At 57.1% G+C, this 56,082-nt stretch carries 53 protein-coding genes, 1 tRNA gene, 1 pseudogene and 1 riboswitch (1 of these 56 only partly in view); of the genes and pseudogenes, 18 read left to right on the forward strand and 37 right to left on the reverse strand.

The window, feature by feature from the left end:
* Positions 1 to 105: 105 nt before the first annotated feature.
* From HMPREF3143_RS21650 to lsrR, 3 genes are all read right to left on the reverse strand, one after another.
* Positions 106 to 2,127, reverse strand: coding sequence for an NADPH-dependent 2,4-dienoyl-CoA reductase (locus HMPREF3143_RS21650; RefSeq protein ID WP_070534274.1), 2,022 nt, complete (start codon positions 2,125 to 2,127; stop codon positions 106 to 108).
* 185 nt (positions 2,128 to 2,312) lie between these two features.
* Positions 2,313 to 3,893, reverse strand: a complete 1,581-nt coding sequence (lsrK, locus tag HMPREF3143_RS21655; protein ID WP_070534275.1) for an autoinducer-2 kinase — start codon at positions 3,891 to 3,893, stop codon at positions 2,313 to 2,315.
* 32 nt (positions 3,894 to 3,925) lie between these two features.
* Entirely contained in the window at positions 3,926 to 4,897 is a 972-nt protein-coding gene (gene lsrR / locus HMPREF3143_RS21660) for a transcriptional regulator LsrR (RefSeq protein ID WP_008503156.1), read from the reverse strand.
* Positions 4,898 to 5,112: 215 nt separating this feature from the next.
* On the opposite strand from lsrR, the gene lsrA reads away from it, so the two are divergent.
* The 6 genes from lsrA to lsrG are packed head-to-tail and all read left to right on the forward strand — an operon-like array spanning position 5,113 to position 10,798.
* Complete coding sequence (lsrA, locus tag HMPREF3143_RS21665) at positions 5,113 to 6,600, forward strand: autoinducer 2 ABC transporter ATP-binding protein LsrA (protein WP_039024800.1); 1,488 nt, start codon at positions 5,113 to 5,115, stop codon at positions 6,598 to 6,600.
* Positions 6,597 to 7,628: an autoinducer 2 ABC transporter permease LsrC gene (gene lsrC, locus HMPREF3143_RS21670; protein ID WP_023294623.1), complete on the forward strand. Its 1,032-nt coding sequence runs from the start codon at positions 6,597 to 6,599 to the stop codon at positions 7,626 to 7,628. Before lsrA ends, lsrC begins: the two co-directional genes overlap by 4 nt.
* A complete protein-coding gene (gene lsrD, locus HMPREF3143_RS21675) occupies positions 7,629 to 8,606 on the forward strand; it encodes an autoinducer 2 ABC transporter permease LsrD (protein ID WP_070534276.1) in 978 nt (325 codons plus the stop codon).
* 1 nt (position 8,607) lies between these two features.
* Positions 8,608 to 9,609, forward strand: a complete 1,002-nt coding sequence (gene lsrB, locus HMPREF3143_RS21680) for an autoinducer 2 ABC transporter substrate-binding protein LsrB (RefSeq protein WP_025912529.1) — start codon at positions 8,608 to 8,610, stop codon at positions 9,607 to 9,609.
* Positions 9,610 to 9,620: 11 nt separating this feature from the next.
* Positions 9,621 to 10,508, forward strand: a complete 888-nt coding sequence (gene lsrF / locus HMPREF3143_RS21685; protein ID WP_070534277.1) for a 3-hydroxy-5-phosphonooxypentane-2,4-dione thiolase — start codon at positions 9,621 to 9,623, stop codon at positions 10,506 to 10,508.
* Positions 10,505 to 10,798 (forward strand): (4S)-4-hydroxy-5-phosphonooxypentane-2,3-dione isomerase, encoded by a 294-nt coding sequence (gene lsrG / locus HMPREF3143_RS21690; RefSeq protein ID WP_008503162.1) that lies wholly within the window; start codon positions 10,505 to 10,507, stop codon positions 10,796 to 10,798. Before lsrF ends, lsrG begins: the two co-directional genes overlap by 4 nt.
* Positions 10,799 to 10,899: 101 nt before the next feature.
* Here the strand turns inward: lsrG and HMPREF3143_RS21695 are convergent, their stop codons facing one another.
* The 10 genes from HMPREF3143_RS21695 to ygjG form a co-directional block, all read right to left on the reverse strand.
* Complete coding sequence (locus HMPREF3143_RS21695) at positions 10,900 to 11,187, reverse strand: hypothetical protein (RefSeq protein ID WP_070534278.1); 288 nt, start codon at positions 11,185 to 11,187, stop codon at positions 10,900 to 10,902.
* Between the two features lie 9 nt (positions 11,188 to 11,196).
* A complete protein-coding gene (locus HMPREF3143_RS21700; RefSeq protein ID WP_032635836.1) occupies positions 11,197 to 11,898 on the reverse strand; it encodes a fimbria/pilus periplasmic chaperone in 702 nt (233 codons plus the stop codon).
* A 10-nt stretch (positions 11,899 to 11,908) separates the two neighbouring features.
* Positions 11,909 to 12,397 (reverse strand): fimbrial protein, encoded by a 489-nt coding sequence (locus tag HMPREF3143_RS21705; RefSeq protein ID WP_306138596.1) that lies wholly within the window; start codon positions 12,395 to 12,397, stop codon positions 11,909 to 11,911.
* Between the two features lie 51 nt (positions 12,398 to 12,448).
* A complete protein-coding gene (locus tag HMPREF3143_RS21710; protein ID WP_070534279.1) occupies positions 12,449 to 12,994 on the reverse strand; it encodes a fimbrial protein in 546 nt (181 codons plus the stop codon).
* A 10-nt stretch (positions 12,995 to 13,004) separates the two neighbouring features.
* Entirely contained in the window at positions 13,005 to 14,012 is a 1,008-nt protein-coding gene (locus HMPREF3143_RS21715; RefSeq protein WP_008503167.1) for a fimbrial protein, read from the reverse strand.
* A complete protein-coding gene (locus HMPREF3143_RS21720) occupies positions 14,013 to 16,640 on the reverse strand; it encodes a fimbrial biogenesis usher protein (protein ID WP_070534280.1) in 2,628 nt (875 codons plus the stop codon).
* Between the two features lie 77 nt (positions 16,641 to 16,717).
* Complete coding sequence (locus HMPREF3143_RS21725) at positions 16,718 to 17,425, reverse strand: fimbria/pilus periplasmic chaperone (RefSeq protein ID WP_008503169.1); 708 nt, start codon at positions 17,423 to 17,425, stop codon at positions 16,718 to 16,720.
* A 45-nt stretch (positions 17,426 to 17,470) separates the two neighbouring features.
* Positions 17,471 to 18,004: a fimbrial protein gene (locus HMPREF3143_RS21730; protein ID WP_021242352.1), complete on the reverse strand. Its 534-nt coding sequence runs from the start codon at positions 18,002 to 18,004 to the stop codon at positions 17,471 to 17,473.
* 72 nt (positions 18,005 to 18,076) lie between these two features.
* A complete protein-coding gene (locus tag HMPREF3143_RS21735; protein WP_008503171.1) occupies positions 18,077 to 18,619 on the reverse strand; it encodes a fimbrial protein BcfA in 543 nt (180 codons plus the stop codon).
* A gap of 511 nt (positions 18,620 to 19,130) precedes the next feature.
* A complete protein-coding gene (gene ygjG / locus HMPREF3143_RS21740; RefSeq protein ID WP_070534281.1) occupies positions 19,131 to 20,510 on the reverse strand; it encodes a putrescine aminotransferase in 1,380 nt (459 codons plus the stop codon).
* Positions 20,511 to 20,945: 435 nt separating this feature from the next.
* Between ygjG and HMPREF3143_RS21745 the strand changes: the two genes are divergently transcribed.
* On the forward strand, positions 20,946 to 22,466 hold the full coding sequence (locus tag HMPREF3143_RS21745; RefSeq protein WP_008503173.1) for a methyl-accepting chemotaxis protein: 1,521 nt from the start codon (positions 20,946 to 20,948) through the stop codon (positions 22,464 to 22,466).
* Between the two features lie 337 nt (positions 22,467 to 22,803).
* Entirely contained in the window at positions 22,804 to 24,363 is a 1,560-nt protein-coding gene (locus HMPREF3143_RS21750) for a methyl-accepting chemotaxis protein (protein WP_070534282.1), read from the forward strand.
* On the opposite strand, the gene HMPREF3143_RS21755 is transcribed toward HMPREF3143_RS21750, so the two are convergent.
* Positions 24,360 to 24,854 (reverse strand): PadR family transcriptional regulator, encoded by a 495-nt coding sequence (locus HMPREF3143_RS21755; protein WP_021242349.1) that lies wholly within the window; start codon positions 24,852 to 24,854, stop codon positions 24,360 to 24,362. The genes HMPREF3143_RS21750 and HMPREF3143_RS21755 overlap by 4 nt on opposite strands.
* A 146-nt stretch (positions 24,855 to 25,000) precedes the next feature.
* Here HMPREF3143_RS21755 and HMPREF3143_RS21760 point away from each other — a divergent pair, with 146 nt between their 5' ends.
* A complete protein-coding gene (locus HMPREF3143_RS21760; protein WP_070534283.1) occupies positions 25,001 to 25,765 on the forward strand; it encodes a siderophore-interacting protein in 765 nt (254 codons plus the stop codon).
* On the opposite strand, the gene HMPREF3143_RS21765 is transcribed toward HMPREF3143_RS21760, so the two are convergent.
* From HMPREF3143_RS21765 to HMPREF3143_RS21770, 4 genes and pseudogenes are all read right to left on the reverse strand, one after another.
* Positions 25,766 to 26,935 carry a coiled-coil domain-containing protein gene (locus HMPREF3143_RS21765; RefSeq protein ID WP_070534284.1) on the reverse strand — a complete coding sequence of 390 codons (1,170 nt, stop codon included), beginning with the start codon at positions 26,933 to 26,935 and terminating at the stop codon, positions 25,766 to 25,768.
* A gap of 408 nt (positions 26,936 to 27,343) precedes the next feature.
* Complete coding sequence (locus HMPREF3143_RS26510) at positions 27,344 to 27,664, reverse strand: DUF2542 family protein (RefSeq protein WP_139145885.1); 321 nt, start codon at positions 27,662 to 27,664, stop codon at positions 27,344 to 27,346.
* Positions 27,665 to 27,688: 24 nt separating this feature from the next.
* A pseudogene (locus HMPREF3143_RS26400) lies at positions 27,689 to 27,826 on the reverse strand (site-specific integrase); the annotation flags it as partial.
* 164 nt (positions 27,827 to 27,990) lie between these two features.
* Positions 27,991 to 28,066 (reverse strand) — tRNA-Ile (locus HMPREF3143_RS21770).
* A gap of 124 nt (positions 28,067 to 28,190) precedes the next feature.
* Here HMPREF3143_RS21770 and mug point away from each other — a divergent pair.
* Complete coding sequence (mug, locus tag HMPREF3143_RS21775) at positions 28,191 to 28,697, forward strand: G/U mismatch-specific DNA glycosylase (protein WP_008503183.1); 507 nt, start codon at positions 28,191 to 28,193, stop codon at positions 28,695 to 28,697.
* 97 nt (positions 28,698 to 28,794) lie between these two features.
* Here mug and rpoD read toward each other — a convergent pair whose 3' ends face one another.
* The 3 genes from rpoD to rpsU form a co-directional block, all read right to left on the reverse strand.
* Entirely contained in the window at positions 28,795 to 30,642 is a 1,848-nt protein-coding gene (rpoD, locus tag HMPREF3143_RS21780; protein ID WP_008503184.1) for an RNA polymerase sigma factor RpoD, read from the reverse strand.
* Between the two features lie 154 nt (positions 30,643 to 30,796).
* Entirely contained in the window at positions 30,797 to 32,542 is a 1,746-nt protein-coding gene (gene dnaG, locus HMPREF3143_RS21785) for a DNA primase (protein WP_023294585.1), read from the reverse strand.
* 115 nt (positions 32,543 to 32,657) lie between these two features.
* Complete coding sequence (rpsU, locus tag HMPREF3143_RS21790; protein ID WP_001144069.1) at positions 32,658 to 32,873, reverse strand: 30S ribosomal protein S21; 216 nt, start codon at positions 32,871 to 32,873, stop codon at positions 32,658 to 32,660.
* Between the two features lie 236 nt (positions 32,874 to 33,109).
* On the opposite strand from rpsU, the gene tsaD reads away from it, so the two are divergent.
* Positions 33,110 to 34,123, forward strand: coding sequence for a tRNA (adenosine(37)-N6)-threonylcarbamoyltransferase complex transferase subunit TsaD (gene tsaD / locus HMPREF3143_RS21795; protein WP_008503186.1), 1,014 nt, complete (start codon positions 33,110 to 33,112; stop codon positions 34,121 to 34,123).
* Between the two features lie 87 nt (positions 34,124 to 34,210).
* Here tsaD and ureG read toward each other — a convergent pair whose 3' ends face one another.
* The 9 genes from ureG to HMPREF3143_RS21840 form a co-directional block, all read right to left on the reverse strand.
* On the reverse strand, positions 34,211 to 34,828 hold the full coding sequence (ureG, locus tag HMPREF3143_RS21800; RefSeq protein ID WP_008503187.1) for an urease accessory protein UreG: 618 nt from the start codon (positions 34,826 to 34,828) through the stop codon (positions 34,211 to 34,213).
* Between the two features lie 9 nt (positions 34,829 to 34,837).
* Positions 34,838 to 35,512 carry an urease accessory protein UreF gene (locus tag HMPREF3143_RS21805; RefSeq protein ID WP_039025534.1) on the reverse strand — a complete coding sequence of 225 codons (675 nt, stop codon included), beginning with the start codon at positions 35,510 to 35,512 and terminating at the stop codon, positions 34,838 to 34,840.
* Positions 35,512 to 36,051: a HupE/UreJ family protein gene (locus tag HMPREF3143_RS21810; RefSeq protein ID WP_021242324.1), complete on the reverse strand. Its 540-nt coding sequence runs from the start codon at positions 36,049 to 36,051 to the stop codon at positions 35,512 to 35,514. The genes HMPREF3143_RS21805 and HMPREF3143_RS21810 overlap by 1 nt, the downstream gene beginning before the upstream one ends.
* Before the next feature lie 9 nt (positions 36,052 to 36,060).
* Complete coding sequence (gene ureE / locus HMPREF3143_RS21815; RefSeq protein ID WP_032675515.1) at positions 36,061 to 36,519, reverse strand: urease accessory protein UreE; 459 nt, start codon at positions 36,517 to 36,519, stop codon at positions 36,061 to 36,063.
* Between the two features lie 9 nt (positions 36,520 to 36,528).
* A complete protein-coding gene (gene ureC, locus HMPREF3143_RS21820; RefSeq protein WP_070534285.1) occupies positions 36,529 to 38,232 on the reverse strand; it encodes an urease subunit alpha in 1,704 nt (567 codons plus the stop codon).
* Positions 38,225 to 38,539, reverse strand: coding sequence for an urease subunit beta (locus HMPREF3143_RS21825; protein WP_021242322.1), 315 nt, complete (start codon positions 38,537 to 38,539; stop codon positions 38,225 to 38,227). The genes ureC and HMPREF3143_RS21825 overlap by 8 nt, the downstream gene beginning before the upstream one ends.
* A 10-nt stretch (positions 38,540 to 38,549) precedes the next feature.
* Positions 38,550 to 38,852, reverse strand: coding sequence for an urease subunit gamma (locus HMPREF3143_RS21830; RefSeq protein ID WP_003862556.1), 303 nt, complete (start codon positions 38,850 to 38,852; stop codon positions 38,550 to 38,552).
* A gap of 10 nt (positions 38,853 to 38,862) precedes the next feature.
* Positions 38,863 to 39,690 (reverse strand): urease accessory protein UreD, encoded by an 828-nt coding sequence (locus HMPREF3143_RS21835; protein ID WP_063617844.1) that lies wholly within the window; start codon positions 39,688 to 39,690, stop codon positions 38,863 to 38,865.
* Between the two features lie 147 nt (positions 39,691 to 39,837).
* Positions 39,838 to 40,851, reverse strand: a complete 1,014-nt coding sequence (locus HMPREF3143_RS21840; RefSeq protein WP_023617354.1) for an alpha/beta hydrolase — start codon at positions 40,849 to 40,851, stop codon at positions 39,838 to 39,840.
* Positions 40,852 to 40,999: 148 nt separating this feature from the next.
* Between HMPREF3143_RS21840 and HMPREF3143_RS21845 the strand changes: the two genes are divergently transcribed.
* Positions 41,000 to 41,422: a MarR family winged helix-turn-helix transcriptional regulator gene (locus tag HMPREF3143_RS21845; protein WP_045351647.1), complete on the forward strand. Its 423-nt coding sequence runs from the start codon at positions 41,000 to 41,002 to the stop codon at positions 41,420 to 41,422.
* 38 nt (positions 41,423 to 41,460) lie between these two features.
* Here HMPREF3143_RS21845 and HMPREF3143_RS21850 read toward each other — a convergent pair whose 3' ends face one another.
* Positions 41,461 to 42,927: an MFS transporter gene (locus HMPREF3143_RS21850; protein ID WP_063617845.1), complete on the reverse strand. Its 1,467-nt coding sequence runs from the start codon at positions 42,925 to 42,927 to the stop codon at positions 41,461 to 41,463.
* Positions 42,928 to 43,017: 90 nt separating this feature from the next.
* Entirely contained in the window at positions 43,018 to 43,632 is a 615-nt protein-coding gene (gene plsY, locus HMPREF3143_RS21855) for a glycerol-3-phosphate 1-O-acyltransferase PlsY (RefSeq protein WP_070534286.1), read from the reverse strand.
* A 107-nt stretch (positions 43,633 to 43,739) separates the two neighbouring features.
* Between plsY and folB the strand changes: the two genes are divergently transcribed.
* Positions 43,740 to 44,108 (forward strand): bifunctional dihydroneopterin aldolase/7,8-dihydroneopterin epimerase, encoded by a 369-nt coding sequence (gene folB / locus HMPREF3143_RS21860; RefSeq protein WP_008502956.1) that lies wholly within the window; start codon positions 43,740 to 43,742, stop codon positions 44,106 to 44,108.
* A 106-nt stretch (positions 44,109 to 44,214) separates the two neighbouring features.
* Positions 44,215 to 45,036, forward strand: coding sequence for an undecaprenyl-diphosphate phosphatase (gene bacA, locus HMPREF3143_RS21865; protein ID WP_070534287.1), 822 nt, complete (start codon positions 44,215 to 44,217; stop codon positions 45,034 to 45,036).
* 10 nt (positions 45,037 to 45,046) lie between these two features.
* Here bacA and HMPREF3143_RS21870 read toward each other — a convergent pair whose 3' ends face one another.
* Both HMPREF3143_RS21870 and HMPREF3143_RS21875 read right to left on the reverse strand, forming a co-directional pair.
* Positions 45,047 to 46,288, reverse strand: coding sequence for a multifunctional CCA addition/repair protein (locus tag HMPREF3143_RS21870; protein WP_008502958.1), 1,242 nt, complete (start codon positions 46,286 to 46,288; stop codon positions 45,047 to 45,049).
* A gap of 60 nt (positions 46,289 to 46,348) precedes the next feature.
* On the reverse strand, positions 46,349 to 46,969 hold the full coding sequence (locus HMPREF3143_RS21875; protein WP_025912514.1) for a TIGR04211 family SH3 domain-containing protein: 621 nt from the start codon (positions 46,967 to 46,969) through the stop codon (positions 46,349 to 46,351).
* Between the two features lie 229 nt (positions 46,970 to 47,198).
* Between HMPREF3143_RS21875 and HMPREF3143_RS21880 the strand changes: the two genes are divergently transcribed.
* From HMPREF3143_RS21880 to hldE, 3 genes are read left to right on the forward strand one after another with little or no spacing between them, the layout of a single operon-like run.
* Entirely contained in the window at positions 47,199 to 48,500 is a 1,302-nt protein-coding gene (locus HMPREF3143_RS21880) for a CYTH domain-containing protein (protein WP_070534288.1), read from the forward strand.
* A 21-nt stretch (positions 48,501 to 48,521) separates the two neighbouring features.
* Positions 48,522 to 51,377: a bifunctional [glutamate--ammonia ligase]-adenylyl-L-tyrosine phosphorylase/[glutamate--ammonia-ligase] adenylyltransferase gene (glnE, locus tag HMPREF3143_RS21885; RefSeq protein ID WP_070534289.1), complete on the forward strand. Its 2,856-nt coding sequence runs from the start codon at positions 48,522 to 48,524 to the stop codon at positions 51,375 to 51,377.
* 40 nt (positions 51,378 to 51,417) lie between these two features.
* The gene (gene hldE / locus HMPREF3143_RS21890) at positions 51,418 to 52,848 is read left to right on the forward strand and encodes a bifunctional D-glycero-beta-D-manno-heptose-7-phosphate kinase/D-glycero-beta-D-manno-heptose 1-phosphate adenylyltransferase HldE (RefSeq protein WP_003862540.1); all 1,431 of its coding nucleotides are present in this window, start codon (positions 51,418 to 51,420) and stop codon (positions 52,846 to 52,848) included.
* A gap of 115 nt (positions 52,849 to 52,963) precedes the next feature.
* Here the strand turns inward: hldE and ubiK are convergent, their stop codons facing one another.
* Positions 52,964 to 53,260 carry a ubiquinone biosynthesis accessory factor UbiK gene (gene ubiK / locus HMPREF3143_RS21895; RefSeq protein WP_008502963.1) on the reverse strand — a complete coding sequence of 99 codons (297 nt, stop codon included), beginning with the start codon at positions 53,258 to 53,260 and terminating at the stop codon, positions 52,964 to 52,966.
* Between the two features lie 119 nt (positions 53,261 to 53,379).
* Positions 53,380 to 53,530, forward strand: a riboswitch (FMN riboswitch).
* A 106-nt stretch (positions 53,531 to 53,636) separates the two neighbouring features.
* Between ubiK and ribB the strand changes: the two genes are divergently transcribed.
* Complete coding sequence (ribB, locus tag HMPREF3143_RS21900) at positions 53,637 to 54,290, forward strand: 3,4-dihydroxy-2-butanone-4-phosphate synthase (protein ID WP_008502964.1); 654 nt, start codon at positions 53,637 to 53,639, stop codon at positions 54,288 to 54,290.
* 44 nt (positions 54,291 to 54,334) lie between these two features.
* Here the strand turns inward: ribB and HMPREF3143_RS21905 are convergent, their stop codons facing one another.
* Entirely contained in the window at positions 54,335 to 55,396 is a 1,062-nt protein-coding gene (locus tag HMPREF3143_RS21905; RefSeq protein WP_021242314.1) for a type 1 fimbrial protein, read from the reverse strand.
* Positions 55,380 to 56,082, reverse strand: the 3' portion of a protein-coding gene (locus tag HMPREF3143_RS21910) for a fimbrial biogenesis chaperone (protein ID WP_039025541.1). The gene runs 59 nt beyond the window's last position; only the last 703 of its 762 coding nucleotides appear in the window; its start codon lies off the right edge, out of view; its stop codon occupies positions 55,380 to 55,382. The genes HMPREF3143_RS21905 and HMPREF3143_RS21910 overlap by 17 nt, the downstream gene beginning before the upstream one ends.

Consider the following 56,082-nt stretch of genomic DNA (forward strand, 5'->3'; position numbering starts at 1 on the left):
GGTCTAAAGTGTTACCCATGTTTCCGGTTCATACTCTGCGCTTACCGGGCCTACAATGGCCTCGGACCCGTAGGCCGGGCAAGCGCAGCGCCGCCCGGCAATGTTCTAGATCATCAGAGCTAATTTCGTCCCCTGCGCAATCGCGCGCCGCGCATCCAGCTCCATCGCCACGTCGCACCCGCCGATCAGATGCACCGTTTTACCGGCCTCGCGCAGCGGATCCGCCAGATCCCGCTTCGGCTCCTGCCCGGCACACAAAATCACATGATCCACGCGCAGCAGCTGCGGCTCGCCGCCGATCGTGACGTGCAGCCCGTCGTCGTCGATCTTCTGGTAGCTCACCGCCGGGATCATCTTCACCCCGCGCGAGAGCAGGGTGGCGCGGTGGATCCAGCCGGTGGTTTTCCCCAGTCCTTCGCCCGGTTTGCTGGCCTTACGCTGCAGCATCACGATCTGGCGCGGGCTTTTTGGCAGCTGCGGCCCTTCGGGGCGCATGCCGCCGGACTGGCTGAGGCTGGTATCAATGCCCCATTCGACGCAAAACTCAGCAATGTTCTGGCTGGTCGCCTCGCCCGGCTGGCTCAAATACATCGCGGTATCAAAGCCGATCCCGCCGCAGCCGATAATCGCCACCTTCTCGCCAACCGGTACTTTGTCACGCAGCACGTCGAGATAGCTCAGCACTTTTGGATGATCGATACCCTCGATCGCAGGCGTGCGCGGTACGATCCCGCTCGCCAGGATCACCTCATCAAAATCAGTCAGATCCGCCGCGTGGACAAACTGGTTAAGCCGCAGCTCGACGCCCGTCAGCTCGATCATCCGGCGGTAGTAGCGCAGCGTTTCGTAGAACTCCTCTTTGCCGGGGATCTGTTTGGCGATATTAAACTGCCCGCCAATCTCTCCCAACGCATCAAACAGCGTCACGCCGTGCCCGCGCGAGGCGGCATTGACCGCAAACGCCAGGCCTGCCGGGCCAGCACCCACGACGGCCAGGCGTTTTTTATTGACCGCCGAAACGATCGGCATTTTGGTTTCATGGCAGGCGCGTGGGTTAACCAGGCAGGAGGTGACCTTCCCGACGAAGATCTGATCCAGACAGGCCTGATTACAGCCGATGCAGGTGTTGATCTCATCCGCACGGCCGCTTTGCGCTTTCGACAGCAGCTCGGCATCGGCCAGGAACGGGCGCGCCATCGAGACCATGTCGGCATCGCCGCGCGAAATCACATCGTCCGCCACCTGCGGATCGTTAATGCGGTTGGTGGTGACCAGCGGAACGGACACTTTGCCTTTCAGCCTGCGCGTTACCCAGCTGAACGCCGCGCGCGGCACCGGCGTGGCGATGGTCGGGATGCGCGCCTCGTGCCAGCCGATGCCGGTGTTGATAATCGTGGCGCCCGCGGCTTCTATCGCCTGCGCCAGCTGCACGGTATCGTCGAACGTGCCGCCGCCCTCCACCAGGTCGAGCATCGACAGGCGGAAGATGATAATAAAATCCGCGCCCGCACGTTCACGTACCGCGCGCACCACCTCCACGGCAAAGCGCATGCGGCGGGCATAGTCGCCGCCCCATTCGTCGTCGCGGTGGTTAGTGCGGGCGGCGAGGAACTCGTTGATCAGATAGCCTTCGGAGCCCATCACCTCAACGCCGTCATAGCCCGCCTCACGCGCCAGCGCGGCGCAGCGGGCGAAGTCGTCAATCAGCGCCAGGATCTCGTCGTGGCTCAGAGCATGCGGAGTGAAGCGGTTAATCGGCGCCTGAATGGCCGATGGCGCAACCAGATTCGGCTGATAGCTGTAGCGTCCAGTGTGCAGAATTTGCAGGGCGATTTTACCGCCCTCGTTGTGTACCGCGTCGGTCACAATGCGGTGATGCGGCAGCTGTGCTGCATCGTTCAGCACCGCACCGCCCTCCATGCCGACGCCGGAAGGGGAAGGGGCCACGCCGCCGGTGACAATCAGCGCCACCCCGTGGCGCGCGCGCTCGGCATAGAAAGCTGCCAGACGCTCGGCCCCGTCCGGATGCTCCTCGAGCCCGGTGTGCATCGAGCCCATCAACACGCGGTTTTTGAGTGTGGTGAACCCCAGATCGAGAGGGGCGAATAACGACGGGTAGCGGCTCATAGTCTCTTCCAGTGTAAAATTATTGTTATGTGGTCGGATGAGTTACTAATTTAGCCAGCGGCAGCGGAAAGGTAAAAGCGGGATCGAATGATTGTGATAGATCTCAAAGAACTTCCCCGGTGGCGCTGCGCTTACCGGGTCTACAAATCCCCAGGACAGATAAGCGTAGCGCCATCCGGCGTTATTTACGGCGCCGCTGCCCGCACCAGCCCCGGCGCCTGCCACATCGACGTGGTCAGTCCGCTGTCCACCAGCCCGAGCTGGTCCGCATATACCGCCTGCCATTTCTGCATCATGCCGTCGTACAGCTCGCGGTGCGCCGGGTTTGGCGTGAACTCGCGGCTCCATTTCACCAGCCGCTCGCCCGTCGAGGCCATATCGGCAAACAGCCCCGCGCCCGTACCCGCAGCAATCGCGCAGCCCAGCGCCGTGGCTTCTTTCACTTCCGGCACGCGCACCGGCAGGCCCGTGACGTCGCTTAAAATCTGGCTCCACAGGGCACCTTTTGACCCGCCGCCCGCAAACACCAGGCTCTCAAACGTCACGCCGGAAAAGCGTGAAATCTGCGCCAGGTTGCAGGCCGAAACAATCGCCGCGTTCTCCTCCAGGGCGCGGAACAGCGTCGCTTTATTGCATTTTTCCGGGTCGATGGAGAGGTTAATAAACGACGGCGCGGCGTGGTACCACTGCTTGAAATGCATTGCGTCGGAGAAGATTGGCATTACCCCGTGGGAGCCCGCTGGCACCCGGCTGGCCATCTCTTCCAGCAGGGAATAGGTGTCCATCCCCATCCGCTCGGCAATCAGCTTTTCCTCCGCGCAGAAGGCGTCGCGGAACCAGCGCATGGTCAGCCCGGTAAAGAAGCTGATCGACTCCGCCTGCACCATGCCGGGGATGACGTGCGGATTCACGCGGATGTTCATGTCGGGGTCGGTGCGTACCTGCGGCAGATTGACCACCTGCTGCCAGAAGGTGCCGCCCAGCACCGCCGTTTGTCCAGCGCGGACCACGCCCAGCCCCAGACAGCCCAGCTGCACGTCGCCGCCGCCCATCACCACCGGCGTGCCTTCGCGCAGGCCGCTCTGCTGCGCGGCCTCCCGGGTTATAGCACCCAGTACGGTGCCGGTCTCTTTTACCGGAGAGAGAATATCGGCACGCAGCCCGGCCATGTCGAGAAGCGCCGGACGCCAGTCGCGGGAGAAGAGATCCAGCATGCCGGTGGTGCCCGCGTTCGACGGGTCGACCGCCAGCTCGCCGGAGAGCTTCGCCGCCAGCCAGTCGCTGATCATGGTGATAGTCGCGGCCCTGCGGTAAATATCCGGACGGTGGTGCGCCAGCCACAGCAGGCGCGGCATGGCGCTCAGCGCCAGCGTCTGGCCGGAGACCTCATACACTTCGGATTCAAAACGGTTGTCGTGGATCTCTTTGAGTTCGGCCACCTCGCGGCTGGCGCGGGCGTCGACGTTGGCGCAGGCCCAGATGGCCTCGCCGTTACGGTCGTACAGCACGATCCCTTCGCGCATCGAACAGCAGGCGACGGACTGAATATCCGCCGCGCTCAGGCGCGCACGCTCAAGCGCCTGATGAATGCACCGGCAGGCCAGCTGCCAGTTAGTGTCGAGGTCGAACTCCATCGAGCCCGGCACGTTCTCCACGCTCAGGTGCTTCCACTCGGCCTGGCCGACGGCAATCTGGTTGCCCTGCAAATCGAAAATCACGGCGCGAACGCTGCCGGTCCCTGCATCTAACGCTAAAAGGTAACTCATGAGCTTGCCTCGCTGTTAGCGCAGGCGGGCTCTTATTTGGCCAGAGCCAGCACCGCGCGGGCTGTCGTCTCTTCCGTCACCAGGCCATTGATACGGCGACCCTTCAGTGCGGCATAAATCGCATCGGCTTTCTCTTCCCCGCCGGCCACGCCAACGATGGTGGGCAGCTGCGCCAGCTCATCAAGCGAGACGCCGAGTAATTCTTTGTGGATCTCCAGCTCCTCAACGCACTCCCCTTCGGCATTGAGGAAATAGCCGAGGATATCGCCCACCGCGCCTTTACGGGCGTACATCAGCTGTTCACCTTCGCTGATATAGCCGGAGCGCAGGATCGTGGCGTCACGGCGCTGGTTTACTGAACCAATACCAACTACCGCCACGTCGGCTGCGGTGGCGGCGAGGATCACGTCCCGCACGCTGGTCTCGCGCTTTAAGATCCCGGCCACTTCGGCGGAAGACACGCGAAGCGGGGCGGGGATCATGCTGACGCTGCAGGCCGCGTCCAGCTGGCCGATACCGGTCATATACGGCCCGACGCCGCCGGACAGCGTCACGAGGCGGATCTGCTGCGAGCTGATAAAGCCGCTCAGGTGCTGCAGGCTGCTCATGGTGGTTTCACCGAACCCCACCGCCAGCAGCTGGCCGGGCTCCAGCACGCCCATCAGCGACTGCGCCGCGCCAATGCCTAACCGCACGTTCATCGGCGGCGTATTTAGGGCAGGCATCACGCGCACCAGCTTCAGGCCAAAGCGCTGCTGTAGCTCGGTTTCCAGCGACAGGCAGCCCTCGTAGCGGGAGTTAATCTGCACGCGGATCACCCCGGACTGGCGGCCTTTCTCCAGCAGGCGGGAGATTTTTAATCGCGGCAGCCCGAGCCGCTCGCCGATATCGTTCTGGGTCAGCCCGTCGTGGTAGTAGCACCAGGCCACGCGCGCCACCAGCTCCTCTTCCGCCAGCGCCAGTCCGGCAAACCGTCCTTCTTCCGCAGTGCGTTTATCGCTCATAATTGAACTCTTATAAAAATTTAGATCATATGTTCGTGATGACGCGGAGGGAAAGTGTGAGCCACGCGACAAAACGGATCATTTCGATCGTTTCTGGTTTATCTGAATCTCAATCGATAAAACTGTGATCCCTGCACGGTTGTAAATATAGTTCACCGTCTACGCTTTTGAACATTATTAAATCTAAAAATCATTTGTTCAATAGCGGAGCGATGATGACCCCACTTCTCGACGCGCGAAGTATCAGCAAGCAGTTCTCAGGCGTGCCGGTTCTAAAAGGCATTGATTTCACGCTGCTTGCGGGCCAGGTGCACGCGCTGATGGGCGGGAACGGCGCGGGAAAATCAACGCTGATGAAGATCATCGCCGGAGTCGAGACGCCGGATGAGGGTGAACTTTCCGTCGAGGGGCAGTCATATGCGCGGCTGACGCCCGTGCAGGCGCACAGGCTCGGCATTTACCTCGTGCCGCAGGAGCCGCTGCTGTTCCCCAACCTGACGGTGCGGGAAAACATCCTGTTCCGCCTGCCGCGCGAGCGCGGTCTGGAAAAGCGGCTGGCGGAGAAACTTGAGCAGCTGCAGTGCCGGCTGAACCTCGACGCCGCCGCCAGCACCCTGGAAGTGGCGGATCAGCAGATGGTGGAGATTCTGCGCGGATTAATGCGCAACGCCCGGATCCTGATCCTCGACGAGCCCACGGCCTCCCTCACGCCGGGTGAAACCGAACGGCTGTTTCGTCAGATCCGCGCCCTGCAGGCGCTCGGCGTCGGGATCGTGTTTATCTCGCACAAGCTGCCAGAAATTCGCATGCTGTCGAGCCACGTCTCGGTGATGCGCGACGGCGCGGTGGTGCTCAGCGGTGAAACCGCGCAGTTTGACGATAGCGCCCTGATTGCCGCCATGACGCCGGTAAGCCGCGTGAAATCCCTCAGCGATACGCAAAAGCTGTGGCTGGCGCTGCCGGGCAATCGTCGCACCCAGCCGCAGGACTTTCCGGTGCTGCGGGTGGAGGATCTTACCGGGGAAGGGTTTATCGATCTCAGCCTTGAGATCTACGCCGGGGAGATCGTCGGCCTGGCCGGGTTGGTAGGCTCCGGGCGCACCGAGTTTGCCGAAACGCTCTATGGCCTGCGGCCTGTGCGCGGGGGGCGCGTCTGGCTGGAGAACCAGGACATCACCGCCGCACCGGTAAGTTCACGTCTGGACAAAGGCCTGGTCTACCTGCCGGAAGACAGGCAGGTGTCCGGCCTGTTCCTCGACGCGCCGATCCGCTGGAACACCGTGGCGCTGAACGAGCCGTCGCTCTGGCAGCAGCGGAAAAGAGAGACCGCGGTGGTGGAGCGCTATCACCGGGCGCTGGGGATCAAGCTCAACCATGCGGATCAAACCGTGCGCACGCTCTCCGGCGGCAACCAGCAGAAGGTGCTGCTGGCACGCTGTCTGGAGGCCAACCCGTTACTGCTGATCGTCGATGAACCGACGCGCGGCGTGGACGTCTCGGCGCGCGCCGATATCTACCAGCTTATCAAAAGCGTGGCGGCGCAGAACGTGGCGGTGCTGATGATCTCAAGCGATCTTGATGAGTTTCCCGGCCTTGCCGATCGCGTGCTGGTGATGCATCAGGGCGTACTCAGCGGCGAGCTGCCGCGCCATGCGGTCAGCCTCGATCGCATGATGGCGCTGGCGTTTGGAGGGCAATCATGAAGATCATACTGAAAAACCGCGAGCTGAGCGCGTTTCTCGCCATTCTGGCGCTGTTCGCCGTGCTGGTGGCGCTCAATCCGTCGTACCTGAGTTTGCAGACGCTGGGGATGATCTTCGCCAGCTCGCAGATCCTGATCCTGCTGGCGATCGGCGCGGCGCTGGTGATGCTGACCCGCAATATCGACGTCTCCGTGGGGTCAACCGTCGGGCTGTCCGCCATCGCCGTCGGCGTGGCGCTGAACAGTGGCTACAGCCTGCCCGTTTCCATTCTCTTCGCGCTGTCAGTTGGCGCGCTGGCGGGGGCATTCAACGGTTTTCTGGTGGTGGGATTACGCATCCCGGCGATTGTCGCCACCCTCGGCACGCTGGGGCTGTACCGTGGAGCGATGCTGCTCTGGACGGGCGGAAAGTGGATTGAAGGGCTGCCGCCGGGGTTGAAATCGCTCTCTGAGCCTGCGGCCATCGGCGTGTCGCCCCTTGGCATGGTGGTGTTGATTATCGTGGTCACCGGCGCGTGGACGCTGTCGCGCACCGCGTTCGGGCGTGATTTCTACGCGGTGGGGGATAACCTCGCCGCCGCGCGCCAGCTGGGCGTGGCGGTGAATCGCACCCGCATGATCGCCTTTACCCTCAACGGCATGCTGGCGGCCTGCGCCGGGATTGTCTTTGCCGCACAGATTGGCTTCGTGCCCAACCAGACCGGCAGCGGGCTGGAGATGAAGGCCATCGCCGCCTGCGTACTGGGGGGCATTTCACTGCTGGGCGGAACGGGCACGCTGATCGGCGCGCTACTCGGCGCCTTCTTCCTGACGCAAATCGACACCGTGCTGGTGCTGTTCAGGCTTCCGGCCTGGTGGAACGACTTTATCGCCGGGCTGGTGCTGCTGGGCGTGCTGGTGCTCGACGGGCGTCTGCGTCAGGCGCTGGCGCGGCATCAGCGGGCGCTGAAGTACGGTCGTTTCCAGCCGGGCAACAGAGGGGGAAAGCACGTCACCCCCTTTCCCAAACGTAAAAAAGAGGTGGCGTAAATGAGGCTTAACTGGGAAAGCGCGCTGCTCATTTTGCTGGTGCTGGAGATCCTGCTTTTCGGGGCCATCAACCCGCGGATGCTCGATATCAGCATGCTGCTGTTCAGCACCAGCGACTTTATCTGCATCGGCATCGTGGCGCTGCCGCTTACGCTGGTGATTATCAGCGGCGGGATCGACATCTCCCTCGGCTCAACCATCGGCCTGTGCGCCATCGCGCTGGGGGTGATGATGCAGGCCGGGTGGCCGATGGCGGTCGCCGTTCCGCTGACGCTGCTGCTGGGTCTGCTGTGCGGGCTGGTAAACGCGGCGCTGATCCACTACACCGGCATCAGCCCGCTGGTGATCACCCTCGGCACGCTCTACCTCTACGGCGGCGGCGCGCTGCTGCTCTCCGGCATGGCGGGCGCGACGGGCTACGAGGGCATCGGCGGCTTCCCGGACAGCTTCACGGCGTTCGCTAACCTCACGGTGTTGGGTCTGCCGATCCCATTGGTCTTGTTCGCGGTAATCACCGTCTTCTTCTGGCTTATTACCCACCGCGGGCGCTTTGGCCGTCATCTGTTCCTGATTGGGCAGAACCCGCGCGCGGCGCGCTATGCGGCGCTGCCGGTGAACGGCATGCCCTACGTGCTGTACGGCCTGGTGGGCGTGGCCTCGGCGATTGCCGCGCTGGTGATGGTCTCCTATTTCGGCTCCGCGCGTTCGGATCTGGGGCGCGATCTTTTAATGCCTGCGCTCACCGCCGCCGTGCTCGGCGGAGCCAATATCTACGGCGGGTCAGGTTCGGTTGTCGGTACGGCGCTGGCGGCGCTGCTGGTGGGGTACCTGCAACAGGGTTTACAGATGGTCGGCATCCCCAACCAGGTGTCGAGCGCGCTGTCGGGGGCGCTGCTGGTTGTGGTGGTGATGGGGCGTTCGCTGAGTCTGCACCGCGAATGGGTGCGATCTCTCTTTAGAAAACTATCCGGAGCGTAAGATGAAAACAAAACTGCTCGTCCTGGCAATGGCCCTCAGCTTCGCTTCGGCGCAGGCGGCGGACCGCATTGCCTTTATCCCGAAGCTGGTGGGCGTCGGCTTCTTCACCAGCGGCGGCAACGGTGCGAAAGAGGCGGGGAAAGATCTTGGCGTGGACGTGACCTACGACGGCCCAACCGAGCCGAGCGTCTCCGGCCAGGTGCAGCTCATCAATAACTTCGTCAACCAGGGCTATAACGCCATTATCGTCTCCGCCGTGTCGCCGGATGGGTTGTGTCCGGCGCTGAAGCGCGCGATGCAGCGCGGCGTCAAGGTCCTGACCTGGGATTCCGACACCAAACCGGAGTGCCGCAGCATCTACATCAACCAGGGCACGCCGGAACAGCTGGGCGGCCTGCTGGTGGAGATGGCGGGCAAGCAGGTCACCAAACCGAACGCGAAAGTGGCGTTCTTCTACTCCAGCCCGACCGTTACCGATCAGAACCAGTGGGTGAAAGAGGCGAAGGCCAAAATCGAGAAAGACCATCCCCAGTGGCAGATCGTCACCACCCAGTTTGGCTATAACGACGCCACCAAATCGTTGCAGACCGCCGAAGGGATCTTAAAAGCCTATCCGGATCTGGATGCGGTCATCGCCCCGGACGCCAACGCGCTTCCTGCTGCCGCGCAGGCGGCAGAAAACCTGAAGCGGGAAGGGGTGGCGATTGTCGGGTTCAGCACGCCGAACGTGATGCGCCCGTACGTTGAGCGCGGCACGGTGAAGGCCTTCGGCCTGTGGGACGTGGTGCAACAGGGCAAAATTGCGGTCAATGTCGCCGATCGTTTGCTGAAAAAAGGCGATCTTAACGTTGGCGACAGCGTGGACGTGAAAAATATCGGGACGCTGAAGGTCGAGCCGAACAGCGTGCAGGGCTACCAGTATGAGGCGAAGGGCAACGGCATCGTGCTGCTGCCGGAACGCGTGGTGTTCACCAAAGAGAACATCAGCAAATACGATTTCTGACGGGGGAGCAAATGGCTGATTTAGACGACATCAAAGACGGCAAGGATTTTGGCATCGGCACGCCGCAGCAAAATGTGCCGTTCACCCTGAAGGGCTGCGGCTCGCTGGACTGGGGCATGCAGTCGCGGCTGGCGCGCATCTTCAATCCGCAGAGCAACCGTACGGTGATGCTGGCCTTTGACCACGGCTACTTTCAGGGGCCGACTACCGGCCTTGAGCGTATCGACCTCTCTATCGCGCCGCTGTTTGGTGAAACCGACGTGCTGATGTGTACCCGCGGCATCCTCAGGAGCCTGGTGCCCGCCGCGACGAACAAGCCGGTGGTGCTGCGCGCCTCCGGCGGTAACTCGATTCTGGGCGAACTTTCCAACGAGTGCGTGGCGGTGGCGATGGAAGACGCCCTGCGCCTGAACGTCTGCGCGGTGGCGGCGCAGGTGTACATCGGAAGCGAGTTTGAGCATCAGTCGATCAACAACATCATCAAGCTTGTCGATGCAGGGGCGCGCTACGGCATGCCGACGCTGGCGGTAACGGGCGTGGGGAAAGAGATGGCGCGTGACGCTCGGTATTTCTCGCTGGCAAGCCGCATCGCCGCCGAAATGGGGGCGCAGTTCGTCAAAACCTACTACGTGGATCAGGGTTTTGAAAAAGTGACCGCCAGCTGCCCGGTGCCGATCGTTATCGCAGGGGGCAAAAAGCTGCCGGAGCACGAGGCGCTGGAGATGTGCTGGCGCGCGATAGACCAGGGCGCGTCCGGCGTGGACATGGGGCGCAACATCTTCCAGTCCAGTGCGCCGCTCGCCATGCTGAAGGCGGTGAAGAAAGTGGTGCACGAGAACTGGAATGCCCGTGATGCGTTCCAGTTCTGGCAGGAAGAGAAACAGGGAGAAGCAAAATGAACGTGACGCTGGTAGAGATCAACATTAAGCCCGAGCGGGTGGACGAGTTTCTGGAGGTGTTTCGCGCCAACCACGAGGGCGCAATCCAGGAGCCGGGGAACCTGCGTTTTGACGTATTGCAGGACCCGAGGGTGAAAACCCGGTTCTTTATCTACGAAGCCTATAAAGACGAAGAGGCGGTGCTGGCGCATAAGCAAACCCCGCACTATCTCGCGTGCGTGGATAAGCTGGAGGAGCTGATGTCGGAGCCGCGCAAAAAACGCAGCTTTGTCGGGTTATTGCCGGAGTAATGGTCTTGCCCGGTGGCGCTGCGCTTACCGGGCTTTTGGGGAAAAGGTGGAATGGTTTTGTAGGCCGGATGAGCGTAGTCCGCCCGGCTTTAGATTTTGCTTTACTGCGCTTTTTTGGCTGCGTCCTGCATCTCTTTCATTTTTTGCGCGGCCGCTTGCTGGCTTTGGCGTAGGTTTTCGCTCGCGGCAACCAGAAACTCAGGATGATTAGCCAGGTAGATAGATATCGCTTCACCCATTTTTTCCGGATGGGCGGTAAAGTAATCCTCGGCGATTTTGCCGATTTCCGTCTTCTGCTCAGCGGTATACTCAGCGGCCTGGCTCAGCGCCGGTGCGGTCAGTGTGACGAAAACGGTCAGAACGAGGAAGGGGTGCTTTATCAAAAACATGATGGGTACTCATTTCAGATTAAGGATGTTAACCACGGGCGGCATAACCCGGCCATAGTCGTTTATGGTTTGCCAGCGTATTTCGCAGCGAGGCGCCTTCTGGCACTCGTCCATTGTTCGCTGGCTGAAAGGGGCAATGATGCCCGCGTTATCAATGGATTTGTTGTTAATACGCGTCTGGAAGAGCGTCACGTAGTAGGGGGTCGGGTTCTTCACCACGAGCTGGTTTGCTGAATATGACCAGAGGATTTCCCGATACGCGTTTTCTGGATTGCCGTTTAATCCCTCAGGGCGATAGAACACTTTGAAGCTCGAACGTACGGCCATTTGCACGTTGTCGCTGCTGGTCTTACTGGCTGGAATGGTTGAGATGCTGAGGGTGAAAAGCGTTTCACGGTCAGCAGGCAAACCCTCATCGGCACGAAAAATCCTGATGCTATTTTCGCGTCCGCCCTGTAGTGCAAAAAGCGCGGGCGTTGCAACAAGCGCCGAGGTCGCCTGGGGGGCAGAGGTTGCCCCTGGCCAGTTTCCGCCAGCATAAATTTTTGCGCTGACCAGCCAGGGAAGCGTGGATTTATTGCGCACTGAAACGGTAATGGAGTGCTGTTTTTCAGGATAGACGAAGCGTGTCCCCCCTATCACGACGCCTGCATGCGCAAAAGAGATGAACGTTAAGATGGCTAAAACAGGGATCAGGATGCGCAGTTTCATCACGGTGTCATCAGGCATAAGTCAAAATAAAGGTTGCTGCAGCATTGGCTGTTCCGGGCGATACAGCGCCTCCGTCAGCAAGATAACGGGCATAAAAATCAAGGGTGGCAGTAAGCTGGTTATTTGACAGCGTAAACAGCTGGCTTTCATCGCCCAGCGGTATAAGCGTTTTGTCCGGATTATAAATACCGATAGCCACGCCGCTGGCATAACCCGGACCGCCTGTCAGCGAAAGCAAATCTGCGTTGCCCTGATTGGGTGTGCCTTCAAAATGGGTACTGATGTTATTCAACCCTGCGCCGCAGTTTTCAAGATTGATAGCAAAATGTTCCCATGGCGTATTATTTTTCTGGTTCGTAAATTGCCCTGTGGCGACGTCGCTCATACGAACGATAAGATTTTCCGAATCAGGCGATATGATGCAGGTTTTGCTTTTTACGGTGCCTACAATATAAACGGTCCCGTCGTGCGCCATTGTACTCGCACTGCCCAGGTGCATCAGGATAATGCAGAAGAAAAATAACCGGAGAAACGGTTTCATTCATATTCCTTACTGATAAAGCAGGTCAAAATACATAACGGCAGTCGCATTTCCTGACGTCACAACGGGCAGCGTGGATTTATAGTGCAAATAAAACGTGAGCGTGTTATCCCCCGGCAGCAGCGGATAAAGCGAGGACTCCGTATTATTGATCGGTATTGGGGTGCGATTGGAATCCAGTAGCTCAACGCCGAGGCCCGTTGCCATCCTGCCAGGCGTTCCCTTTCCGTTATCTGAAAGTGCCAGCAATGTCGGGTTGTTCGCATCCACATTCCCGGTAAACCAAACTTTGGTGCCGGTAATGGCGCGGGTGCAACCTTTCAACGTGATATCAAACTTTGTATCCGGCGTTGTGGTGCCAACCGACGGGAAATCATCCGCGGTAAAGTCACCGAGTTCGACCGTCTGCTCAACGCTGCCTGTGTCGACGTTGCAGGACTCCCCCACGATGGTGCCGATAAACTGAACATTGAAACTGTCATTTTCTGCTCTGGCGGTCTGTAAGGACAACGCCAGATTTGCCAGCAGAAACAGGAGAAAATAGCGCTTTTTCATCACCCAATCCTTATGCGAAATCAACGCGTAACAAGGCCAGAGCGGTGAACACGCCCAGTTCCGGGGAATTGCCCGTTGTGCTGATAGGATATGCTTTCAGCGTCACGTTGGCCTTGCCCGCCTCATCAGTCGTAAAAGGTGCGCTACTTGAAAAGACATTCGGTTTCAGTATGTTGTCTTGCTCACTGGTAACCACGACGGCAACATCAGGATTATCCGATGCCAGCGCTTCCGGGTAGCGAGGGTCCGATGTGCCCATAACGCGCAAGGTTAATTGTGCCGGCGAGTTCACGTCAGCATTACATTCAATGGGCACATTAAAGGTTTTGGGCTGAGCGTTGTCCGGCATCTGCCCGGCGCGCGTAAAATCACCGTGATAAAGAGAACCCAGATCTACCGTTACGGTTTGCCCGGCATTAATGACGCAGTTTTGCGGCACGGTAATAACGCCACTGTAGGTAATCTGGTAGACAATATTGGTCAGGCGATCGTTATTCGTCGTGGTGACGTACACATTGAACATCAATTTTGGCGGGATAACCACGGTGCCGATAAAAGGCCTGACAATTTGTAATTTAAAGATCAGGTCATTATCGTTGACCGGGAAAACGCCGCCGGTATCCACCTCATCGTGGCCGCCCATGTGAACGTACTCAATGGGGGGATAAAACTCACCAATGGTTGCGTCATTTATTTTCATGGCGCCAATAATATAATCCGGGTCAAGCTGGAGATATTTCCATTCACCATCCGTTTTGACGACCGGAAAAGGGCTCAAATAGGAGCGATAGGTGCGTTTTTCCCACTCACCCGGTGGACAGGTGGCGTTAACCTGCACATCCTGATTTTTTTCCAGCTCTGTGGAGCCACCTTTAATGTTCTGATTGGTGTTCAGCGTGGTGGTCAAATCATAGTTAACAATCGAGATGCCACCGTTAGCATTTTTACAAATATCGGCTATTCCATAAGGTGAGAATGCCAGCCCGACCACATAAAATAAAATCATCCATAATTTCATTTATATACACTCCGTTTTCAACCGCAGCAGCGGCTGTTTACTTTCAGGTAATTGATACTTCACGCTACATTGCTTGTCTGACCCTTCACCCCACTGAATTTTCAGCGTTCCCGCCGGGCTCAGGCCAGAGAGATAGACCTCTCCGTCTTCACCCACAATCGTATCGCTGCCATTGTCATCACGTGACACCATGGCACCGAAAGGAACGGGTTTGCCCCGATGGGTTAAGGTCATTAACGCACGCGTACCAGGCCGGGCTTTGAAGGTTGCACGCACAACCGCGCCACGGGTTGGGACCACATTGGTTACGGCATCATCGATATCCATATCGTCAGCCAGTGAGTTGATGTCCAGTGCCATGCGGTTGAGATGATACGAGGACGCGTAGGGAACCACGGCATAGCCTCTCCAGTCGGTATGAATACCCGGCTCGTTTTCGACCTTGACGTTACTCGCGCCCGGAGCGGCAATCAGCACGTTGGTATCACCCAGTGGCTGGCTAAAGGTGATGCCATTCCGGTGAGCAATGACGCCGCCGCTCAAACCGTAGTTCACCTGCTGGTAGTCGCCGTTTCCGCTGTAGTTATAGCCCACGTTCGCATTGCCATAGGCGCTATCGTATTCAAGGCTGCTGGAGCCTTGTGATTTTGTCCCCTGGCTTGAATACCCTTCCTGAACGCTGTAGCTCAGGTTGTTATCCTCAAGCAATGTGCCGTTGATCCCGCCATTTTGCGAGGTTTCACCCTTTTTGTCGGTGCTGATGTTGTAGGTGGCATAAGCATAGTTATGCTTCTGGCTGACATCGTTTTGTGGACGCAGCCACAGGCTCAATGGCAGCGACAAATTCAGCGCGTAAATCTCGTCGCTTTTCGACATGCCCGGTGATTTGTTGTAGTTGTAGGACAGGCTGTAGGACACATCTTTAATGGTTCCGCTAAAGCCTACCTGGAGTAGCGTATTTTTTTCATCGGTATGCCAGTAGGTCTGTTGGCTGCCCGTGACAAAGAGCGAACCAGCATGACCAAGCTGCTGAGAGATGTTGAACTGAACCTTTCCTCGCTTGGTGTAGTACAGATTGTAATAATCCATCCAGGGATTTTGCTGTTCGGTATCGTTGTCCTCGTGGTCACCTGTGTAGCCGCGCATTTGCTTATAGGCTGTTTCATCCAGGGAATAGAATCCCGAGGTCGAGTACCGGTAGCCCAGCAGCTGAAAGTTAGTGCCGAGGCCGTTAAGGGATTTTGCATACAGAAAACGGATCGATTGCCCTGAATGCGTGCTGTCATCCGCCAGCGTGCTCTTCGCGTGAGTCACATCCGCAGAGATAGCGCCCAGTTCACCCATATTCAGGCCGGTGCCGAATGCCAGCGAGTGGTAATTGTTGGTTATCTGCGATCCGCTATACAGCGTGAAGCCATGCGAAAGCCCCCAGATTAGGGACCCCTGAACGAAATTAACCTCGTCCTGTTGATCGCTGCTGCTGCGGTATTCGGCTGCTGTTAATGCGTACTTTACGCGGCCTTCACGCTGGAGTACGGGAACGGTGGAATAAGGCACGGAATAGCTGTTGATGCTACCGTCAGATTCTTTTACCTCAACACTGAGGTCACCGCTTGAGGAGGTGGGAAACAGGTCGCTAATCGCAAATGCACCCGGTGGAACATAGCTTTGATAAATGGTGTAGCCATTTTGCTTAATGGTTACCTGAGCATTGCTTTTTGCGATACCACGGATCGTGGGCGCGAAACCCTTCAGGCTATCGGGCAGCATATTGTCATCAGAGGCGATTTGCGCACCGCGAAAAGGGAGGCTGTCAAACACGTCTGATGGGGTGTAGCTGTCGCCCAGCGTCAGTCTTCCTTTCAGCGGAATGACCGCGCGTTCAACATAGGTATTAATGTGCTGCCAGTTGTCGCTGCGTGAGTCATCGCTGTTGTGATAATTCCAGCTTGAGTAATCCCTTAACCGCCACGGGCCAAGGTTCAACCCGCTGTTAAGCCCGAGGAAATAGCTTTTACTGGTTGAGTTGCTCTCCCCCCGATCGCGGCTACGAGAGCCGGTGAAGTTATAATTCAGCAGGAGGGCATTAATGCCTTCATCCCATTGTTCAGGCGGAATGTATCCGCGTGCGCTATTCCTCAGGGCGGCTTGCGGGATACTGATATCCAGCCGCTGATGCTCAAAATCAAAGGTAGTTGATGAGGCGGGAATGATTGACGCAATATCAATACAGCTGTCCGTCTTTTCCGCCGTCAGCGCAGGGAACGCCTGAAGGTTAACGCCCAGGTTTTCCAGTGCTTTTGCTGATAAACAGGCGGTCAGACCGGTATCATCCGCCTGCGGTTGTGCCGTCGACGCGGTATTTCTTGCCGTAAAGGTGATATCGCGAGTCGCCACAAACGCCCCGTTAAGCCAGAGATCGACACGATAAACGCCTGGTGCCTGGCCATTGGTGGAAAACCGCGACAGGTCAGCAACGGCAGAGGGATCGCTAGACAAAAATGCCGGGTTGAAAAAATATTCTGCACTTGCATCTGATGGCGATAGCAATCCTGCTATCGCCATCGCCACTGGCGTAAGGGATGTTAAAGAAAATGTGCTAAAAATCAGTGAAGTATTACGTTTCATCTCTTTTCCCTGCAGTAAATGCTAAGTACTTCCTTCCTTGAAGACAAAATGCAGGTCTGCTATTTCATTTCAGGTTGTTAATGGGAACAAATCTGCGTAGGGGTATTTGCGCCGAAATCATTCACTGTCTGGAATTTCACACTGCCGGAACCGCCGCCGGGGATATCCACCGTCAACGTGTTTTTAGGTGCGACCATTGAATTGGGAAGACGGGTTCCCCCAACAAAGAACTGCACCAACGATACGTAATACGGTGATGGATTCGTTATGATGACTTTTCCATTTTCTGTCCGACACGTCAGCGTTTTGGGCGCATCCACGGAAAGGGATGTTAATTTCTTAGGGCGAATGAATAACTTAATCACACTCTGTGTTGCTATTTGCAGCGTATTGCCCTGAAGCTTATTTTTATCGACAGACGGAATAGCCTTGCTGTTCAGATAGAAAACAGTTTCGCGATCGGCAGGAAGGTCGGGGCCGATATACATAATACGCAGCGTGTTCTCTTTCTTAGGGTGGATAACAAACAACGGTGGCGTAAGGATAAAGTCTGGTGACTTGATACCCTCAACGTTGGCTACCCATGATTGTATTAAGAACGTATTGTCTGCCGACGAATTGATCACCGGTAATGAAACCTGTTTATCCCCCTGCGGATAAATGACGCGGGTAGCCCCTAAAGCAATTCCACCTGCAGAGGCATTCGTTGCCAGACCCATTGTCAGCAGCAACGTACCAGCCATCATCAGGCGAGACAAAGACGTAGGTGATGTGTTCATTTGCATTGTTCCCTCAATTCTCATGACGAGGCACTCGGGCCTCTGAGTGTTTTACTGGTAGACGACGTTAAACCATACCTGGGCGTCGGCCGTACCAGCCTGAACGTGCGGTTGTGTTGAGCGGTATTTCGCCATAAAACGCAGAACATTGGCGCCGTTCTGCAAGGGGGCGTACCAGGGCGGGGCTGTATCCGGAATAAGTAGATGGCCGGTTGCGTCAAATATTCCCACACCAATCCCCTGCGCTGCGCCTGCGCCATAACCTGCGCGAAAAATTTGCGGGTCTTTTGCATCGGACTCGCCGCTGAACAGTACGCCCGCACGTTGACTGACGCTGGTATCGCAGTCTTCTAGCGTTATCTGAAAGGCTGTTGGTGCTGCCCAATCGCCCGTTGCGGCAAATTCGTTATTGCGTATTTGGCCCATACGCACAATCTGGTCCTGACTTTCTGCACTGACGGAACAGCCGGTGTTGACGACTTGCCCCTGAAAATGCACGCTTCCGTCGTCAATTGCCGAGGCGGGCAGTGCAACGCACAGCAATACGCTGAAAAACAGCACTGATTGCCTGGTGACCTGTCGCATAGTGACTCCGTTTCGATGGATCGGCAAAACACCCCCGAATCAGATTCCGGGGGTGTTACTGCAGCTAACGAATCAGGAGTAAACCATCTGGAATGTTGCAGTCGAGGATACGTTACCCGGCGTGGCCGCACCGGTAGCGATGTAGTCAACGCTCAGCGGGATGGTGTTCTCGCCATTGATCAGCTTCACGTTGGAGGAGGTATCACCGATATTGAGTACGTTACCATCCGGTCCGAACAGTTGCAGTGCGACGTTAGTTGCTGAGCCAGCTCCCGCTGTGTTAGCCAGTGAACCTGCCAGTGCTGCGTCTTGCTGACCGTTGAAAATCACAGCGGCGTTCTGGCTTACCGTGGTGTCACAATCTTCCAGAACGATTTTGAAATCTTCTTTCTGGTTCGCCTGCATTCCTTTTGTCGTCAATTTCACAGTACGAACCTGGCTCAGCGTTACAGTCTGATCTACGGAGTCAGCTGCGACCGAACATGCAGCATTAACAACCTGGCCAACGAAGTTAACCGTACCGCCAGAAACCGTGACGGTGTCTGCCTGTGCGTTCATCGCTACGCCACTTACCATTGCCGTTGCAATGACCATTGCTAAAACGTGCTTTTTCATACAAATCCTTTTAAATAAACATCTTTCTGTCAAATTGAAATTGAGTAAAAGCTATATGCTTTCACAGCGTGAACTTGAATAACGTTTAACAAGTTCCGTTATTTAGAATATGCATTTCGCATAATGGACGGGCTTATTGAAAAGCTCTTTTCATCATGTTTATGATGTTCCGCGGCAGGTATTCTAGGAGTCGTGAAATATTATTTCAATGTATGGTGGTATAATATGCCGTTAGTTTTTTTTAGGTATAATATTAGAATTAATTAATATTTTTGAATGATGTGAGTGGTGGTGTTTTTACCGGATTTTAACAATGGGCACCCTGTTTGCGGTCAAATAGATAAAGGTGGTGTATGGATATCGGTTTGGTTGCAAAAAAAATCATGTAAGAGAAAAGGAACTTTATAATTTTAAAAGTATAAATGTATGTCTGAAATATAATACTATTATTTCAATTTGTAATATTTATACCAGAAAAATGAAATCCCCCTCGGTTAAGAGGGGGGATTGATCAGATCTCTTCTACGCGCACTCTGAGTGCTGCCAGCGCTTTACGTGCCGCTTTTAGCACCTGCTCACACTGCTCAATGGTCAGCGTAAGCGGCGGTTCAATACGAATAGTTTTTGCGTTATTAAGCGTTCCGGCCACCAGCACTCGCTGCCTGAACATCTCGCTCGCGAAGCTGTAGCCGATTTCGTTATCAACGAACTCAATCGCCATCAGCATCCCTTTGCCGCGCGCTTCCTGCACAAGGTCAGGGTATTCCCGGCCCAGCTGGCGGAAGCCGTCCAGCAGCATGTCGCCTTTTTGCTCCGCCTGCGCAGGCAGGTTTTGCTCCAGCAGCACGTTGATGGTCGCCAACGCCGCCGCACAGGCCAGCGGGTTACCGCCAAAGGTGGTGGTATGCAGGAACGGATTGTCGAACAGCACCGAGAAGACTTCTTCGGTGGCGACCGTCGCGCCAATCGGCATCACGCCGCCGCCGAGCGCTTTCGCCAGGCACAGAATGTCCGGCTGCACGTTTTCGTGCTCGCAGGCGAACATCTTGCCGGTACGCCCCATGCCGGTCTGGACTTCGTCGAGGATCAGCAGCGCGCCAAACTCGTCGCACAGCTGACGCACGGCAGGCAGATAGCCCTGCGGAGGGAGGATGATGCCGCCTTCACCCTGAATGGGCTCCAGGATCACCGCCGCCACGTCATCGCCGGTTTTACGGCATTCACTCAGCACGGTGCGCATGGCGTTAATGTCGCCGAACGGCACGTGGCGGAAGCCCGGCAGCAGCGGCATAAACGGTTTACGGAAAGTGGATTTCGCGGTCGCCGACAGTGCGCCGAGGGATTTACCGTGGAACGCGCCGCTGGTGGCGATAAAGGTGAATTTCCCGCGCGGCGACTGGTACGCTTTGGCGAGCTTAATCGCCGCTTCGACCGATTCTGTGCCGCTGTTGCTGAAGAAGCTGTATTTCAGTTTGCCGGGCGTTAAGGCCGCCAGCGTTTTCGCGAGCATGGCGCGAAGCGGGTCGAGCAGTTCCTGGCTATGGAGAGGTTGTTTCGCAAGTTGATTCTGTACGGCGGAAACCACAACTGGATTACGGTGCCCCACGTTGAAAATTCCAAAACCTCCCAGGCAATCGATAAACTCCTGTCCCTGGGTGTCGACAAGCGTGTTGAGACTTCCCGCTTGCCACTCTACGGCTCCGTAATCCCCGCCGGCGGTAACAGATTTGCGATACTCCAGAAACCCTGGATTGACGTGCTCTTTAAAGTAATCGATGACCTCACGGTTAAGTTGTTTCATCTCCTCATGATCAAGCGTTCGCTTCTCAATGAGATTCAGTGCGTGCGCGGTACAGGCAAGAGCCGAGGCGCTGGAAGGTAACCTGTTCAAAATGTGCTCCCGGGGATCGCGTATCACATGATACTGGTTTAAGTATTGCAGGGATTACGCCACTTCAGAGGCCTTAACGAAAATCGGGATAAACGCCAGGTTAAAATAATGTTGCACAATATTTAATCATGCCGAAAGAAGCCAAACGGGATTTAGCGGTACGGGGCAGCAAGTATAAAGAAAGGGGGAAGAGCGTCGCTGCACTAAAGAGGTGCATACGCTGCAACTTAAGCGGGCATTAACAGGTCATACTTTGTCGGTAATTTCTTTGCGAAAGTATTTGAAATCAATGAATTAAAATATCGCACAAAAAGTATGGTTTAAGTCAAATCTGCGATCTTCATCAAGTTTAACAACTAAAGATAAATTGTTTACCGCCGAAAAAACATTGACCCACAAAATTAACATTCAAATAACCTGCAAGGGATGCTCACGATGTCCTCTCCAACCTATGTCACCCAGAATGAATATCCTCTGGACGATGACACCACCTTAATGTCTACCACAGACGTCCACAGTTACATCACCCACGCCAACGACACCTTTGTGCAAGTGAGCGGCTATCAGCTCGATGAGCTGACGGGCCAGCCGCACAATATGGTGCGCCATCCCGATATGCCAAAAGCTGCGTTTGCCGATATGTGGTACACGCTGCAGCAGGGCGAGCCGTGGAGCGGGATTGTCAAAAACCGGCGCAAAAACGGTGACCACTACTGGGTGCGTGCTAACGCGGTGCCGATGGTGCGCCGCGGGCAGGTGACGGGCTATATGTCGATTCGCACCAGAGCCACAGCGGAAGAGATCGCCGCCGTGGAGCCGCTCTACCGGGCGCTGAACGACGGGCGCTGTAAAAAACGTATTCACAAAGGGCTGGTGGTGGGAAAGGGCTGGCTGGGTAAACTCCCGGCCATGCCGCTGCGCTGGCGCGTGCGCAGCGTGATGGCGGTGCTCTTTGCCGGACTCGCCGCCACGCTGGCCGCCACCTCCGCAGGCTGGTTACCGCTTGCCGCCGCTGCGGTGGTGATGCTGATGGGAACGCTGCTCTTTGAGCAACAGATTGTCCGCCCGATAGAGAATGTGGCGCGACAGGCGCTGAAGGTCGCCACCGGCGAGCGCAACAGCGTGCAGCATCTTAACCGCAGCGACGAGCTGGGCCTGACGCTGCGCGCGGTAGGACAACTTGGCCTGATGTGCCGCTGGTTGATCAATGACGTGTCGAGCCAGGTGGTGAGCGTCCGTGACGGGAGCGACAGGCTGGCGCAGGGAAATGAAGATTTGAACGATCGGACCCGTCAGACCGTCGCGAACGTGCAGCAGACCGTCGCGACAATGAACCAGATGGCCGCGTCCGTTCAGAGTAACTCCGAAACCGCCGCCGAGGTGGACAAACTCTCCGTGGCCGCCAGCAGCGCGGCGACGAAAGGGGGCAACGCGATGCAAACCGTCGTTAAAACGATGGATGACATTGCCGACAGCACGCAGCGCATTGGCTCGATCACCTCCCTGATTAACGATATCGCGTTCCAGACCAATATTCTGGCGCTGAACGCGGCAGTTGAAGCGGCAAGGGCAGGGGAGCAGGGTAAAGGGTTTGCCGTGGTCGCGGGCGAAGTCCGTCATCTCGCCAGCCGCAGCGCCAGTGCCGCTAACGATATTCGTAAACTCATTGATGCCAGCGCCAGCAAGGTGCAGTCCGGTTCTGAGCAGGTTCACGCCGCGGGCCGTACGATGGATGATATCGTTGTGCAGGTGAAAAACGTGACCCAGCTTATCGCCCAGATCAGCCACGCGACCTCCGAGCAGGCAACCGGCTTATCAGAGCTAACCCGCGCGGTAGCTGAACTCGACAGCATCACGCAGAAAAACGCCGATCTGGTCGAGGAGAGCGCGCACATTTCTGCCATGGTGAAGCACCGCGCCGGACGCCTTAAGGATGCGGTGACCGTGCTCCATTGAGTCAGTCATGTTCCAAAAAAGCCGTTTATACCGTAGGGAATAAACGGCTTTTTATTTTTCTGATTGTGACTATTAATGGGATTTGTTGTTAATTTAATATTAAATAACTAAAGAAAGTGCCTCGGTTATTTATTCCTGCCTAAGTCAGTTTTTCAGAATGCTATTTCGAAAATACCCCGTTTGGCGGTCTGGTAACGATCGATGAGGCCATATTAATAGCCTGTACCTATGCATTGTGAGGATTATGAAATAAAAAAACGATCAAACTCATAAAGTTAGCGAAATCGTTACCGATAACAGCGATCGTCTGAGAAATAATCACATCGATGGAGAAAATATGTTCTTTCATGACGTAAAGATCGGCACGAAATTATTTCTGGCGTTTGGGTTCTTTATTGTCCTGATGGCGATCAGCGCAAGTGTGTCTTTGCTGAGCCTGAACCGGGCAAATAATGGGATGCAGTCCATTGTTACCCATGACTATCCGACTACGGTAAAAGCGAACCAGTTAATTGATAACTTCCAGGAATTTATTAGCACTCAACAGCTAATGCTGCTGGACGAGCAGGGTACCTACACGGGGCAATCTCAGCAGCGCCTGAAAGAGATCAGCGAGCATATCACGGTGATCCTGGGCGAGCTGAACAACGCCTTGCAGGATCAACAGTCTCAGCAGGTGCTGGCGGAGATCCGCAGCGTGCGCCAGCAGTACCTGGATTCACGCTACCGCATTCTGCAGGCGGTGCAGAACAACAACCGTGCGGGCGCCATACAGGAGATGATGACCACCACCCTCACCGTGCAGCAGGCTTATAAAGCGAAGGTGAAGGAGCTGATCGCCATTCAGAACAGCGAGATGCAGCGTGCGGGCACGCAGGTGGAAGGGGATTTCAGGTCTAACCGTCTGCTGCTGATCCTGCTCACGCTCTTTAGCGTTGGGGCAGGCAGCCTGATTGGCTGGTTTATCGTGCGCGCCATCACCCGCCCGCTCGGTGAGGCGGTGAATTTTGCAAAAGCCATTTCAGAGGGCGATCTGACGGGCAGCATTACGCCGCACGGCAAAGACGAAACGGGCCTGCTGCTGCATGCCCTGATGGAGATGAAGACGCGTCTGCTGGACATTGTGCAGCAGGTGCAAACCGGCTCGGAGAATATCTCCAGCGCTGCCGCGCAGATTGTCGCCGGGAACCAGGATCTGGCCGCACGCACGGAAGAGCAGGCCAGCTCCGTTGAACAGACTGCCGCCTCGATGGAGCAGATCACCGCCACGGTGAAAAATACCGCCTCGCATACCGGTGAAGCGACCAACCTTTCTGCCGATGCCGCCACGGTGGTCAAAAACAACGGTGAGATGATGAAGCAGGTGACCAGCAAAATGCGCCTGATTAACGAGACCTCCAACCGGATGTCCGACATTATCGACCTGATCGACGCTATTGCGTTCCAGACCAATATTCTGGCGCTGAACGCGGCGGTGGAAGCGGCGCGCGCCGGTGAGCACGGCCGCGGCTTTGCGGTAGTGGCCGGAGAGGTGCGCCAGCTTGCCCAGAAGAGCGCGTCGTCTGCCAGCGAAATCCGCGAGCTGATTGAGAGCTCCACCAGCCAGACCCAGGACGGGATGAACCTGGTCGAAAAAGCGAGTGGGCTGATTAACGGCATGGTTGGCAACGTGGAGGAGATGGATGCGATCCTGCGCGAGATCCGTCAGGCCAGCCATGAGCAGACGGAGGGGATCTCGCAGATCAACAGCGCGATTGGCCTGATTGATGCCACTACCCAGCAAAACTCCGCGCTGGTGGAGGAATCCGTCGCGGCGGCGGCATCGCTTAACGAACAGGCGATGCACCTGAAAGAGCTGGTACGCGTCTTCCGCGTGAGCGAGCACGCACCGGCTTAATCCAGCTGGGAGATCTCCAGCGCCGCGCGGTCGATTACGCCGATAATCTGCTTAAGCTGCGCGTCGCTGAGCTCTCCCTGATTCACCTTCAGGTCTAATACCGCCTTGAAGTTATCCAGCGCCCGCTTCATCTGCGGGTTTTTGCGCAGCTGAAAGCCGACGCTGCGCGCTTTGATACGCACCTGGATCTGTTCCAGCTGTTCCCGATTTTCGTCCAGCCAGTGTTGTCCTTCAGCGGTAATCGCAATGCGCTTACGCCCGTTCTCTTCTTCTGTAATGGTGATAAACGCCTGATCCTGCAAATAATCCAGGGTTGGATAGATGACGCCCGGGCTCGGGGTGTAGTTCCCCTGGGTCAGGTTCTCGATCTCTTTAATCAGCTCATAGCCGTGGCTCGCGTTGCGGGTCAGGATATCCAGAATCACCAGCCGCAAATCGCCGTGGCCGAAAAAGCGCGGCCGACGTCCGCCGCCCTCGTGTTCGTGTCGCATAGTATTCCCTTTTTTTGATATATCTAAACTATATCTAAGATATATTCAGATGCAATCTAAAAGATCTTGCATTTTTCCTTATTAGTAATCATTATCATTTGAAAATTGATTTAGATATATCGTATTCACCAGAAAAGGGTCTAAAAATGGCATCTACTCGTTATCCACAGCGTGTTCGTAATGACCTGCGTTTTCGCGAGCTGACGGTGCTCCGCGTTGAGCGCGTAAGCGCGGGTTTTCAGCGCATTGTGCTAGGCGGCGAGGCGCTGGAGGGCTTTAGCTCCCGCGGTTTCGACGACCATACCAAAGTCTTTTTCCCGGCACCCGGGACAACGTTTACGCCACCGGTGGTCACCGATGAAGGCATCGACTGGGGCGACGGCGTGCGTCCGCAGGCGCGCGACTATACGCCGCTCTATGATGAGGTCCGTCATGAGCTGATGCTCGATTTCTTCATTCATGACGGCGGCATTGCCAGCAGCTGGGCGGTTGAGGCGAAAGCGGGAGACAAGCTGACCATTGGCGGCCCGCGCGGTTCGCTGGTGGTGCCGGAGGATTACGCCTGGCAGCTGTACGTGTGCGATGAATCCGGCATGCCCGCGCTGCGCCGACGCTTAGAGAGCATTGCTCAACTGCCGGTTCGCCCGGACATACACGCGGTCGTGACGGTTGGGGATGAATCGTACCAGGACTATCTGGCGCACCTGAGCGCGTTCAACATCACGTGGGTGGTGGGCCACAGCGAGCAGGCAGTCGCTGACCATCTGGCGGCGCTGAGCGTTCCGGAGGACGATTACTTTATCTGGCTGACCGGGGAAGGGAAGGTGGTGAAACGCCTGAACCGTCAGTTTGAAACCGACGCGATTGACCCACAGCTGGTGCGTGCCAGCGCATACTGGCACGCCAAATAATCAGGCTGCTGAATCCAGCTGCGCTTCGCTCACCTGATGTTCGAGCGAGGCGCGGACCTCGTGCAGCGCTTTCTCCTGCTGAGCAAAGTACGCTTCCATATTGCTCAACGACGAGACCAGCAGCCAGGACTCCTCTTTCTCCAGCTCCGCCAGCTCGTTCACTAAAATGTCGATTTGCTCGCGAACCTGCGCCATTTTTTTGCGGATACGTTCCAGATCGTTCAGCCTGTCGCTTGCCATCAATGGCTCGAAGCCCTGCTGCAGGCGGGCCACCAGCGAACGAATGGCTTTCACATCGCCGCGCTGCTTCGCCTGGTTAAGCTGTACCATCATGCTGTTGGCTTCTTCTTTCAGATCGTCCGCCACCAGATCCGGGTGGCAGAGCTTGCTCGCCTGCCGCCAGAGACGCTTGAGTTCGTTCTGGTCCTCTTGTGAAAGATGCTTACCTTTGCGCAGCCGCACTTCGGCATCGTGATGCTGTTCGCGATACTTCTCGTACTCTTCGTTGGCCTCGTCGCGAGCCTGACGCGCAGGCTCCTCCTCGCGCGTTAAGCCGCTCTCCAGCTCCAGCGCTTCGGCCAGCAGGTTGGCAATCAGATTGCTTTGCTGCTCCAGATGCTTACGCGCCTCAGCGGCCTGGACGGAGTCGGCCGGGAGATCGCGCCAGCGCTGGGTGAGCGTCGCCAGCACCTCTACCGCCTGCGCCATATAGTGCTGGCAGCGACGGTAATCCTCCTCGCGCCGACGCGCTTCCGCCTGCTGACGACGCAGGTTCAGCTCCGCCAGCGTTTTACGCAGGGCGAGGATCTGCTGCATCAGCGGCCCCAGGCGGGAGAAATAGAGATCGTTGAACTCATCAAGCTGCTGCACCCGCGCGTTGCGGCGGTCAATCAGATCGCGCAGACGCTCTTCCAGCGCCTTCAGTTCCAGCTTGCTGGCCGCCACCTGCGGATCGCGCCACGGCGTCACGGCGCGCTGGCCCTGCAGCCAGGCGGTAATGGCCGCCATGGCCGCGGTGTAGTTCTTCTCCTCAAGCGCCACGACGATTGCCTGTAGCTCATCGTCAAGCGCTTCATTTTTCAGGCGTGTCAGCTGGCTCTGGATGATGTCGTCATCTTCCAGCTCAATGGCATTTTTAATGATTTCTAGCCGTTTGATCGGTGTGCTCATGATGCCTTTCGCTTTGGCGCTTAAGTATTTGAGTTAAGGTTAGTTGTTGTAAAAGCCACAGGAAATAATACACACGGATGATGATCGGCGCGATGGGGGATTTCTTTAGTTTTTAGGGTTTGTGAGGGTGAGCGGCAGGCCGGACTACGTGTGATTGATTCCGTATGTGCTTGCATAGGGTGCAGCAAAAATCAGAGGCGGGGTGTAACCTGGCAAATGCTTGGGGGAAAACTCAGGGGACAACAAGGGGGCACCCGTTATTCAGCCAACAAAAAAGCTACTCAATCGAGTGGCTTAATCATATGATTCTACAGCTTAAATTTGGTATCCCCTGCTGGACTAGAACCCGCGACCTGGCGATACTGAGCTCCATTTTAAAGATTTATAAAACAATGAGTTAGTTTATTTTTAATGGGTTTTTGCATCGAATAATGTCAAATATGAAAGCATAGTGAATAGGTTTGCTGCCAACGATGCCTGTAAAAAATGATAATAGCCATTCAATAGGTAAAGGGCTAAACCAATCATAAAGGAGCCGAACAGCGAAAACACAGTGTTATACCAGTAGAAGTAGATAGGTGTTTCGGATCGGTAGATGTAGTAGTTTTCATATGTGCCTTTATACCAACCGACGAAGACCCCACTTCTAAGAGCTTTTGCTGAATGAAAAATCATCCACAATCCGCAAAGAAATACACAGATCAATACTAATAATGTATCCCATTCCATATATTGTCTTCTAAAAACAATGCTTTATAAAATTGTTGGTGGGGTGAGCAATGTCGCTTCGTTCAGGTGGTCAGGTGCAAAGTAAGCGTAGCGCATCGTTACCTTAATATCAGTGTGTCCAGGAATGCGCTGGAGTACAAGGATGTTGCCCCCGCGCATCATAACCTCTGCATCCGAAGGGGTTGCATCAACAACTTTCGTACTAGCCCGCTGCTGGCGGGTTTTTTTATGGAACTCCTGCTGCCATTTCGCTGCCAACGGGATTTAAATAAACAAAAAGGCCACTCGCGTGAGTGGCCTAACTATATGTATGTACTGCTAAAATTTGGTGGCCCCTGCTGGACTTGAACCAGCGACCAAGCGATTATGAGTCGCCTGCTCTAACCACTGAGCTAAGGGGCCGTGGCGGTGAATTATAAAGTAACTCCCCGCAGCAATCCAGCCATTCACACCTGCCTGCTGTTTTTATAAACAACGCATTATCAATCCTTTATACTTCCATAACGATGTATCAGCGGGAGTAAAGATGATCAACGACATTCTGGCCCCTGGCCTGCGGGTGGTGTTCTGCGGAATCAACCCGGGCAAGTCCTCGGCGCACACCGGTTTTCACTTTGCCCATCCGGGCAATCGCTTCTGGAAGGTGATCTACCAGGCCGGGTTTACCGACAGGTTACTCAAGCCCGAAGAGGAGCAGCATCTGCTGGACACGCGCTGCGGAATTACCATGCTGGTCGAGCGGCCGACTGTACAGGCAAGCGAGGTCAACCTGCATGAACTGCGCAGCGGCGGGCGGGAGCTGGTGAAGAAGATTGAAGACTACCAGCCGGCCGCGCTGGCGATCCTCGGCAAGCAGGCTTACGAGCAGGCATTCAGCCAGCGCGGGGCTAAGTGGGGTAAGCAGAGCATCATGATTGGCGTTACGCAGGTGTGGGTGTTGCCGAACCCGAGCGGGCTCAACAGGGCGACGCTGGACAAGCTGGTAGAGGCGTATCGGGAGCTGGATGAGGCGCTGATGGTACGGGGGCTTTAGCTCCTCTGCGGCCTGATGCCCTCACCTTGACCCTTTCCCACAGGTCGAGGCAATAAAAAAAGCTCCCCGAGGGGAGCTTTTTCACTGTCAGAACAGATTAGTCGTCCAGGAAGCTACGCAGCACTTCAGAGCGGCTTGGGTGACGCAGCTTACGCAGCGCCTTCGCTTCGATCTGACGGATACGTTCGCGGGTAACGTCGAACTGTTTACCCACTTCTTCCAGCGTGTGGTCGGTGTTCATATCGATACCGAAACGCATACGCAGCACTTTCGCTTCACGGGCGGTCAGGCCAGCCAGAACATCGTGCGTTGCGGCACGCAGGCTCTCGGTGGTGGCAGAGTCAAGCGGCAGCTCGAGGGTGGTATCCTCGATGAAATCACCCAGATGCGAATCTTCATCATCACCAATTGGTGTTTCCATGGAGATTGGCTCTTTGGCGATCTTCAGCACCTTACGGATCTTGTCTTCCGGCATCAACATGCGCTCGGCCAGCTCTTCCGGCGTCGGCTCGCGACCCATCTCCTGCAGCATCTGGCGGGAAATACGGTTGAGCTTGTTGATCGTCTCAATCATATGCACCGGAATACGGATGGTGCGCGCCTGATCCGCGATAGAGCGGGTAATAGCCTGACGGATCCACCAGGTTGCGTAGGTGGAGAACTTGTAACCACGACGGTATTCAAACTTGTCTACCGCTTTCATCAGACCGATGTTGCCTTCCTGAATCAGATCCAGGAACTGCAGACCGCGGTTGGTGTATTTCTTGGCGATAGAGATAACCAGACGCAGGTTCGCTTCAACCATCTCTTTCTTCGCACGGCGGGCTTTCGCTTCACCGATGGACATGCGACGGTTGATATCTTTAACCTGCTCGATGGTCAGGCCGGTCTCTTCTTCAATCTGCTGCAGCTTCTGCAGGCCGCGATACACGTCTTCTTTCACGTCGTGCAGTTTTTCAGACCACGGCTTGTTCATCGCGATAGCCGCGTTGAACCAGGTTTCGCTGGTTTCGTTGCCGGTGAAGAGGGTGATGAAGTTCTTCTTCGGCATTTTGCATTGCTCAACGCACAGCTTCATGATGATGCGTTCCTGGGTACGTACGCGATCCATCATCACGCGCATGCTGTTCACCAGGTAGTCGAACTGTTTTGGCACCAGGCGGAACTGTTTGAACACTTCAGACAGTTTCAGGATCTCTTCCTGAGCGGCTGCGTGGCTGCGGCCTTTCGCTTTGATGGTATCACGCGTCACTTCGTACTGAGTACGCAGCTCGGCAAACTTCTCGCGCGCCAGTTCCGGGTCGATGCTGTTGTCATCATCGGCGCTGTCGTCGTCGCTCTCTTCCTCATCTTCGTCTTCGTCATCATCCATCTCTTCCTGAGACAGTTCAGAACCGACGTGAGTGGCGGTAGGTGCCATATCTTCTTCAGCGTTCGGGTCGACAAAACCGGTGATCAGGTCAGACAGGCGCGCTTCTTCCGCTTCAACGCGATCGTACTGCTCCAGCAGGTAGGTGATCGCTTCCGGGTACTCGGCAACAGAGCACTGAACCTGGTTGATCCCGTCTTCGATGCGTTTTGCGATGTCAATTTCGCCTTCGCGGGTCAACAGTTCAACGGTACCCATTTCGCGCATGTACATGCGGACCGGGTCAGTGGTACGCCCGATTTCAGATTCCACGCTGGACAGTACCTGTGCAGCAGCTTCTTCCGCATCTTCGTCAGTGTTGTTGGAGGTTTCAGCCAGCAACAGATCATCGGCATCCGGTGCTTCTTCCATCACCTGAATGCCCATGTCATTGATCATTTGGATGATGTCTTCGATTTGATCTGAATCGACGATATCTTCCGGCAGATGGTCATTGACCTCGGCATAGGTCAGATAGCCTTGCTCCTTACCACGTTGGACAAGAAGTTTCAGCTGTGACTGCGGGTTTTGCTCCATAAGACGGTATCCACACTTAATTCGTTTGATTGGTGTCGGCGATGGGGCTGCCAACCTTTAAAGCGAGGGCGTACTTATATTTTTGCCGCTGCCTCTCAGTGCGGCTGCCGGGGGCTTCCCGATCGATATTCGGCACTTAAGCCGTTAAATTTATTTATTTCTTCGCCAGTTCCTGGTTAATCATCCAGAGCTCCCGGCGTTCTTCGCTGCTCAAACCGTGTGTGCGCTCGCGAGCTATCAACTCTTCCTGGCGCAGCTCAAGCATCGAATCAAACATATGGTTGAGTGAGTCGGTGAACGTTTTTTCTGCAATGTCCTTATCTGCTATATCGTCCCACATCGACAATTTTTCAAGGGTAGCGGCCTCTTTTGTGCCGCGATAATGCTCTAAAAGTTGTCCGGTGGTCAGACCTGGCTGAGACAAACAGGTGTTGACCAGTTCTGAAAATAAGCCAAGCCCGGGCAATTTTTCGTGGTTCAAACCCGCCAGCGACGGCACCTGTGGCGCCAGCTCGGGGTTTTGTACCAGTAACCCTATCAGTATACGCATGGTTGTGCGTTTTAGCTGAGGCGCGGGGCGAACCGCACCGTTTTCAGCCTGTTTAGGCATTAAACGTTCAAGCTGGCTGTCATCCAGAATGCCGAGCTTGTTGCCTAACTCCTGACGCAGGTAGATGCGCAGCGTTTCGCCGGGCACCTGACTGATTAACGGCAGCGCCAGCGTGCTGAGCTGCGCGCGCCCGTCAGGGGTACTCAAATCAACCTGCGGCATCAGGCTGTTAAACAAAAACGTGGAGAGCGGCTGTGCCTGCTCCATCCGCGCTTCAAACGCCGCTTTGCCCTCTTTACGCACCAGCGTATCCGGGTCTTCACCGTCGGGCAGGAACATAAAGCGCAACTGACGCCCGTCGGTCATATAGGGTAGCGCGGTTTCCAGCGCGCGCCAGGCGGCATCGCGTCCGGCGCGGTCTCCGTCGTAACAACAAATCACGTTGTTGGTCACGCGGAACAGCAGCTGGATGTGATCCGCCGTCGTGGACGTTCCTAACGACGCAACCGCGTAGTTAATGTCGTACTGCGCCAGCGCAACGACGTCCATATAGCCTTCGACGACCAGAAGACGCGGAGGTTCCGCGTTATCCTGCTGCGCCTCATAAAGGCCGTAAAGCTGGCGGCCCTTATGGAAAATATCGGTTTCCGGGGAGTTGAGGTACTTCGGCAGGGCATCACCCAGCACGCGACCACCAAAACCAATTACCCGGCCTCGCTTGTCGCGGATTGGAAACATTACCCGTTCGCGGAAGCGGTCGTAGCTTCGTCCCTGGTCGTTGGTGACCAGCATGCCTGCATCGATGAGAGACTTACGATCTTCGCTATTGCCGCCAAAACGCTTTAACACGTTGTCCCAGCCGGGCGGGGCGTAGCCAATAGCGAAACGCGCAATGACATCGTCGCTCAGTCCGCGCTTGTTCAGATACTGACGCGCAGGTTCAGCCGCAGAGTGCTTAAGAGACTGTTGGTAAAACGAATTCAGGCCATCCATCAGTTGATACAGCGTTTGCCGTTGATGGCGCTCGATCTGACTTGGCCCACTGCCAGCTTCATACGGCACTTCAAGGTTATGCATTGCCGCCAGCTCTTCGACGGTTTCAACGAACTCGAGCTTGTCGTAGTTCATTAAAAAATCGACGGCATTACCGTGAGCACCACAGCCGAAGCAATGGTAAAACTGCTTTTCACCGTTTACGGTGAAGGAGGGGGTTTTTTCGTTATGGAACGGACAGCACGCATGGTAATTCTTGCCCTGCTTCTTCAGCTTTACCCGCGCGTCGATGAGATCGACGATGTCGGTTCTGGCGAGCAGGTCATTGATGAAAACGCGTGGGATTCTTCCGGCCATATGCCCCAAAAATTTAAGCGACTTATAAACGAAAACAAGCCGCGCATTCCTTCCGGAAGCACGGCCTTACGACTACTACTCTGTCTGTCAATTGAGGGCTGAGGCCCTCAACCAATTAGTACAGACGAGTACGGCGTGCGTTTTCGCGAGCCAGTTTCTTCGCGTGACGTTTCACAGCGGAAGCTTTAGCGCGCTTACGTTCGGTCGTTGGTTTTTCATAAAACTCACGACGACGAACTTCAGCCAGAACACCTGCTTTCTCGCATGAACGTTTGAAGCGACGCAGTGCTACGTCGAACGGCTCGTTTTCACGTACTTTAATTACCGGCATGTAACTCTCACCTTTAATAAATTCGGTTTGCCGCTGGCATCAACGCCAGCTTATTTCAAAATGGTGCGGAATTTTACTGCAAATGCTGCTGCTTTGTAAAGCACCGATGCGATTTTGAAAGGGACTTTAATAAGGGTGAGGAGTATACACGAGCCTTCTTCCTGGGGCGAACAAAGTTTTACATCAACCCGCCCAGGCTCTACACTGCGCGGTATTGAAACGAGGTAAAACAAGTCATGCGTGTACTGGGTATTGAAACATCCTGCGATGAAACCGGCATCGCCATTTACGACGACGAAAAAGGGCTTCTGGCCAACCAACTGTATAGTCAGGTGAAATTGCACGCTGACTACGGCGGCGTCGTGCCTGAACTGGCCTCTCGTGACCACGTGCGTAAAACGGTTCCCCTGATTCAGGCGGCGCTGAAAGAGGCCGGGTTGAGTTCAACCGATATTGATGCCGTAGCCTACACTGCGGGGCCGGGTCTGGTCGGCGCGCTGCTGGTCGGTGCGACCGTTGGCCGTTCGCTGGCCTTCGCGTGGGATGTGCCGGCCATCCCGGTTCACCATATGGAAGGGCACCTTCTGGCGCCGATGCTGGAAGAGAATCCGCCTGAATTTCCGTTTGTGGCGCTGCTGGTCTCCGGCGGCCATACGCAGCTGATTAGCGTCACGGGCATTGGCAAGTACGAGCTGCTGGGCGAGTCAATCGACGACGCTGCCGGTGAAGCGTTCGACAAAACCGCCAAGCTGCTGGGGCTGGATTACCCAGGCGGCCCGATGCTGTCCAAAATGGCTGCGCAGGGAACGGAAGGGCGCTTTGTCTTCCCGCGTCCGATGACCGACCGTCCGGGGCTGGACTTCAGCTTCTCCGGGCTGAAAACCTTCGCGGCCAACACGATCCGCAATAACGACGACAGCGAGCAGACCCGCGCCGATATCGCCCGCGCGTTTGAAGATGCGGTGGTGGATACGCTGATGATCAAGTGCAAGCGCGCGCTGGATCAGACCGGCTTCAAGCGTCTGGTGATGGCGGGCGGCGTCAGCGCCAACCGCACGCTGCGCGCGAAGCTCGCCGAGATGATGCAAAAGCGTCGTGGGGAAGTGTTCTACGCCCGTCCCGAATTCTGTACCGATAACGGGGCGATGATTGCCTACGCCGGTATGGTGCGCCTGAACGCTGGCGCAACGTCTGACCTGAGCGTGTCCGTGCGTCCGCGCTGGCCGCTGGCGGAACTGCCTGAGGCGTGAGTTTTTTTGCCCGGTGGCGCTGCGCTTACCGGGCCTACAAAACCGTAGGCCGGGTCAGGCGAAGCCGCCACCCGGCAATAACCCGCACTACACCCGCAGCATCCCTTTCTCTTCCAGAAACGCAATAATCGTCCCCAGACCGTCTCCCGCCTTCAGGTTGGTAAAGGTCCACGGACGCTCGCCGCGCATGCGGTTGGTGTCGCGCTCCATCACCTCCAGCGACGCCCCCACGTACGGCGCGAGATCGGTTTTGTTGATCACCAGAAAATCGGACTTGGTGATCCCCGGCCCGCCCTTGCGCGGGATTTTTTCCCCTTCGGCCACGTCAATCACGTAAATGGTCAGATCCGCCAGCTCCGGGCTGAAGGTCGCGCTCAGGTTGTCCCCGCCGCTTTCCACGAAGATCAGATCCAGATTGCCGAACTTCTCGCTGAGCGCTTCCACCGCCGCCAGGTTCATCGAGGCGTCTTCGCGGATGGCGGTATGCGGGCAGCCGCCGGTCTCCACGCCCACGATGCGCTCCGGCGCCAGCGCGCCCGCCTCGGTCAGGATGCGCTGATCCTCTTTGGTGTAGATGTCGTTGGTCACCACCGCCAGGTGATACGTGTCGCGCATTGCCTTGCAGAGCGCTTCCAGCAGCGCGGTTTTGCCCGACCCTACCGGGCCACCCACGCCCACGCGCAGGGGATGTTTGTAATCAGCCATGTTGACTCCTCAGGAACGGAATAGTCGTGAATATTGGGTTTCGTGGCGCGCGGAGGCGATGGCGGACAGCGGCGTAGCGGCCCCCAGCGCGTCGTCGCGACGTAAAAAGGCCTGTTCAAGCCCGGCGGCAAAATGGTCGCTCAGCTCGATAATCAGCTGCTGCGCCGCCTGCTGCCCAAACGGCACCAGCTTGACGCCCGCCATCACCGCGCTCTCAATCCAGCTGTAGCCGAGGCTCAGCGCTAGCTCGCGCACGTCAATGCCCCAGCGCACGCCGAGCCACGCCATGCCGCAGAGCTGGCTTTGCCTGCACAGCGCCAGCCATTCTGCCGGGCAGTCCGGCTCCCAGCTTTTGATGAGACGCGTAAAGGCCGCTCCGCGGTTGCGTTCTTCTTCGCGCAGCTCGCGCGTTTCCCGACAGGCGAGCAGGTATGCCGTCCAGCGTCTGGCCGTCGCCAGATCGTGCCGATTGCAGGCCTGACAGAGACGGTGAAACAGCGGCAGATCGACGCAGAAAAAACTCTGCTCCATCTGCTGGATCTGCCAGCGTTTAAAGGCGTCGGCGTTCGCGACCCAGCCCGCCTCCACGGCCCACTCCAGCCCCTGCGACCAGGTAAACGACCCGACCGGCAGGCTGCTGCTGGAGAGCTGCATCAGGCGCAGCCACTGGCGGGCGTGCTCCATCAGCTCATCAGCGCCAGCAGGGCGGAGACGATCAGCCCGCCGCCGAAGGTTTTACGCAGACCGTCGTGACGGCGCAGCAGCAGCCCAGCGGCAAAGCTGGCGCACAGCACCGTGGCGCTGGCGAACATAAACCCGCTGGTGAACAGCCAGAAGCTATGGCCGGACATCTCCACGCCGTGCGCCCAGCCGTGGAACATCGCCAGGGCAGGCACCGCGAGCAGCAGACGGTTTTCAGTCTTAAACATCATCACGCCGCTGACCGCCAGCGAGGCGATAATCAGCATCTCCATGCCGCTAAAGCCGCCGAGCAGGCTGCCTGCGATGGCGCCGACAAGCATCATCCCGAGGGTGGCAAACGGCAGCAGGAGCTTGCGGCCGCTCAGCGCCGAGAGCACGCCTGCGCCCGCTAGCATCAGCAGGTGATCGAGCCCGGTCAGCGGATGGAAAAAACCGGCCTGAAAGCTGTCGGCACCGTGGCCGGGATGCGCGAGCGCGGGAACGGAAAAAGCCAGCAGTAACAGGGGGAGTAACTTGCGCATGATGGATCCTTAATGTGAATGGGCGTGAGAATGGCTATGGGCATCGCTGGCATACGCGCCCGCTTCCGGTTCAAACGGCAGGCTGGCGTAGGTCACCTCCAGCCCAAACTGGCGCAGCATGTCGTCGAGAACGTGATCGTGGTGATAGCGCAGCTCGCCGGGCATCACCTGCAGCGGCACGTGGCGGTTGCCCAGGTGGTAACAGGCGCGGGCGAGCAGGAACGGATCGGCACAGCGCACCACGGAGACCGACTCCGGGGCGGCGATCACTTCGATCACTTCGCTGCCGTCGTCGGTGGTCAGCAGGTCCCCCCCGCGCAGCAGCAGGCCGCGCGGCAGCATCAGCCCGGCTTCGCGGCCGTCGTTCAGCGCTACGCGGGCGCGGCTTTTCACCCGTACGTCAATCGGCAGCGTGACGCTGGCGGTAGTCGGGTGCGCGTGGTCCAGACGTTGGGTCAGATAAATCATCATTACTCCTCAAAACAGGAAATAGCGTTGCGCCATCGGCAGAACGTCAGCCGGTTCGCTGGTAATCAGTTCGCCGTCGACGCGCACCTCGTAGGTTTGCGAATCAACGGTGATGTTCGGTTGCAGAGCGTTATGGATCATGTCGGCCTTTTTCACCGTCCGGCAGCCTTTTACCACCGCCGTGGCGCTCTGCAGACTGAGCTGCTGTGGGATGCCGTTCGCACTGGCGGCCTGCGAGATAAACGTCAGCCGCGTAGCGTGGCGCGCGGCGCCCAGCGATCCAAACATCGGGCGGTAATGCACCGGCTGCGGCGTGGGGATCGAGGCGTTGATGTCGCCCATCGGCGCGCAGGCGATCATCCCGCCCTTGACGATGGTGGCGGGCTTGACGCCGAAGAACGCCGGGGACCAGACCACCAGATCTGCCAGCTTGCCCGCCTCAATCGAACCGACTTCATGGGCGATACCGTGGGTCAGCGCCGGGTTAATGGTGTATTTGGCGACGTAGCGCTTGACGCGGAAATTGTCGTTTTCGCCGGTCTCTTCCGGCAGCGCGCCGCGCTGGACCTTCATGCGGTGCGCGACCTGCCAGGTGCGGATAATCACTTCCCCGACGCGGCCCATGGCCTGCGAGTCTGACGACGTGAGCGAAAACGCGCCGATGTCGTGCAGCACGTCTTCCGCGGCGATGGTCTCCCGACGAATGCGGGATTCGGCAAACGCCACGTCCTCTGCGATATCCGGATCGAGGTGATGGCAAACCATCAGCATGTCGAGATGCTCGTCGATGGTGTTCACCGTGTAGGGCAAGGTCGGGTTGGTGGAAGAGGGCAGAATATTCGGGTGCGCGCAGGCGGTGATGATATCCGGCGCGTGGCCACCGCCCGCCCCTTCGGTGTGGAAGGTGTGGATGGTGCGCCCGCCAATGGCGGCCAGCGTATCTTCGACAAATCCGGATTCGTTCAGCGTGTCGCTGTGCAGCGCCACCTGAATGTCCATCTCTTCGGCCACCTCCAGCGAGCAGTTGATCGCCGCAGGCGTGGCGCCCCAGTCTTCGTGGATCTTCAGCCCGATGGCGCCTGCGGCAATCTGCTCGCGCAGGGCCGCCGGGTTGGAGCCGTTCCCCTTGCCGAGCAGGCCGATATTCACCGGAAGCGTATCGGCAGCCTGCAGCATGCGGGCGATATACCACGGCCCCGGCGTGCAGGTGGTGGCGTTGGTGCCCGCCGCCGGACCGGTGCCGCCGCCGATCATGGTGGTGACGCCGGAGACCAGCGCCTCTTCCGCCTGCTGCGGGCAGATCCAGTGGATGTGGGTGTCGATCCCGCCAGCGGTAACGATCTTCCCTTCGGCGGCAATCACTTCCGTCGCCGCGCCAATCGGGATCGTCACACCGGGCTGGATGTCCGGGTTCCCGGCTTTACCGACGGCAAAGATCCGCCCGTTCTTGACGCCAATATCGGCTTTCACGATCCCCCAGTGATCGACGATCAGCGCGTTGGTCAGCACCAGATCCACGCAGTCGTCTGCGGTCATCTGCCCCTGACCCATGCCGTCGCGGATCACCTTCCCGCCGCCGAACTTGACCTCTTCGCCGTAGATCGTGAGATCGTCTTCTACTTCAATCCACAGCTCGCTGTCGGCCAGCCGCACCTTATCGCCGGTGGTGGGGCCAAACATATCGGCATAGGCCCGGCGTGAAATGTCAGCCATGTTTCACCTCGCCCATTACCTCGCCGCGAAAGCCGACAATGCGCTGCGCACCCGCGACCTGAACCAGCGTCACTTCCCGCTTCTGGCCGGGCTCAAAGCGCACGGCGGTGCCTGCCGGGATGTTTAACCGGTAGCCTCGGGTCGCCTCACGGTCAAACTTCAGCGCCGGGTTGACCTCGTAAAAGTGATAGTGCGATCCGACCTGGATCGGCCTGTCGCCGTGGTTTTCGACAATCACGGTTTGGGTTTCGCGCCCGACGTTGATCGCAATCGTGCCGGGCTGGATCTGGTATTCGCCTGGGATCATCACGCGCTCCTTAGACGATCGGGTTGTGGACGGTGACGAGCTTGGATCCGTCCGGGAAGGTGGCTTCCACCTGGATATCCGGGATCATCTCCGGCACGCCCTCCATCACCTGGTCGCGCGTCAGGACGTGGCGGCCCGCCTCCATCAGCGAGGCGACGGTTTCGCCATCGCGCGCGCCTTCCATGATGAAGGCGCTGATCAGCGCGACCGATTCCGGGTAATTGAGCTTTACCCCGCGCGCAAGGCGGCGTTCGGCAACCAGCGCGGCGGTAAACAGCAACAGCTTGTCTTTTTCTCTGGGGGTCAGTTCCATAACGTTTCTCTTATGTCTGCCAGATACGCGGCGAACAGGCGGTTTTGGTGGTGAGAAGCGGGCGAAGCGACTGCCAGATATCGCGCATCACCCGCTGGCAAATCAGGTTGTCGTGGGAGAGAAAACGCACCGACAGCAGCTCGTCGGTGAGCGTTGCCCCCGCAAAATGGCCCAGAGGCGCGAGCAGCGCGCGCACCGTGTCGAGATGTTCTTCATTGGCCGGATAGAACAGCAGCGTGCCGATCCACGGGTGTCCGGCAACGGGCGTGAGATCGCCGTCGCCGAGGTGCTGGCGCTCTATCAGACGCGGCTCGTCCTCAACCCAGACTTCAAGGCGGCTCTCCAGCGTGCCGTGGCTGAAGGTCTCACCGATCACCGGGCGTCCCAGACAGTACAGCTCCCACGCCAGCAGCGTGCTGGAGGCCTTCAGGTGGAAGACGGAGCGCAGCGCGGCATTCGCCCCGGGGAAGATAATGGTGTCCTGCGGCAGCCACTCCAGCGTGGATCCCTCATCGAGATAAAAGTGCTGATGCAGGCGAGCCTGCGGGCCGCTGCTGCGATAGAACTTGCTGGCGCCGGGCATGGTGATAAGCGCATGGCTTTTGGCGTCCAGACGCACGGTAATATCCAGCCTATCCCCGCCCACAACCCCACCCGGCGGGTGCAGCAGGTAAAGGTGGCAGGTCTCGCCTTCGGGATAAAATGGACGCTGAACGGTAAGCGGCCCGACGTGATGAGCGGAGTGCAGGAGGGTTTTCTCAGGGGTGTGACAAAACTGCAGGGCAAGCGACGCCTGCCAGCCTTTGTACGAATTATCAGTGACCTGAGCTGCTAACATGCTGCATCCATCTGCTCATCATCGGGTCGTTTCAGTATGCCCTGGCAGAAATGAAGGCTGTCATATGAGTCGCTTATGGATGGCGGTTAAGACGAAATAAAAAAGCACGCCCGGAGGACGTGCTGTCTGACAAACATCGCGATGCCGTTATTTCAGGTGCTCATGCAGCGCTGCGCCAGCCTGCTCCAGGGCAACCTTGACCGTAGGCTCTTCGCTCAGTGGATTGAGCAGGCCGTAATCGTGGATCATGCCGTTATAGCGCGTGACGGTCACCGGGACGCCAGCCGCATCCAGCTTACGCCCGAATGCTTCACCTTCATCCCGCAGAACGTCCAGCTCTGCTGTCTGAATCAGCGTCTCCGGGAAGCCTTTCAACTGCGCGGCGCTGGCGCGAAGCGGAGAGGCAAGGATATTGTTGCGATCGGCCGCGTTGGTGGTGTAGTTATCCCAGAACCATTTCATCATGTTTTTCGACAGGAAATAGCCGTTCTCGAACTGGTTATACGAGGCAGTATCAAAATTCGCATCGGTCACAGGCCAGAGCATGACGTTGTAGCGAATTTTTGGCCCATTAAATTGTTTTGCCTGTAGCGCCACGGAAGCCACCATATTGCCGCCCACGCTGTTACCGACCAGACCCAGACGGCTACCGTCCACGCCAATTTCCTGACCGTGCTCGGCTACCCATTTTGTCGCTTCAAAGGCCTGATGAATGGCCACCGGGAAATGGGCCTCAGGTGACGGCGTGTAATCAACGTAAACCGCTGCGGCACCTGACGCGCGAACCAGATCTCGGATTAAGCGTTCGTGGGTTGGGAAATCACCCAGCACCCAGCCGCCGCCGTGGAAGAACATAAATGCCGGGAGCGTGCCGGTCGCGTTTTCAGGTTTCACTATTTTCAGTTTGATCGCCTGACCATTTACCTGGATCGTTTTTTCTGAAACCTGAGCGGGCGGCAGTTTTGCGCCTTGCTGCGCGCCGATCAGTACCTGACGGGCCTCCTGCGGGGTCATCTGTTCCATTGGCTTACCCTTGCCCGAATTCAGAACATTAAGAAATGCCTGTACGCCTGCGGTCGGGGTAGGGGTATTGGTGGTGTGGGCGGATGCTGCAGCAGACGCGAACACGGAAGAAACCAGGATGGCGGCTAATGTTTTCATGGTAGTACCTCTTTAAGCGAGTGTTAGACAGTGACGTTATTTAAGTAGTGCGCTATTAAGTTGTTGCTGTAATACTTGCGCGCAAGATACTTTTAGTCAAACTTTATTTATAATTTTTTTATAAAACTGACTAAGGGTTGAAAGAGAAATGAAAGAAAACAAGACGTTAGATGATTTACTTTGCTTCTCACTGTACTCGGTCACCAACGCGTTCGTTCGGCAATATCGTCCCTTATTGCAGGAAATGGATCTTACCTATCCGCAATTTGTTGTTTTGATGGCGCTTTATGAGAAAGACAACATTCCACTTCGCGATCTCAGCGATAAGACGTTTTTTGATTCGGGCACATTGACCCCGCTGGTGCAAAAGCTTGAGGCAAAAGGGTTTCTCAACCGTATCGCGGTTGTGGGTGATGAAAGAATGAAAAATGTCGTTCTGACGGATAAGGCTAACGCACTGAAAAAGCAGGTGATGGCGCTGCCGGACCAGATACGCTGCAGCATGCGGATGAATGATGAAGAGCTTGAGATGCTGAAAAAACTTTCCCGAACGCTGCTGAATGATTTGTAAGAATCCTTCGGTGGGGTTAACCCACCGAAGCGAGGTCATTAGCGATAATCCTCCGCATCCACATCATAACCCGATGGCTCCCAGCGGATCGCCAGCAGCGAGGCCAGGCCGATAAATGGCGCCAGCGCAATCACCCAGAACACGGCGGTATCCAGCGAGGCGACCAGCAGCGGGAACAGGAACAGCGACAGCGTCGAGCTGCTGCGCATCAGCGTCTGGTTAAGGCCAACGCCGACGCCGCGCAGCGAGGTCGGGTAGCTCAGTGAGGCAAACGTCATGGTATGCGCGCCCGGGCCGAAGCCCTGGCCGAACAGGAAGAGCGCCAGCATCGCCACGGCAAGCACGCCTTCGGTGGCGCCTTCCGGGCGACCAATCAGCCCCAGGCCCAGCAGCGCGACCAGCTGGCAGGCGTAACCCGCCAGCGACATCCGCCAGGCGCCGAAGCGCGGCACGTAGCGTACCGCCAGCAGTCCGCCGACGAAGGCAAACAGCAGGTTAAGCGCCAGAGAAATCAGGATGGTGGTCAGCATCGACTGGACGAAGAAGCTGGAGATGATCACCGGCAGACCAAACGCCACCGCGTTATAGGCGAACGAAGAGACGACGGACAGCAGCGTGGCGAGCGTCGTGCGGCGTAAGTAGACGCCGCGGAACAGGTTCAGATAGTTGGACCATTTCGCTTTATTCACGACGGGAGCTGGCTGGCTGAGCGCATCCTGCGGCACGTGGGCATTGATGTTATACGACTGACGCAAAATAGACGCCGCCTCCTTCAGGTTGCCCTGATTTGCCGCCCAGACTGGCGATTCGCTCATATAGCGGCTGCGGATGGCGATAATCACCAGCGCGGGTACCGCGCCGAAGCCAAGGATCAGGCGCCACAGCCAGTCGCTGTGGCTTTCCGGCAGCACGGCGTAGAAGAAGAGCACCAGCAGGTAGGAGATACTGATGGCGGCATACCAGGTGGGGCACCACATGGCGACGCTGGAGGCCTTATTGCCGGGGCCTTTTAGCCTGGCGAACTCGCTTAAAAATGCCATCGCCACGGGAAGGTCGATCCCGACGCCAAGCCCCATGACAAAGCGGGCACCCGCCAGCACATATTCGTTCGGGGCCAGCGCACAGGCGATGGCGGCCACCACGAAGAAGAGCATGTCGGCCATAAAGACGCGATAGCGCCCGATTTTATCCGTGAGATAACCGCCGAGCAGCGCCCCGACAATCGCGCCAAACGTAATGGCGGACGCCACCATGCCGGTACCGGCGGGCGTCAGGTCAAATTCGCGGGTGATATCTTTTATGCCGAAGGCCAGCGCGCCCAGATCGTAGGCATCGAGGAAAATCCCGCCCAGCGCGATACCGATCACGATGCGAGCATTGGCCCGGCCCTGAGAACCATCATTAACGAGGCGTGAAACATCCGATGCGCTGCGCACCCACTGGATGTCGCCATCGGAACGTTTTCCTGCCGTTGAAAGGGGAGTTGTTTCTGTGATTTCTGCCATTTTCTTCTTATGCGGTTGTGTTGTGTCCCTAACAGTTACCACAGGCAGAAGGTGACCAAAATCACATTTGGCTATAAGGCATAACTAACCTTACGGAGCGTCTTTTTTCTTCCTCTTGAGCTTCGTCCAGATTTTGGTCTCCTGACGACGCCACAGGCGCTGAATATTGTCGTGATGACGCAGCAGGATAAGGCAGGAGAGCATCGATACCGGGAAGGTGAACTGAGGTTTGAACCACCAGACGTAGAACGGGGCGATCAGCGCGCTGACGATCGCGCCCAGCGACGAATAGCCGCTCAGCAGAATGGTGAGCAGCCAGGTGCCAGCCATCACGCCGGTTAAATCCCAGCCGATAGGCGCAATGGCACCAAAGGCGGTTGCCACGCCTTTACCGCCTTTAAAACCGAAGAATAGGGGCCAGATGTGGCCGACACAGGCAGCAATGGCAATGAGCCCCAGCCAGAACGGCGTGACGCCCAGCGCATACGCGCCCCAGACGGGTAGCATCCCTTTCAGAACATCAAAAATCAAAACCGCTACGGCTGCTCCCTTGCCGCCAATTCGTAGTACGTTGGTCGCTCCCGGATTCCCGGAACCACTTTCACGCGGGTCAGGTAACCCGGCGATGCGGCAGACCAGAATGGCGCTGGAGATTGAGCCGCAAAGATAGGCGAGGAGGATCATTCCAGGCGCGATTGCACTCATAACGCTGTTCCGTTTTGAAAATGTATCTGTATTCTCAGCATCTGTGGATAATACGCATAATTCGCCGGAAGTGGTATCCGGTTTAGCCAAAAAGCAGGCAGGTCGTGATGGATATTGTATTTATAGAACAACTTTCGGTAATCACCACTATTGGTGTTTACGACTGGGAACAGACCATCGAGCAGAAGCTGGTGTTCGATATCGAAATGGGCTGGGATAACCGCAAGTCGGCAAAAAGCGATGACGTGAACGACTGTCTCAGCTACGCCGACATCAGTGAAACGGTCATCGGCCACGTGGAAGGGCAACGTTTTGCGCTGGTCGAACGGGTGGCGGAAGAAGTCGCAGAATTGCTGCTGAAAAAATTCAACTCACCGTGGGTGCGCATCAAGCTGAGCAAACCGGGCGCGGTGGCGCGCGCGGCCAATGTGGGCGTCATTATCGAGCGTGGCACAAATCTGAAAGGGAAGATTTAACGTCATAATAGCTAAACCATTTTAGGTTATACCGGTCTCAAGACTGTATCTTTATCGGTTGTCCGTACGGGACACCGTTTTTTTATATCTTTTTAGGGGTTTATAGATGAGCGATATGCACTCGCTGCTGGTGGCGGCAATACTGGGTGTGGTCGAAGGATTGACGGAGTTTTTACCGGTTTCCAGTACCGGCCATATGATTATCGTTGGCCATCTGCTGGGCTTTGAAGGCGATACCGCCAAAACGTTCGAAGTGGTGATCCAACTGGGGTCTATTCTTGCGGTAGTGGTGATGTTCTGGCGCCGTCTGTTTGGCCTGATCGGTATCCATTTTGGCCGTCCGCCGCAGCACGAAGGGATGAGTAAAGGCCGCCTGTCGCTGATCCATATTCTGCTCGGGATGATCCCGGCGGTGGTGCTGGGCCTGGTTTTCCACGACGCCATCAAATCGCTGTTTAACCCGATTAACGTGATGTACGCGCTGGTGGTGGGCGGCTTCCTGCTGATCGCCGCGGAAGTGCTGAAGCCAAAAACGCCGCGCGCGGAAGGGCTGGACGATATGACGTATCGTCAGGCATTTATCATTGGCTGCTTCCAGTGTCTGGCGCTGTGGCCGGGCTTCTCCCGTTCAGGTGCAACCATTTCCGGCGGGATGCTGATGGGCGTAAGCCGTTACGCCGCGTCAGAGTTCTCATTCCTGCTGGCGGTGCCGATGATGATAGGCGCCACCGCGCTTGACCTCTATAAAAGCATCGGTTTCCTCACCACGGGCGACATTCCGATGTTCGCCGTCGGCTTCATCACCGCGTTTATCGTGGCGCTGATTGCCATCAAAACCTTCCTGCAGCTGATTAAGCGTATCTCGTTCATTCCGTTCGCGATCTACCGCTTTATCGTTGCCGCTGCGGTTTACGTGGTCTTCTTCTGACCGACTGCCCTCAGTCTTTTGGCTGAGGGCAATGCTTTTCCTTCCACTCTGATACCGCCTGAATCCGCCGTTTCGTCAGCTCTTCGCGAATGTCCGGGCCTTTGAATCCCGCCTCGACAACGTCCTTCGTCGGCACCGCTTTGGCTACCTCCCAGGCTTTACGCAGTAAACGTCCCTGCGGGTAGTCACAGGCTTCAAACCCGGTACGCCCGCGCACATCAGCCTCGCTGGTGAGCGCGATCTGCTCCACGCGCTGGGGTTTGCGCCAGGCGTCGATGTTATCGAACAGCTTAACGATGGTGGCCGGTTTCAGGATCGGGAAGGTGTGGATCAGGTCGTGGAATTCGGCCACCAGTTTCGCCAGATCGCGGATTTCGTTCGGCACGCGCAGGCGCTGGCACAGCCCTTCGACCAGCTTCACCCCTGCCGGACCGTGCCCGTGATGCCGAGGCCAGAGCTCTTTTGGCGTTAAGCCTTTGCCGAGATCGTGGCACAGGGTGGAAAAGCGCACGTCCACGTCAGGGCTGAGCATGGCCGCCATGCTCAGGGTCATCAGCGTGTGCACGCCGGTGTCAATCTCCGGATGCCATTTCGCCGGAGCCGGTACGCCAAACAGCGCGTCTATTTCCGGGAACAGCACCTTCAGGGCGCCGCAGTCGCGCAGCACCTGGAAAAAGACCTGCGGGTTACGCGTGGTGAGCGCATTCTCGGTCTCTTTCCAGACGCGCTCTGGCGTCAGGTGTTCAAGCTCGCCCGCCTCGGTCATGGCGGTCATCAGCGCCATGGTCTCATCGGCAATGCGGAAGCTGAGATGGGCGTAACGCGCGGCAAAACGCGCCACGCGCAGCACGCGGAGCGGATCTTCAGAAAACGCAGGGGAGACGTGACGTAAGAGACGGTTGCGCAGATCGTCCTGGCCGCCATAAGCGTCAATAATCTGGCCGTGCTCGTCCTGCGCCAGCGCGTTAATGGTCAGATCGCGACGCAGGAGATCGTCCTCCAGCGTGACGTCCGGCGCGGCATAGCAGGTAAAGCCCGTATAGCCCGAACCTGATTTCCGCTCGGTACGCGCCAGGGCATACTCTTCGCGGCTTTTCGGGTGTAAAAAGACGGGAAAATCGCGGCCTACCTGCTGGTAGCCCGCGTCGAGCATCTCTTCCGGGGTGGCGCCCACCACCACCCAGTCTTTATCTTTGACCGGCAGACCTAACAACGCATCACGTACCGCACCACCGACCAGATAACTCTTCACGCCTGACACTCCCGTTTTCTCTTTTCCAGAATGATACGTAAGTCTGGCAGAGAAGACGAATTAGTTCATCCAGCGATCTTTACGTTTACGGCTTGGGATCAGGTGCGGCAGAACCAGACCCAGCACCAGACCGACGCCCAGCACGCCGCCGCCATACATAAACCACTGCATGATGATGGTGCGCTGTTTGTCATCGAGCTGCAGGTTGGCGGCATTCACTTTCTTCTGCGCGACAATCAGCTCGTTTTTCAGCTTCTGGTTCTCTTCTTTCAGGCCGTTAATCACCCCGTCGCTCTGCGCCACTTTCTGCTGCATCTCGGCGGTACGCTGGTTCCAGGTTCCGTCGATATTGTTCAGCTTGTCGGTCAGGGTTTTCACCTGATTTTCCAGATCCGGCACGCGGGTGCGCAGGCTTGGCACGGTGCTCAGCTCTTTCAGCGGGATCCAGGACGTGCGGCCAGAACTGTCGCGAACCTGACCGTAGTTGGTGTCCGCGTTGGTCTGTAACAGGGTGACTTCCTCACCGGCATTTACCGTGCCCACGAGGCGATAATTATCTCCGGGGCCACTGCGTACCCAGGTGTTCAGTTCGTCAGAAACGTAACGCTTCTCTTCAGCGTGCACTGCGGTTGCGGCGCTAAAAGCGAGTAAAGTAAGTCCAATCAGGCGTAATTTAAGCATCATTAGTCGTTATTTTCATAAATAGTGGAACGATAGTAGTGGCAACAGTGTCTCTACGCAAAGCATTCATCAGCAATCAGAATCATCTGTGTCACGACTCTACACATTTACGCCCGTCAAATTGCTCATTGCATGGCAATTTGGCGCAAAATACTATGTACTGACAAACAAATGGCGAGGAAGTTCGCCCTCATTGACGCGTCTGTGACGCCCGCAAAAGTACAAGGCTATGGCTCAGGAAATCGAATTAAAATTTATCGTCGAAAAAGACAGCGTTGACGCACTCCGCCAGCATCTGCATACGCTCTCCGGCGAACACCATGCACCGGTACAACTGCTTAATATCTATTACGAAACGCCGGATAACTGGCTACGCCGCCACGATATGGGGCTGCGCATCCGTGGCGCGAGTGGGCGCTACGAGATGACGATGAAAATTGCCGGCCGCGTGGTCGGCGGGTTACATCAGCGTCCGGAATACAATATCGACATCAGTCAGCCAGAACTTGAGCTGGAACGTTTTCCGGCGGAAGTCTGGCCGGAAGGCGAGCTGCCTGCCACGCTGGCGGAGCAGGTGCAGCCGCTGTTCAGCACCGATTTCTGGCGCGAGAAATGGCTGGTGACGGAAGGTAAAAGCCGCATCGAAATCGCCCTCGATCTGGGTGAGGTGAAGGCGGGTGAGTACCAGGAGCCGATCTGCGAACTGGAGCTTGAGCTGCTGGAAGGGGACGCAAATGACGTGCTGAAGCTGGCGCGCAGGCTGGTGAACCAGTCCGGATTGCGCCAGGGGATCCTGAGCAAAGCCGCGCGGGGTTACCATCTGGCCGCCGGAAATGCGCCGCGCGTGCTCAAAGAGACGACCATTTTGCGCGTTGCGCCGAAAGCCAGCGTTGAGCTGGGGCTGGAAGCCGCGCTGGAGCTGGCGCTTTCTCAGTGGCAGTACTATGAAGAGCTGTGGGTACGAAATGTGAAAAACGCCAAATCCCACGTGCTGGCGGCCATTGCCCTGGTGCGCCATACCCTGACTCTCTTCGGCGGTATTGTTCCTCGCAAAGCGAGCGCTCACTTACGTGATCTGCTGACTCAAACCGAAACGCTGATGCTCTCGGACGTATCTGCGCAGACGGCGATCTACAGTCCGCAAGCCGCTTCGGCAAAACTGGCGCTGACCGAGTTTCTGGTGACGCGCGGCTGGCGCGCCTTCCTGGATGCGAAAGCCGAGGCCAAAATCGCGGATAACTTTAAGCGTTTCGCAGACATTCATCTTTCCCGCCATTCCGCTGAACTGAAGAGCACCTTTGCGTATCCGCTCGGCGATAAGTATGGCGATCAGCTTCCCCGTCTTTCGCGCAACATCGACAGCATGCTGCTCCTTTCCGGTGCCTACGACGGGCCACAGGCGCAGGCATGGCTGGAAAACTGGCAGGGGCTGAAGCATGCCATCGAAACCCGTCAGCATATTGAGATAGAGCATTTTCGTAACGAGGCCATTTCGCAGGAGCCGTACTGGCGGCACAGCGGAAAACGTTAACTCTGGCAAGGAACCCCTAGAATGCCGCTTTCTTCACCGTTACAGCAGCAGTGGCAGACCGTTTGCGAACGTCTGCCTGAGTCATTACCGGCGTCATCGTTAAGCGAGCAGGCGAAAAGTGTGCTCGTCTTCAGTGATTTTGTGCAGGAAAGCATTGCCGTCTACCCGGACTGGCTGGCGGAGCTTGAGAACGCACCGCCGCAGGCGGACGAGTGGCGGCACTATGCCGGCTGGCTGCAGGCCGCGCTTGAAGACGTCACGGATGAGGCGACGCTGATGCGCGTCCTGCGTCAGTTCCGCCGTCGTGTGATGGTGCGCATTGCCTGGGCGCAGGCGCTGGAACTGGTGAGTGAAGAGAGTACGCTGCAGCAGTTAAGCGAGCTGGCGCAGACGCTGATTGTCGCCGCGCGCGACTGGCTCTACGCCGCCTGCTGTAAAGAGTGGGGCACGCCGTGCAGCGAGGAAGGGGTTCCTCAGCCGCTGTTGATTCTGGGGATGGGCAAGCTGGGCGGCTGCGAGCTGAACTTTTCCTCCGATATCGACCTGATTTTCGCCTGGCCTGAGAACGGCTCCACGCGCGGCGGCCGTCGCGAGCTGGACAACGCCCAGTTCTTTACCCGCCTCGGCCAGCGTCTGATTAAGGCGCTGGATCAGCCGACGCAGGACGGCTTTGTCTACCGCGTGGACATGCGCCTGCGTCCGTTTGGCGACAGCGGGCCGCTGGTGCTGAGCTTTGCCGCGCTGGAGGATTACTACCAGGAGCAGGGGCGCGACTGGGAGCGTTACGCGATGGTCAAGGCACGGATCATGGGCGACAGCGACGACGCCTACGCCAACGAGCTGCGCGCCATGCTGCGCCCGTTCGTGTTCCGTCGCTATATTGACTTCAGCGTCATCCAGTCCCTGAGAAATATGAAAGGGATGATCGCCCGTGAGGTGCGCCGTCGCGGGCTGAAGGACAACATCAAGCTCGGCGCGGGCGGCATTCGCGAAATCGAATTTATCGTCCAGGTCTTCCAGCTGATTCGCGGCGGGCGCGAGCCATCGCTACAGTCCCGCTCGCTGCTGCCGACGCTGAGCGCCATTGAGCAGCTTCACCTGCTGCCGGACGGCGACGCGCAAACCCTGCGCGAGGCCTATCTTTTCCTGCGCCGTCTGGAAAACCTGCTGCAAAGCATCAACGACGAACAGACCCAGACCCTGCCGGGGGATGACCTTAACCGGGCGCGTCTGGCCTGGGGGATGCGCGTGGATGACTGGTTAACGCTGACCGAACGGCTCGATGCCCATATGGCAGGCGTGCGCCGCATCTTCAACGAGCTGATCGGTGATGACGAAAGCGAATCGCAGGACGATGCCCTTTCCGAGCACTGGCGTGAGCTGTGGCAGGACGCGCTCCAGGAAGATGATACCACCCCGGTGCTGTCGCACCTAACCGACGACGCGCGCCATCGCGTGGTGGCGCTGATTGCCGATTTCCGTCTTGAGCTGAACAAGCGCGCCATTGGCCCGCGCGGCCGTCAGGTGCTGGATCACCTGATGCCGCACCTGCTGAGCGAGGTCTGCTCGCGGGCGGATGCGCCGGTGCCGCTGTCGCGCATGATGCCGCTGCTGGGCGGGATCATCACGCGCACCACGTACCTTGAGCTTTTGAGCGAGTTCCCCGGCGCGCTGAAGCACCTGATTACGCTCTGCGCCGCCTCCCCGATGGTGGCCAACAAGCTGGCGCGCTACCCTCTGCTGCTGGATGAACTGCTCGACCCAAACACTCTGTATCAACCCACGGCGACGGATGCCTACCGGGACGAGCTGCGTCAGTATCTGCTGCGCGTGCCGGAAGAGGACGAAGAGCAGCAGCTGGAGGCGCTGCGCCAGTTTAAGCAGGCCCAGATGCTGCGCGTGGCGGCGGCGGACATCGCCGGAACGCTGCCGGTGATGAAAGTGAGCGATCACTTAACCTGGCTCGCGGAGGCGATCATCGACGCGGTCGTGCAGCAGGCGTGGGTGCAGATGGTGTCCCGCTACGGCCAGCCGAAGCACCTTGCTGACCGTGAGGGGCGAGGGTTTGCCGTGGTGGGTTACGGCAAGCTCGGCGGCTGGGAGCTGGGATACAGCTCCGATCTGGATTTAATTTTCCTGCACGACTGCCCGGTTGACGTGATGACCGACGGCGAGCGTGAGATTGACGGGCGTCAGTTCTATCTGCGCCTGGCCCAGCGCATCATGCACCTGTTCAGCACCCGCACTTCGTCGGGCATTTTGTATGAAGTCGATGCCCGCCTGCGTCCGTCCGGCGCGGCGGGTATGCTGGTCACCTCAACGGAGTCCTTCGCCGATTATCAGAAGAATGAAGCCTGGACCTGGGAGCATCAGGCGCTGGTGCGCGCCCGCGTGGTGTATGGCGATCCGCAGCTTAAAACGCAGTTCGATGCCGTCCGTAAGGAGGTCATGACCACCCCGCGCGAGGGCAGTACGCTGCAGACGGAAGTGCGCGAAATGCGCGAGAAAATGCGCGCGCACCTGGGTAATAAACACCGCGATCGCTTTGATATCAAAGCCGACGAGGGCGGGATTACCGATATTGAGTTCATTACCCAGTATCTGGTGCTGCTCCACGCGCACGACAAGCCGAAGCTGACCCGCTGGTCGGATAACGTGCGCATTCTGGAGCTGCTGGCGCAAAACGACATTATGGACGAGCAGGAGGCGCAGGCTTTAACCCGCGCCTACACCACGCTGCGCGACGAGCTGCATCACCTGGCGCTACAGGAGCAGCCGGGGCACGTGGCGCTGGACTGTTTTGTCGCAGAGCGCGCTCAGGTAACGGCCAGCTGGCAGAAGTGGCTGGTGGAACCGTGCGTAACAAATCAAGTGTGATATTATCGCGCGCAAATTGTGAATCTTTCTGGAGTCAGGAATGAAAGTAACACTGCCAGAGTTTGAACGTGCTGGGGTAATGGTTGTTGGGGATGTGATGCTGGATCGCTACTGGTATGGGCCGACCAGCCGCATCTCTCCGGAAGCACCGGTACCGGTGGTTAAGGTCGACACCATTGAAGAGCGTCCCGGCGGCGCGGCAAACGTGGCGATGAACATAGCCTCTCTGGGCGCGCACTCGCGTCTGGTTGGCCTGACCGGTATCGACGATGCGGCGCGCGCGCTGAGCAAGTCGCTGGCGGACGTGAACGTGAAGTGTGACTTCGTTTCTGTTCCGACCCACCCGACCATCACCAAGCTGCGCGTGCTGTCACGTAACCAGCAACTGATCCGCCTTGACTTTGAAGAAGGGTTCGAAGGCGTTGATCCCGAGCCGCTGCACGAGCGCATTAACCAGGCGTTAGGCAATATCGGCGCGCTGGTGCTGTCCGACTACGCGAAAGGCGCGCTGGCCAGCGTGCAGACGATGATCCAGCTGGCGCGTAAGGCCAGCGTACCGGTGCTGATCGACCCTAAAGGCACCGACTTTGAGCGCTATCGCGGCGCAACCCTCCTGACGCCAAACCTCTCCGAGTTTGAAGCGGTGGCGGGCAAATGCAAAACCGAGGAAGAGCTGGTTGAGCGCGGCATGAAGATCATTGCTGACTTCGAATTATCTGCGCTGCTGGTGACCCGCTCCGAGCAGGGGATGACGCTGCTGCAGCCGGGCAAGGCGCCGCTGCATATGCCAACCCAGGCGCAGGAAGTCTACGACGTGACCGGTGCCGGTGATACGGTGATCGGCGTGCTGGCGGCGACGTTGGCGGCGGGGAACTCCCTGGAAGAAGCGTGCTACTTCGCCAACGCCGCGGCAGGTGTGGTCGTCGGTAAACTCGGTACCTCAACCGTTTCCCCAATCGAGCTGGAAAACGCGGTGCGCGGCCGTGCGGACACCGGTTTCGGTGTGATGACCGAAGACGAGCTGAAAGTGGCTGTCGCCGCTGCGCGCAAGCGCGGTGAAAAAGTGGTGATGACTAACGGCGTGTTCGACATCCTGCACGCGGGCCACGTGTCGTATCTGGCGAATGCGCGTAAGCTGGGCGATCGCCTGATTGTGGCGGTCAACAGCGATGCCTCAACCAAACGTCTGAAGGGTGAAACGCGTCCGGTTAACCCGCTTGAGCAGCGTATGATCGTACTCGGCGCGCTGGAAGCCGTGGACTGGGTGGTGTCGTTTGAAGAAGACACCCCGCAGCGCCTGATTGCCGGTATTCTGCCGGACCTGCTGGTGAAGGGCGGGGATTACAAGCCGGAGCAAATCGCGGGTAGCGAAGAGGTCTGGGCCAACGGCGGTGAGGTGATGGTGCTTAACTTTGAGGACGGGTGTTCCACCACCAACATCATCAAGAAGATCCAGAAAGACAGTCAGTAAAAAACGGGCCTATTGGCCCGTTTTTTTATGTCGGGTGGCGGCTGCGCCTTACCCGACCTACGCGTTCATTCAGGCCCGGTAAGGCGTAGCCGCCACCGGGCTCAACAGGCCGCACTTACTCCTGGTTATCCACCGGCGGAATGGCTGGCGCTGGCTTCACTTCTTCCGGCGCATTGCGGTTTTCCAGCTCGGTCAGACGCTGTTCCAGCAGTGCCAGCTTCTCGCGGGTGCGCAGCAGAACCTGGGTCTGCACGTCAAACTCTTCGCGGCTGACGAGATCAAGGCGAACCAACTGCGCCTGCAGCGTCTGGCGGATTTTCTTCTCAACGTCATCACCAAATTCACGAATGCCTTTTGGCATAGACTCGTGAACCTGACGCGCAATTTGCTCAATTTTCTTCGGGTCAATCATTGTCGTTTCCCTTGATGAAAAGGTGTTAGTGTCCATTGTAGCGCGTCATGCCCGGGGTAAACAAAATTGTTTGATGCTTATGCATTGCCCAGGATAATCAATAGCGTTATAGTTATCTCGCTTATTCTCAGGGCGGGGCGAAATTCCCCACCGGCGGTAAATCAGCTTAACGCTGAAAGCCCGCGAGCGCTTTGGGTGAATTCTCAAAGGTCAGCAGATCCGGTGTAATTCCGGGGCCGACGGTTAGAGTCCGGATGGGAGAGAGTAACGATCCAGTCGGGCATGGGCCCGCTCACGTTATCTTTTTGCCGCTTATACGGCGCTCCTAAGACTGCCCTGATTCTGGTAACCATAATGTTAATGAGGTTTTTTTACCATGAATCAGACGCTACTTTCCTCTTTTGGCACTTCAACTCAACGTGTTGAACATGCACTGGATGCACTGCGCGAAGGCCGCGGTGTAATGGTGCTTGACGATGAAAACCGTGAAAACGAAGGCGACATGATTTTCGCCGCCGAAAACATGACCGTTGAACAGATGGCGCTGACCATCCGTCACGGCAGCGGCATCGTATGCCTGTGTATTACCGAAGATCGTCGTAAGCAGCTCGAGCTGCCGATGATGGTCGAAAACAACACCAGCGCCTTTGGTACCGGATTTACCGTGACCATTGAAGCGGCGCATGGCGTGACCACCGGTGTGTCTGCGGCTGACCGTCTGACCACCGTACGTGCCGCGATTGCTGATGATGCGAAGCCATCCGATCTGCATCGTCCAGGCCACGTCTTCCCACTGCGCGCGCAGGCGGGTGGCGTGCTGACCCGCGGCGGTCACACCGAAGCGACGATCGACCTGGTGACGCTGGCAGGCTTCAAACCTGCGGGCGTGCTGTGTGAACTGACCAACGACGACGGCACCATGGCGCGTGCGCCAGAGTGCATCACCTTCGCACGTCTGCACAACATGCCGGTGGTAACGATTGAAGATCTGATCGAGTATCGCCAGGCGCACGAGCGCAAAGCCAGCTGAAATGGCTGATGTGAAAAAGCCGGGGAAACCCGGCTTTTTTGTCTCTAGTGGTAGTTAATTTTGAACAGCACCACCGTTTCGAACGGCCCGGACTGGATCGCTTTTCCTTCGACCGGCGACAGCTCTGCGGTGTATTGCTGCTCATGCTCAAGCGTGCTGCCCGTAAAATCCACGTATTCGTTGTAGTGGTTAAAGGTGTAGGGCTCGGTTCCGTTAAGGATCCTCAGCTTCAGGCCATTGCCTATCAGCAGTGCGGTATCGTTGGCGGTAAGCGCTTCATTTGTATAGAACGACGAGTCCATTTTGAAGCCATCTGAACATTGGGCATCCTGCACTTTCGTCGTCTTCACCGAAAAGGTCCGTTTACGCGTCTGTTGATTCACAATATCGCGTGCGCTAAAGGTGCCGAAATCAATCTCCTGGTTCTCAGGGTAAATACTGAACGTTGCCCCGCAGTCCAGAACGGTAATATTTTGCAGCCCGTTGATGTGATATTTGAGGTTTTTCGCATCCGACATCTGGTTCACGCCGCCTTTTCCGTCAAACTGGACAACGATGTAATCGCTCAGCGAGCTGACGTAGCCGTGAGGCGGCATGGCTTTAATTTTTACGTATAAGCGCAGACGAGCAATGAAGGTTCGTGAAGTGTGGATATCATCCGGGTTACCGGAACAGATACGATTTTCCCATCCCATTTGTCGGATCTGCTCGGGGGTATAAATCGTGATGTTTTGGTTGTCCAGACACTGTCGGGTATCGACGCCGTTAGGCTGGCCTTTTGCATCGTAGTCTATCCCTTCATAGGTTACGCCCAGTTCATAATAGGGATCGGAGGTTGAAGGATAAGGATTCACCCAGCCAAAAATATCCTCCGGTTGAAAGCTGCTTGTGACATTGTGGTTGCATGTCACCGGGATTTTGATGTCATCCGATTCCCAAATTTTCTCACCTGCCTGTGCATTACTGGGGATAGCAAACGGCGAGATCGTTTTAGTTTCTTCTACGGGGCCGCCCGAACCGCCCAGGTAGCAGTCGAGCGCCAGCGCTTCTCTTAAAGGCAGCACTGAGAGCAGCACTATGAACAATACGTTAGCGAGATTGCGCATCTTTTTCGATCTTCCGTTCGGTGAGCGAGCACTGCGCCGTTCCCGCGCACTGTACGTCGACCTTTTTCAGCGCGCCGTAATCGTCGATATAACCGATGCTGTAATAGTTACCGTGGTAGTCACCGGTAGAGGTTGTTGCTGTCGCGTAAGGCGCAAGCATCAGGCTGTCGAAGCCCGGCAGCATGGTTCTGGCATTCTTACTGAGCCACGCCAGCGTGATGTAGTACGGCGTCGGGTTATGTATGGTCAGCCCTTTCGCAGTAGCAGAAATTTCCATCCGCATTTCCGCCTGCTCGCCGGGTTTTTTGGTAATCGCTTTAGGACGCCAGAACAGCTTGATCCTGCTCTGCATCGCCACCTGCATGACGCTGCGTTCATCGCTGGCGCTGGTGCTTTTCGGCGGCACTTCGCGCAGGTTGAAATAAAACAGGGATTCTCTGTCTTTCGGTAACTGACTGGTGGCCGCTTGCTTAACGATCCTCACCTGCGATGCGGAACCCGCTTCAATGCGTTGAATCGGAGGCAGCGCCATGAAATGCCTGTCTTCTTTACGGCCTTTCTCATCTTCAATCCAGGAGAGCGCCAGATAGGGCAGCGCTTTACTCTGGTTTTCAATCTTCAGGCTGCTGGCCTTGTCGCTTTCCGGAAAGACAATGCGCGTGCGGTCCAGGTTTACGGCCGCGTGA

This window comes from Enterobacter sp. HMSC16D10 (genome assembly GCF_001807145.1).
Lineage (GTDB): Bacteria > Pseudomonadota > Gammaproteobacteria > Enterobacterales > Enterobacteriaceae > Enterobacter > Enterobacter roggenkampii.

Bases quoted from the DNA above. Each gene is read 5' to 3' on its own strand.
- HMPREF3143_RS21650 (WP_070534274.1), bottom strand. From the start codon at position 2,127: ATGAGCCGCTACCCGTCGTTATTCGCCCCTCTCGATCTGGGGTTCACC.
- lsrK (WP_070534275.1), bottom strand. From the start codon at position 3,893: ATGAGTTACCTTTTAGCGTTAGATGCAGGGACCGGCAGCGTTCGCGCC.
- lsrR (WP_008503156.1), bottom strand. From the start codon at position 4,897: ATGAGCGATAAACGCACTGCGGAAGAAGGACGGTTTGCCGGACTGGCG.
- lsrA (WP_039024800.1), top strand. From the start codon at position 5,113: ATGACCCCACTTCTCGACGCGCGAAGTATCAGCAAGCAGTTCTCAGGC.
- lsrC (WP_023294623.1), top strand. From the start codon at position 6,597: ATGAAGATCATACTGAAAAACCGCGAGCTGAGCGCGTTTCTCGCCATT.
- lsrD (WP_070534276.1), top strand. From the start codon at position 7,629: ATGAGGCTTAACTGGGAAAGCGCGCTGCTCATTTTGCTGGTGCTGGAG.
- lsrB (WP_025912529.1), top strand. From the start codon at position 8,608: ATGAAAACAAAACTGCTCGTCCTGGCAATGGCCCTCAGCTTCGCTTCG.
- lsrF (WP_070534277.1), top strand. From the start codon at position 9,621: ATGGCTGATTTAGACGACATCAAAGACGGCAAGGATTTTGGCATCGGC.
- lsrG (WP_008503162.1), top strand. From the start codon at position 10,505: ATGAACGTGACGCTGGTAGAGATCAACATTAAGCCCGAGCGGGTGGAC.
- HMPREF3143_RS21695 (WP_070534278.1), bottom strand. From the start codon at position 11,187: ATGTTTTTGATAAAGCACCCCTTCCTCGTTCTGACCGTTTTCGTCACA.
- HMPREF3143_RS21700 (WP_032635836.1), bottom strand. From the start codon at position 11,898: ATGAAACTGCGCATCCTGATCCCTGTTTTAGCCATCTTAACGTTCATC.
- HMPREF3143_RS21705 (WP_306138596.1), bottom strand. From the start codon at position 12,397: ATGCACCTGGGCAGTGCGAGTACAATGGCGCACGACGGGACCGTTTAT.
- HMPREF3143_RS21710 (WP_070534279.1), bottom strand. From the start codon at position 12,994: ATGAAAAAGCGCTATTTTCTCCTGTTTCTGCTGGCAAATCTGGCGTTG.
- HMPREF3143_RS21715 (WP_008503167.1), bottom strand. From the start codon at position 14,012: ATGAAATTATGGATGATTTTATTTTATGTGGTCGGGCTGGCATTCTCA.
- HMPREF3143_RS21720 (WP_070534280.1), bottom strand. From the start codon at position 16,640: ATGAAACGTAATACTTCACTGATTTTTAGCACATTTTCTTTAACATCC.
- HMPREF3143_RS21725 (WP_008503169.1), bottom strand. From the start codon at position 17,425: ATGCAAATGAACACATCACCTACGTCTTTGTCTCGCCTGATGATGGCT.
- HMPREF3143_RS21730 (WP_021242352.1), bottom strand. From the start codon at position 18,004: ATGCGACAGGTCACCAGGCAATCAGTGCTGTTTTTCAGCGTATTGCTG.
- HMPREF3143_RS21735 (WP_008503171.1), bottom strand. From the start codon at position 18,619: ATGAAAAAGCACGTTTTAGCAATGGTCATTGCAACGGCAATGGTAAGT.
- HMPREF3143_RS21745 (WP_008503173.1), top strand. From the start codon at position 20,946: ATGTCCTCTCCAACCTATGTCACCCAGAATGAATATCCTCTGGACGAT.
- HMPREF3143_RS21750 (WP_070534282.1), top strand. From the start codon at position 22,804: ATGTTCTTTCATGACGTAAAGATCGGCACGAAATTATTTCTGGCGTTT.
- HMPREF3143_RS21755 (WP_021242349.1), bottom strand. From the start codon at position 24,854: ATGCGACACGAACACGAGGGCGGCGGACGTCGGCCGCGCTTTTTCGGC.
- HMPREF3143_RS21760 (WP_070534283.1), top strand. From the start codon at position 25,001: ATGGCATCTACTCGTTATCCACAGCGTGTTCGTAATGACCTGCGTTTT.
- HMPREF3143_RS21765 (WP_070534284.1), bottom strand. From the start codon at position 26,935: ATGAGCACACCGATCAAACGGCTAGAAATCATTAAAAATGCCATTGAG.
- HMPREF3143_RS26510 (WP_139145885.1), bottom strand. From the start codon at position 27,664: ATGGAATGGGATACATTATTAGTATTGATCTGTGTATTTCTTTGCGGA.
- mug (WP_008503183.1), top strand. From the start codon at position 28,191: ATGATCAACGACATTCTGGCCCCTGGCCTGCGGGTGGTGTTCTGCGGA.
- rpoD (WP_008503184.1), bottom strand. From the start codon at position 30,642: ATGGAGCAAAACCCGCAGTCACAGCTGAAACTTCTTGTCCAACGTGGT.
- dnaG (WP_023294585.1), bottom strand. From the start codon at position 32,542: ATGGCCGGAAGAATCCCACGCGTTTTCATCAATGACCTGCTCGCCAGA.
- rpsU (WP_001144069.1), bottom strand. From the start codon at position 32,873: ATGCCGGTAATTAAAGTACGTGAAAACGAGCCGTTCGACGTAGCACTG.
- tsaD (WP_008503186.1), top strand. From the start codon at position 33,110: ATGCGTGTACTGGGTATTGAAACATCCTGCGATGAAACCGGCATCGCC.
- ureG (WP_008503187.1), bottom strand. From the start codon at position 34,828: ATGGCTGATTACAAACATCCCCTGCGCGTGGGCGTGGGTGGCCCGGTA.
- HMPREF3143_RS21805 (WP_039025534.1), bottom strand. From the start codon at position 35,512: ATGGAGCACGCCCGCCAGTGGCTGCGCCTGATGCAGCTCTCCAGCAGC.
- HMPREF3143_RS21810 (WP_021242324.1), bottom strand. From the start codon at position 36,051: ATGCGCAAGTTACTCCCCCTGTTACTGCTGGCTTTTTCCGTTCCCGCG.
- ureE (WP_032675515.1), bottom strand. From the start codon at position 36,519: ATGATTTATCTGACCCAACGTCTGGACCACGCGCACCCGACTACCGCC.
- ureC (WP_070534285.1), bottom strand. From the start codon at position 38,232: ATGGCTGACATTTCACGCCGGGCCTATGCCGATATGTTTGGCCCCACC.
- HMPREF3143_RS21825 (WP_021242322.1), bottom strand. From the start codon at position 38,539: ATGATCCCAGGCGAATACCAGATCCAGCCCGGCACGATTGCGATCAAC.
- HMPREF3143_RS21830 (WP_003862556.1), bottom strand. From the start codon at position 38,852: ATGGAACTGACCCCCAGAGAAAAAGACAAGCTGTTGCTGTTTACCGCC.
- HMPREF3143_RS21835 (WP_063617844.1), bottom strand. From the start codon at position 39,690: ATGTTAGCAGCTCAGGTCACTGATAATTCGTACAAAGGCTGGCAGGCG.
- HMPREF3143_RS21840 (WP_023617354.1), bottom strand. From the start codon at position 40,851: ATGAAAACATTAGCCGCCATCCTGGTTTCTTCCGTGTTCGCGTCTGCT.
- HMPREF3143_RS21845 (WP_045351647.1), top strand. From the start codon at position 41,000: ATGAAAGAAAACAAGACGTTAGATGATTTACTTTGCTTCTCACTGTAC.
- HMPREF3143_RS21850 (WP_063617845.1), bottom strand. From the start codon at position 42,927: ATGGCAGAAATCACAGAAACAACTCCCCTTTCAACGGCAGGAAAACGT.
- plsY (WP_070534286.1), bottom strand. From the start codon at position 43,632: ATGAGTGCAATCGCGCCTGGAATGATCCTCCTCGCCTATCTTTGCGGC.
- folB (WP_008502956.1), top strand. From the start codon at position 43,740: ATGGATATTGTATTTATAGAACAACTTTCGGTAATCACCACTATTGGT.
- bacA (WP_070534287.1), top strand. From the start codon at position 44,215: ATGAGCGATATGCACTCGCTGCTGGTGGCGGCAATACTGGGTGTGGTC.
- HMPREF3143_RS21875 (WP_025912514.1), bottom strand. From the start codon at position 46,969: ATGCTTAAATTACGCCTGATTGGACTTACTTTACTCGCTTTTAGCGCC.
- HMPREF3143_RS21880 (WP_070534288.1), top strand. From the start codon at position 47,199: ATGGCTCAGGAAATCGAATTAAAATTTATCGTCGAAAAAGACAGCGTT.
- glnE (WP_070534289.1), top strand. From the start codon at position 48,522: ATGCCGCTTTCTTCACCGTTACAGCAGCAGTGGCAGACCGTTTGCGAA.
- hldE (WP_003862540.1), top strand. From the start codon at position 51,418: ATGAAAGTAACACTGCCAGAGTTTGAACGTGCTGGGGTAATGGTTGTT.
- ubiK (WP_008502963.1), bottom strand. From the start codon at position 53,260: ATGATTGACCCGAAGAAAATTGAGCAAATTGCGCGTCAGGTTCACGAG.
- ribB (WP_008502964.1), top strand. From the start codon at position 53,637: ATGAATCAGACGCTACTTTCCTCTTTTGGCACTTCAACTCAACGTGTT.
- HMPREF3143_RS21905 (WP_021242314.1), bottom strand. From the start codon at position 55,396: ATGCGCAATCTCGCTAACGTATTGTTCATAGTGCTGCTCTCAGTGCTG.